Source organism: Caminicella sporogenes DSM 14501 (genome assembly GCF_900142285.1).
In the GTDB taxonomy this organism is placed as follows: Bacteria; Bacillota; Clostridia; order Peptostreptococcales; family Caminicellaceae; genus Caminicella; species Caminicella sporogenes.
This window is the reverse complement of sequence record NZ_FRAJ01000017.1, coordinates 1-55590: the sequence shown is the minus strand read 5'-3', so window position 1 is coordinate 55590 and position 55590 is coordinate 1. Positions and strand designations below refer to the sequence as shown.

37 protein-coding genes, 2 tRNA genes, 2 rRNA genes, 1 other RNA gene and 1 other annotated feature are annotated in these 55590 nt (G+C 28.0%); of the genes, 3 read left to right on the top strand and 39 right to left on the bottom strand.

The window, feature by feature from the left end; translation table 11 throughout:
- The 20 genes from BUA90_RS09880 to serS all read right to left on the bottom strand — a co-directional run.
- Positions 1–211, bottom strand: a 16S ribosomal RNA gene (locus tag BUA90_RS09880); the annotation flags it as partial.
- 224 nt (positions 212–435) lie between these two features.
- Positions 436–1038, bottom strand: coding sequence for a 50S ribosomal protein L25 (locus tag BUA90_RS09875; RefSeq protein WP_072968130.1), 603 nt, complete (start codon positions 1036–1038; stop codon positions 436–438).
- 124 nt (positions 1039–1162) lie between these two features.
- Positions 1163–1768, bottom strand: coding sequence for a 50S ribosomal protein L25 (locus tag BUA90_RS09870; RefSeq protein WP_072968128.1), 606 nt, complete (start codon positions 1766–1768; stop codon positions 1163–1165).
- Between the two features lie 162 nt (positions 1769–1930).
- Entirely contained in the window at positions 1931–2203 is a 273-nt protein-coding gene (locus BUA90_RS09865) for a pro-sigmaK processing inhibitor BofA family protein (protein WP_072968126.1), read from the bottom strand.
- A gap of 133 nt (positions 2204–2336) precedes the next feature.
- Positions 2337–2630 carry a YaaL family protein gene (locus BUA90_RS09860; RefSeq protein ID WP_072968124.1) on the bottom strand — a complete coding sequence of 98 codons (294 nt, stop codon included), beginning with the start codon at positions 2628–2630 and terminating at the stop codon, positions 2337–2339.
- Positions 2631–2765: 135 nt separating this feature from the next.
- Entirely contained in the window at positions 2766–12557 is a 9792-nt protein-coding gene (locus tag BUA90_RS09855; protein WP_072968122.1) for an S-layer homology domain-containing protein, read from the bottom strand.
- Between the two features lie 305 nt (positions 12558–12862).
- Complete coding sequence (locus BUA90_RS12190) at positions 12863–18214, bottom strand: S-layer homology domain-containing protein (protein WP_159430021.1); 5352 nt, start codon at positions 18212–18214, stop codon at positions 12863–12865.
- A gap of 248 nt (positions 18215–18462) precedes the next feature.
- Positions 18463–23730, bottom strand: coding sequence for an S-layer homology domain-containing protein (locus tag BUA90_RS09810; protein WP_072968120.1), 5268 nt, complete (start codon positions 23728–23730; stop codon positions 18463–18465).
- Positions 23731–23801: 71 nt separating this feature from the next.
- Positions 23802–25196: an outer membrane protein assembly factor BamB family protein gene (locus BUA90_RS09805; RefSeq protein ID WP_072968118.1), complete on the bottom strand. Its 1395-nt coding sequence runs from the start codon at positions 25194–25196 to the stop codon at positions 23802–23804.
- Positions 25197–25536: 340 nt separating this feature from the next.
- Positions 25537–25713: a hypothetical protein gene (locus BUA90_RS12420; RefSeq protein ID WP_159430020.1), complete on the bottom strand. Its 177-nt coding sequence runs from the start codon at positions 25711–25713 to the stop codon at positions 25537–25539.
- Positions 25714–25747: 34 nt separating this feature from the next.
- Entirely contained in the window at positions 25748–26347 is a 600-nt protein-coding gene (gene recR, locus BUA90_RS09800; RefSeq protein ID WP_094756844.1) for a recombination mediator RecR, read from the bottom strand.
- A gap of 51 nt (positions 26348–26398) precedes the next feature.
- The gene (locus tag BUA90_RS09795) at positions 26399–26737 is read right to left on the bottom strand and encodes a YbaB/EbfC family nucleoid-associated protein (protein WP_094756843.1); all 339 of its coding nucleotides are present in this window, start codon (positions 26735–26737) and stop codon (positions 26399–26401) included.
- Between the two features lie 101 nt (positions 26738–26838).
- On the bottom strand, positions 26839–28491 hold the full coding sequence (gene dnaX / locus BUA90_RS09790) for a DNA polymerase III subunit gamma/tau (RefSeq protein WP_072968114.1): 1653 nt from the start codon (positions 28489–28491) through the stop codon (positions 26839–26841).
- 106 nt (positions 28492–28597) lie between these two features.
- Entirely contained in the window at positions 28598–31228 is a 2631-nt protein-coding gene (locus BUA90_RS09785; protein ID WP_072968112.1) for an HD domain-containing phosphohydrolase, read from the bottom strand.
- Positions 31229–31394: 166 nt separating this feature from the next.
- Positions 31395–31660: signal recognition particle sRNA large type (gene ffs, locus BUA90_RS09780), an RNA gene on the bottom strand.
- Between the two features lie 23 nt (positions 31661–31683).
- Positions 31684–31772: transfer RNA gene (locus BUA90_RS09775), tRNA-Ser, on the bottom strand.
- A 68-nt stretch (positions 31773–31840) separates the two neighbouring features.
- On the bottom strand, positions 31841–32290 hold the full coding sequence (gene tadA / locus BUA90_RS09770; protein WP_072968110.1) for a tRNA adenosine(34) deaminase TadA: 450 nt from the start codon (positions 32288–32290) through the stop codon (positions 31841–31843).
- A gap of 20 nt (positions 32291–32310) precedes the next feature.
- Positions 32311–32387 (bottom strand) — tRNA-Arg (locus BUA90_RS09765).
- Between the two features lie 120 nt (positions 32388–32507).
- Positions 32508–34010, bottom strand: a complete 1503-nt coding sequence (locus tag BUA90_RS09760; protein WP_072968108.1) for a M1 family metallopeptidase — start codon at positions 34008–34010, stop codon at positions 32508–32510.
- 783 nt (positions 34011–34793) lie between these two features.
- A complete protein-coding gene (gene serS / locus BUA90_RS09755; RefSeq protein ID WP_072968106.1) occupies positions 34794–36071 on the bottom strand; it encodes a serine--tRNA ligase in 1278 nt (425 codons plus the stop codon).
- Between the two features lie 66 nt (positions 36072–36137).
- Positions 36138–36351: a binding site (T-box leader), on the bottom strand.
- Between the two features lie 195 nt (positions 36352–36546).
- Between serS and BUA90_RS09750 the strand changes: the two genes are divergently transcribed.
- The gene (locus BUA90_RS09750; protein ID WP_072968103.1) at positions 36547–36753 is read left to right on the top strand and encodes a hypothetical protein; all 207 of its coding nucleotides are present in this window, start codon (positions 36547–36549) and stop codon (positions 36751–36753) included.
- Between the two features lie 57 nt (positions 36754–36810).
- Here the strand turns inward: BUA90_RS09750 and BUA90_RS09745 are convergent, their stop codons facing one another.
- The 14 genes from BUA90_RS09745 to BUA90_RS09680 form a co-directional block, all read right to left on the bottom strand.
- On the bottom strand, positions 36811–37059 hold the full coding sequence (locus BUA90_RS09745; protein ID WP_072968102.1) for a sigma-70 family RNA polymerase sigma factor: 249 nt from the start codon (positions 37057–37059) through the stop codon (positions 36811–36813).
- A gap of 20 nt (positions 37060–37079) precedes the next feature.
- Positions 37080–37307, bottom strand: a complete 228-nt coding sequence (locus BUA90_RS09740; RefSeq protein WP_072968100.1) for a carboxymuconolactone decarboxylase family protein — start codon at positions 37305–37307, stop codon at positions 37080–37082.
- 60 nt (positions 37308–37367) lie between these two features.
- Positions 37368–37610, bottom strand: coding sequence for a carboxymuconolactone decarboxylase family protein (locus tag BUA90_RS09735; protein ID WP_072968097.1), 243 nt, complete (start codon positions 37608–37610; stop codon positions 37368–37370).
- A gap of 215 nt (positions 37611–37825) precedes the next feature.
- Positions 37826–38635: a glutamate racemase gene (gene murI / locus BUA90_RS09730; RefSeq protein WP_072968095.1), complete on the bottom strand. Its 810-nt coding sequence runs from the start codon at positions 38633–38635 to the stop codon at positions 37826–37828.
- 211 nt (positions 38636–38846) lie between these two features.
- Complete coding sequence (locus BUA90_RS09725) at positions 38847–41642, bottom strand: UPF0182 family membrane protein (protein WP_072968092.1); 2796 nt, start codon at positions 41640–41642, stop codon at positions 38847–38849.
- A 239-nt stretch (positions 41643–41881) separates the two neighbouring features.
- Entirely contained in the window at positions 41882–42457 is a 576-nt protein-coding gene (gene rbr / locus BUA90_RS09720) for a rubrerythrin (RefSeq protein WP_072968090.1), read from the bottom strand.
- Positions 42458–42510: 53 nt separating this feature from the next.
- The gene (locus BUA90_RS09715; protein ID WP_072968088.1) at positions 42511–42930 is read right to left on the bottom strand and encodes a Fur family transcriptional regulator; all 420 of its coding nucleotides are present in this window, start codon (positions 42928–42930) and stop codon (positions 42511–42513) included.
- A 36-nt stretch (positions 42931–42966) separates the two neighbouring features.
- Complete coding sequence (locus BUA90_RS09710; protein WP_072968087.1) at positions 42967–43146, bottom strand: MarR family transcriptional regulator; 180 nt, start codon at positions 43144–43146, stop codon at positions 42967–42969.
- A 201-nt stretch (positions 43147–43347) separates the two neighbouring features.
- On the bottom strand, positions 43348–44373 hold the full coding sequence (locus BUA90_RS09705; protein ID WP_072968085.1) for a PTS sugar transporter subunit IIC: 1026 nt from the start codon (positions 44371–44373) through the stop codon (positions 43348–43350).
- A gap of 70 nt (positions 44374–44443) precedes the next feature.
- Positions 44444–45277, bottom strand: coding sequence for a carboxylating nicotinate-nucleotide diphosphorylase (gene nadC / locus BUA90_RS09700; RefSeq protein WP_072968083.1), 834 nt, complete (start codon positions 45275–45277; stop codon positions 44444–44446).
- Positions 45270–46826 carry an L-aspartate oxidase gene (nadB, locus tag BUA90_RS09695; protein WP_072968081.1) on the bottom strand — a complete coding sequence of 519 codons (1557 nt, stop codon included), beginning with the start codon at positions 46824–46826 and terminating at the stop codon, positions 45270–45272. The genes nadC and nadB overlap by 8 nt, the downstream gene beginning before the upstream one ends.
- Positions 46827–46839: 13 nt before the next feature.
- Complete coding sequence (gene nadA, locus BUA90_RS09690) at positions 46840–47751, bottom strand: quinolinate synthase NadA (protein ID WP_072968079.1); 912 nt, start codon at positions 47749–47751, stop codon at positions 46840–46842.
- Positions 47752–47899: 148 nt separating this feature from the next.
- Complete coding sequence (locus tag BUA90_RS09685; RefSeq protein ID WP_242945078.1) at positions 47900–48421, bottom strand: transcription repressor NadR; 522 nt, start codon at positions 48419–48421, stop codon at positions 47900–47902.
- Positions 48422–48485: 64 nt separating this feature from the next.
- Complete coding sequence (locus BUA90_RS09680; RefSeq protein WP_072968075.1) at positions 48486–49142, bottom strand: GntR family transcriptional regulator; 657 nt, start codon at positions 49140–49142, stop codon at positions 48486–48488.
- 274 nt (positions 49143–49416) lie between these two features.
- On the opposite strand from BUA90_RS09680, the gene BUA90_RS09675 reads away from it, so the two are divergent.
- Complete coding sequence (locus tag BUA90_RS09675; protein WP_072968073.1) at positions 49417–50649, top strand: argininosuccinate synthase; 1233 nt, start codon at positions 49417–49419, stop codon at positions 50647–50649.
- Positions 50646–52028: an argininosuccinate lyase gene (argH, locus tag BUA90_RS09670; RefSeq protein ID WP_072968072.1), complete on the top strand. Its 1383-nt coding sequence runs from the start codon at positions 50646–50648 to the stop codon at positions 52026–52028. Before BUA90_RS09675 ends, argH begins: the two co-directional genes overlap by 4 nt.
- A 45-nt stretch (positions 52029–52073) precedes the next feature.
- Here the strand turns inward: argH and BUA90_RS09665 are convergent, their stop codons facing one another.
- From BUA90_RS09665 to rrf, 5 genes are all read right to left on the bottom strand, one after another.
- Complete coding sequence (locus BUA90_RS09665; RefSeq protein ID WP_072968071.1) at positions 52074–52709, bottom strand: SdpI family protein; 636 nt, start codon at positions 52707–52709, stop codon at positions 52074–52076.
- A 21-nt stretch (positions 52710–52730) separates the two neighbouring features.
- Positions 52731–53036: a DUF3784 domain-containing protein gene (locus tag BUA90_RS09660; protein WP_072968070.1), complete on the bottom strand. Its 306-nt coding sequence runs from the start codon at positions 53034–53036 to the stop codon at positions 52731–52733.
- A gap of 66 nt (positions 53037–53102) precedes the next feature.
- Complete coding sequence (locus tag BUA90_RS09655) at positions 53103–53363, bottom strand: autorepressor SdpR family transcription factor (RefSeq protein ID WP_072968069.1); 261 nt, start codon at positions 53361–53363, stop codon at positions 53103–53105.
- A 96-nt stretch (positions 53364–53459) separates the two neighbouring features.
- Positions 53460–54683 (bottom strand): MDR family MFS transporter, encoded by a 1224-nt coding sequence (locus BUA90_RS09650; RefSeq protein ID WP_072968068.1) that lies wholly within the window; start codon positions 54681–54683, stop codon positions 53460–53462.
- Positions 54684–55325: 642 nt separating this feature from the next.
- Positions 55326–55442 (bottom strand): 5S ribosomal RNA (gene rrf, locus BUA90_RS09645).
- Positions 55443–55590: the final 148 nt, after the last annotated feature.

Sequence of the window (55590 nt, the reverse complement as noted above, 5' to 3'; positions counted from 1 at the left end):
GCCATGCGACATCGTAGTCTTATGGGGTATTAGCACACCTTTCGTTGTGTTATCCCCCTGCACAGGGCAGGTTGCCCACGCGTTACTCACCCGTCCGCCGCTAAGCTTTAATCTTTTCAGCTAAGCTGTAAAGATTAAAGCTCCGCTCGACTTGCATGTGTTAGGCACGCCGCCAGCGTTCATCCTGAGCCAGGATCAAACTCTCAAAATAAAACTGACTCTTCGTTTTAGGCTTCAGTAAATCTTTTTAATCTTTTACTGTTACCTGCTTTTTTCCTTACACTGTTTAGTTTTCAATGTCCAACTTTTTCATTTCATCGACCTTTAATAATTTACCACATGTTTTTTATCTTGTCAAGAGCTTTTTATTTTGCTGCTCTTTCAAGCGACAATTGGTATTGTATCATATAAAATTCACTATGTCAAATAGAAATTTTATTCATATGTTATATCTTGTAGATTTTCTTCTCTTTCATCATCTATAACCCTTTCTCCATGAGTTAAAGAAGCTACTACTTGACTTGATTCATGTAAAACTGTTATTTCTTCAGAAAACTCTAAATCTCCAATAGTTATTGGATGACCAAGTACTAAATCTTTTACGCTTATTTCAATACTCTGTGGAATATTTTTTGGTAAACATTCTATATTTAATTCCCTTAATTGCTGCTGAATAGCTGTATGATTACTTCTAATAAACTCTTTATCTACTAGTTTAAGAGGCACTGTAACATGAATTGGCTTATCATTTGAAACTGCCTGAAAATCAACATGTAATATATTGTTATCAATTGAATCCTTTTGTATTTCCTTTATCATAGAAATTATAACTTCTCCATCTATTTTTAAATTTAATAATGTATTTGTTCCATAACTTCTTAAAATATTATTAAATTCTTTTTTATCTATTTTTATATTCCTAGACTCAACATTATATCCATATAAAACTGCTGGTATATATCCAGAATTTCTCATTCTATTGCTCTCATTTGAACCTACATTACTTCTAATATCCGCATTAACTACTGCTTTTAACACTTTAATTCCTCCTTCCTACTTGTCAAATTCATCATTAATCATTATTTCCAATATCTATATTTTTATACAAAAAAATAAAAACAGCATAGATTCTTATTACTATGCTGCTTTAATATATTATATTTTAATATAAATCACTCAAACTCTCTTCCTCTTTTTCTACTACCTCCTGTTTAGTAGTATTAGCAAGAACTGCTATTATTTGATTTGGCTCTGTCAGTACTTCTATATTTTCATTCTTATAAATATCTAAATCACTTACTTTTATTGCATCTGCTGTTTTCAAAATTTCTGCATCAACTTCAACTACTTGTGGCAAATATTTAGGTATAGTCTGAATTTCTATTTCATTTAACTGTTCTTGCACTACTGATGTACTACTTTCAACAGCTGTCTTATTTACTATATGTATTGGTATTTTTACTCTTACTTTTTCTCCTTTAACCAATTCTTGAAAATCTATATGTATTATATTCTGTTTAGTTATATGACGTTGTATATCTCTTATAATAACAGAAGTTTTTGTATCTCCGATATTTAATTCAACACTTGAACCTACTTCATAATGATTTAAAATTCTTTCTACATCATTTTTCTTTAATTTTATATTTTTATTTTCAATGTTATTACCATAAATTATCGCTGGCACATACCCCTCTTTTCTTAATTTTTTTGCTCCTTTCTTTTTAACATTTTCCCTTATCTCTGCCACAACTACTGCTTTTTGCATTATTAATCCCCCTTCCTTACTATTAAGTTTATCCTTATTTATATTAAATCAAAAAAATTAGAATTTTTCAAATAATTTCGATATTTTTGTTTGTATTAATTTCTTTATTAATTAATTTAGTCATTTTTTCTAATAAAAATTATTTTAAAAAATAATAAAATATCAAAGTATCCATTTTAAAATAAGCATCATAATAACACCCGGAACTCCTAAAAATCCCGCTATTAAAGCCGTAATCGGATTAATAATTATACTAAATCCCCAAAATTGCCCTATAAAATTCACAATCAAAAGAAGTATTCCTCCTATAATTCCGTTATATATTAATTTTATAATTAATCTTATTGGAAACAGTAAAACATATCCTATTATATATAAAAGTATAAGCCCTAGAGCATAAGCAAATATAACACTCAATTCTATCCCTATACTCATATACAACCCCCATTTGTATAAAAATAATAAACTATTATATTTATATAAAGTTTGTCTAATTCATATTCCTACTTTTCTATTCTTTTTTAATAAAGAATAGCTTATTGCACATTATCAGTACAATAAGCTATTTTTAATTTATATCTCGTTCTATTCCCATTTTCTTTGCAAGTTTTAAAAGATAAGTATAACGAATTCTTGCTGCTTCCATTCTATATATAGCATGGTCTATCAAATCTGGATCTGTTACATTTTCAAAATATTTTTCTGCATTTTTCCACTCTTCATGAGCTAATTTAATACTATCTAAAATTTCTTCATCTTCTGTCTTTACCTCTCCATATAATAGTTTTTCATATATATTATTTAAAACACTTATTAACCTGTTATTATCATTACCTTTTTCTTTTTTTAAATGTGGTATCATAAAAATTCCCCCTCAAACCTTTCTTATTATCTATATTAGCCAAATTTTGGATTATTATACCTTGTCTACTTAAATAAATTATCTTTTTTAATATTAAAAACTGCTAGCATAAATTTTGCTAGCAGTTTTTATTTTTTAATGGATTAAATTATAAAGTTTGTAGAGCATCACAGCTGCTTGTGCTCTATTTGCTCTCTCTTTTGGTGCAAATCTTCCATCTTCCATACCTCTTATGATTTTTTCTTTTACACACATGCTTACTGCTTCTCTTGCCCATACTGATATTTCTTCTTTGTCTGTAAAAATATTTAATTCTTCTAAGGTTGCTTCTTTATATCCTTTCTGCTTTAATACTTTTGCAATAATTACTGCCATTTCTTCTCTTGTGATTTTTTCATCTGGCCTACATGTTCCATCTTCATATCCTTCTATTATTCCATTTGATGCTGCTAACTTTATTTCTTCTTTTGCCCAATGTCCTTTTATATCTTTAAATTCTTTTTCTCTTCTTCTTTCTAGATTAAATGCTTTTACTAACATTGTTATAAACTCTGCCCTTGTTATTTCTTTTTCAGGCTTGAATGTCTTATCTGGATACCCACTTATTATTCCTATTTCTACTAATTCCTTTACATACTTCTCTGCCCAGTGTCCTTTTATATCTTTTATATTTTCTTCTGCCTTTATTTCTTTTGTATTTTTTATATTAATTTCTTCATCTTTATATACTTTAGTTTCTTTTGATGACCTTCTTTTTCTTCTCTTGCTGCTATTTTTATTTGTATTTACTTTCTCTGTATATGCTATAAATTTAGTAAAGTGTTTTGTCCAAATGACCAGGTCTTTCCCTACGTCTATTTTTCCTTCTTTTCCTTCTGCTATCTCTTTATCTGCTATTTCTTGATTATCTTCTCTAAGCATTTGTGTGATTTCTATTATTTTCCCATCTTTTATATATGCTGCTTTTTTACCTGCTTGTCCCGATATAACTAATCTTACTGCTTTATTAAATGTTAATCCTATATCTCCTCCTACTTCTACTACTGCTTCTGGTATACCATTTTCTATTTTTACACTCTCTTTTTCTACTTCTGTTGGCATCTTAATTGTTCCATCCCATTTTTTATCTTCTGCCGTTATTATTATTCCTGCTGGTATTTCTACTTTTGCTATATTTGATTTGATTTCTAGCTTTGGAAGTATTGCTTGTTTTTTACCCTTTTCTTCTTTCAATTGCACTTTTATTGTTGCATCTTTTATATTTTCTACATCTACTTTTATTTCTACATCTCTTATTTCTTCTTCTGTTATCTCTGGCAATTCTAAATGTTTTTCTTCTTGTTTTACTTTTATTTCCGTTGGCTTATCTTTTAATATTTTTATAATATTTTTCTTTATAAATCTTATAGTATAAATCTTTTCTGCTTTGTTACCTGCTTTATCTACTGCTTCTATTTTTATTTTATTTTCCCCTTCTTTTAACATTATTTTATAGCTTCCATCAATTTGAGGATTTATCTTTTCATCTTCTAATTTTACTATTGGTATCAATTCTTTATCTATATTATCTTTTACTTTTACTGCAAAACTTATTTCTGACTCATTTACTTTTTGTCCTTCCTCTATACCTTCTACAATTATCTCTGGCGGTTGTTTATCTATTACCTTTTCTTCGACAATAACTTTACAATATGGTCTTGTTAAATTTCTTTTTCCTGTTTTTCTATCAAACCTTTCAGCAGATATATAATAAATACCTGCTTTATCAAATTTTAAAGTTACCTTTCCAGTTTCATCAGTCAATACATTTTTTTCATTTAATTTATATTCTTCGTTATTTACTAATATCTTTGCTAAATTGACAGGTTCTATTCTCGTCTTATCAGTATACATATCGTAATAACTTCCTGTAAGAAGCAAATCAAATTTTTCACCTGTTTTTACAACAACCTCTTCTTTATCAAACCATGAATAAACATTTTTCGTATAATCCTCTTGGAAAAATACTACTATATATTGTTCATCTTTTATTTCCATCTCATTTACATATAACGGTACAAATTTATTATCTACATAATACATCCAACCATCTTTATCGCCTATACTTCCTTGTTCTAAACCATCTATCATCGTTATATAGCTTCCGCCATTATGATTTAATCCTTTTTTACTATCTTTACAGTCAATTCCCTGACGTTCTAATGCTTTTATTATAGCATGAATTGCTCTTGGTTTTTTGAATTTCCTATTAATTCCATAATCACTTAAATCTAATTTATCTACTTTTACTTCCGTTTTAGGAACAATAGTGCGATTATTTCCCTCTATTCTTACATATAATTTTACATCTACAACTGGCTGCTGAGTTTCTTCTGGTATGTCTTCTACTTCTTCATATTTTATAGCCAATTTTTCAAATATAGATTGATTACTATAAAGAGCAACTATTGCAACAAATGCTTGACTAGTAGCATCATTAACTACATAATTTTGTCCTTCTCCCTTTCCATAACCACTTTTTCTTGGATCTGATTTTACTACCTTACTCTTTAGTAAGGCATCTAATATTGTCTTATTATCTTTTTTCCATTCATCTGCATAAAGTGGATTAATACCATTTGCAATTAATGCTTGAATTACTCTTCCTATTGCAATAGGACTATTCTCACCTTTTAAATATCCTTTTTCAATATCAAATCCAGCATCACTATTTTGTTTTGACTTTAAGAAATCTATTAAAGTTTTTATTGTATCTTCTACACCATTTATATCTTTATGTTTCGCTAAAGCTGTAAGCACTAGAGCTTCAGTTAAAATTTCTTTATATGTTTTAGAGTCTTTATACTCAATCATTTGTATTAATCTTTTTACTGCAGCTTCTCTATCATATTTTCCATCTGCCATATCAAGAGCTATAATAGAGTAAGCTAAAGCTTCTATAGAATTTCTATCAACTTCTTTTAATATGAATTCTCCTTTATTTTCTCCATTTTTTACTTGAGATGATTGGAGTTCATCTACATAGTTCCTACATTCTCCTTTGCTCGTTTCATAATTTCTAGGATCCAGTCCTGCACCTATAACAGCTATTATCATCTTAGAAGCTTGCCAAGCACTATCTGTTTTATCATATTCAAAAAGTTTGTTTTGTATAAGCTCTTTATCCATTCCTGCTAAATTTGCAGCACAAACTCCTAAAAAATCAAATATAACATTGTCTTCATACGCTTTCTTTAAAAAATCTATTTCTTTTTTCAGTTTTTCTTTTAAATCATCTTTTATCTTAATTTCATGATACATAGATTTATGTCTATATAAATCTGCTAAAGCTGCAAAAGCTGTTTCTGTACTTTTTGGTGTATCTGTTACTCCTTCTCCATATTCAAAAGCACCATTTTCAAGTTGACGCTCAAGTAAAACTTCCACTATAGATTTGCCATTTTTAACCCATTTTACAGGGTCAATATCATTTGCAATGAGAGCTTGTATTACAGTAGCTATTGCAAATGTATTATTTTTATAACCGCTATGGTCAAAACCGCCTTCTTCATTTCTACTAGATTTAATATAGTCAATACAATGATTTATAGTTTCATTTACTCCTTTTATATCTTTATGTTTTGCTAGTGCTGTTATTACTAATGCTTTCGTCTCTATTTCACTATATAGACCTTCCTTTTTATGTTTTCCATCATTTATCATATCTACTAATCTATTTACAGCTTTTTCTACATCATAACTTCCATCAGCCATATCAAGTGCAATAATAGAAAGAGACATTCCATTTATACTATCTTCATCTACTTTTTCACTTACTATAAATTCTCCATTTTCTCTTTGTGAACTTACTAAATCCATTACATAATTTTTATATAATATGATATTGCCTTTTTCGTCCTTTATTGGATAATTTCTAGGATTTTTACCTGCTGCTATAATTTCCATAATGTTCTTAGCATAGTGAATAGCATAATCTCTTCTATAAAGTCTTAAATTCGATGCTATTTTTTCTTTATCTATTTTAAAATCATCTTCTATATGCTTAAGAGCCAAAGCTGCCATATAATCATACAAACCATAATTGTTATAATAATCTACTAACTTATTAATAGATGCTTTTATTCTTAAATCAATATCCTTACTTTCTCTTACTTTTACTGTAATCTCATCAAATATAGACTCATCTTCTTTAATTTTTGCTTTAACTTGAGATTCTCCTGCACTTAATGCTATTACTTTCCCATTTTCAACTTTTACAATATTTGGTTTTGAACTTTCCCAAATTAATTCTATATCTTTTATTAATACATTTTTTTCATCAAATACTTGTACTTCTAATTGCTTTTCTTCTCCTGCTAAAAGATTTAAGCTATCTAAATTTATTTTTAAACTCTGTGGTTTTCCTGCTTTTACATATTTCAATTCATGATACATGGACTTATTTTTAGCTAAATCTGCTAGAGCTGCTAAAGCATAAGATGTTGCTATTTCTGATGTATAGCTTACAGAAGGTCTTACTTTAAATTTTTCACCTTCTCTACATGATAAGATTGCATCTAGTAATGTTATTTTATTTCCATATTCATCATATTTTACCCATTCATCTGAAAGTGGATTTTCACCAATTGCCATTAACGCTTGAATTACAATTGCTGTATCTGAACAGCGTTCTATCAATGCATTTTCTTTTTGATGTTCTTTAAAAAATCTTTTTATACTATTAATCACATTTTGCACGTTTACTTTTTCTTTATGATTAGAAAGTGCAATAAGCACCCAAGCTGTATCTTCTACATCTGCTGAAGAATATTTTTCAACATACAACTTATCTCCATCTCTTTTAAGTTTGTTTATTAAAGCTGCTACCGCTTCTTTTTCCTCATATTTTTCTCCTGCCATATCTAAAGCTATAATAGCTTTTGCTATATAACCTGCATTAGAATTTTCATAAAACTTAGGCGTAGCTTTTAAAATAAAATCTATATAATTTTTATCTTTATAATCTTTAGGATTTTCTCCTGTCGCAATGATATTAATAATATTTTTTGCATCATTTCCTAAATTTCTATATGAATAGATATTCTTTTTTGAACTTATGTCATTTATATTTACACCAGCAAATCTAAGTCCCATAGATGTTATAAAATCATATTTATCTCGTTTTTTGAAATATTCCTTTACAGCATTGATAGCTTCATTAATTTTTTCTTCATCTGTTTTTCCTTTTATAACTTCTAATACTATCTCGTCTTTAATTTCTGCTTGTTCATCTCTTTTTACAATTCCAGTTATATATATTTTTCCTTCTTTTAAAGCTGTCAAAATATTATTTTCATCAATTGTTGCATAGTCCTTAGGTTTTATAGTCCATACAACTTTTACATTTTCAATAATTTCTCTATCTTTATCACAAACAACTGATTTAATCTTTATCTTTCTACCTACTTCTATTTTCTTAATATTTTTATCAACTGATACTTTTATTGTATCTGGTATAACTGGTAATATTTTTAACTTAAAAGTATCTTTAATATTTGGAAAATCCTTCAAAGTAGCTGTAATAACTACTGTTCCTTCTTTTACTGCTGTAATTTCTCCTGTATTTTTATCTACAACTGCTATAGATGGTTTATCTACAGACCATACAAATATTTGAGAAGGAACAAACTTATTATCCTTGTCATATGCTTTTGCGAATAGTTTTAATTTCCTACCTACTTTTAATTCTTTCTTTTCATTTTCAGCTACTATTTCTATCTTTTCTGGATTTCCTACTTTTATTTTTATTTCTTTATACATTGATTTTCCAGTACTTATATCTGTAAGAACTGCAAAAACTAGTGCTGTAGCCTTTTTATCTATATAGCTGGATTTTTCTCTTTCTTTAAAAGCATTACCATCTTTAAATTTTAATAACCTATCCAATAAAGTAACTTTATTTCCATATTCATCTTTTTTGATATAAGTTTCTGATAATGGATTTTCACCTACTGCTATTAATGCTTGAACTATACTTGCTATATCTATACTGCTTACATTTTTATCCCAATGTTCATATTCTTCTTTTATGTATTTTTTTATTTTGTTTATTAAATTACTTACACCATTTTTATCTACATGATTTGAAAGAGCTATAAGAGATATAGTGGTTTTTTCTAAACTAGGTTTATAAACTCCTTTTACATAAGCTTTATCTCCCAATACTTCAAATTTATCCATTAAAGCTTTTACAGCCTTATCTATGTCATACTCGGCACATGCCATATCTAATGCAATAATAGAATATGCTATATTATCTGCTTCATCATCATCTGAATAATAGTATCCTTTTGCATCAAAATATCCGCTTTCTACTTGTGAATCAGCTAAATATTTTACATAATCTTTATTTTTATAATTTCTAGGATCTAATCCTGCTGCAATTATAGAAATTATCGCTTTAGCATATTCTCCTGATTCATTATCACCCCAGCTACCTCTCTTAAAACTCAACTTTTCAATATCTAATTTTTCTTGTATTTTTTTCTTATCTATCCCTACTCTATTTAACGCTAAAGCTTCAATATAATCATATTTTGTATCTTCTTTATAAAATTGCTTCAGCTCACTGATTATACTTTCAGCTTTTTCTTTATCACTTTTAGCAGGAATTACTTTTATATTTAATACTTTTGATACATTAAAACCTTTTACCTTAGCTGTTATCCTAACATCTGCTTCTTTTTGAACTTGTTTTGCTGTAATAAGTCCACAACTGTCTATAACTGCTATATCCTCATTAGAACTTGTCCACTCTATTTCTGCTTTTTCTATAAAAGAACCATCTTTTTCATATGTTTTAGCTTCAACCTTCAATTTATATCCAGCTTCTATCGTCTTTTCATCTATTTCTTTATCATCACAAAAAATTACAACTTTTTCTGGAATTACCGCTATTATGTTTAAAACAATTTCTTTCTTTACATCTTTTTTACTCTTTGATGTTGCAGTAATAATTACTTTTGTATCCTTTTCTACTTCCTTTGCTGTAACAAGTCCTGTTTCATCTACAACAGCTACTGTTTCATCTGAACTGCTCCATATAACTTCTTCATCTAATTCTTCTCCATCTTCTTCTAAAACTTTTTTAAACAATATTAATTTTTGTCCTTCTTTTAAATTATTATCTTTTTTATTTGATGGTAGACTAATTTTTATCTCATATGGAACTCTATCTTTTATAATAATCTCTTTATCTACTTTTATATTTTTATCTCTAATTTTTGCAGTAATAATAACCTTTTTATCTCCATCTACTTGTTTGCCAACAAGTAATCCCATTTTATCTATTACTGCTATATTTTTAGTTTTATCTGAACAAATCCATTCTATTTTTTGCCCCGGTACTATTTTTCCATCTTTATCTGTAACCTTAGCTCTTAATTTTAACTTTTGTCCTTCTTTTACATAATCTCGCTGACTTAAAATTTCAATTTTAGTTGGAATAGTTCCCGTTTCAATTTTTACTTCATGATACATTGATTTATCTTTATATAAATCTACAAGAGCTGCAAAACTATAAGCTGTAGCTTCATCGTTTGTTATATAACTAGTAGAAGTAATTTTGAATTTTTTTCCTTCTTTAAATGATAACAATCCATCAAATATAGTTTTTTCACCTTTTTTCCACTCATCTGACAGTGGATTTTCTCCAATTGCCTTTAATGCTTGTATAACAGAAGCTGTAGCAATACTATTTGGTTTAAGATAGCTACTACTCATAGTTGTAGCACTAAATACAGCTTCATCATTTTGTTTATATTTAAAATAAGTTTTACACTTTTCTACTAATTCTTTTACATTATCCATATCCATATGTTTTGACATAGCAATAATCGCCATAGATGTCATTTGAACTCTACTGTAATTACTGCTCTTTTCAAAATATTTACTGTCTCTATAACTTTTTGCTTTCTCTTCTAAAAACTTTATTGCTTTTTGTACGTCATATGTTTCCCCTGCCATATCTAATGCTATAATTGGTAAAATTACATTTTCTGTTTTTGAACAAATAAAACTGCTGCCTACCTCAAAATAACCCTTATCATTTTGAGATTGTGCCAATTCTTCTACATAGTTATGCCCATTATAATTTCTTGGGTCTAATCCCGCTGCAATAAGCATAATAATGTTTTCTGCATAATCAATTGGCGTGTATAAATTTTCATTTATTTTAATTTTCTCTTTTATTATATTTTTATCTTCACCCATATAACTAAGTGCTAAAGCTTCTATATAATCATATTCAGATTTATCTTCATAAACAGTTTTTATTTCTCCTAATACATCTTTTACTACATCACGTATTGTTATAACTTCTACTTCAATCCTTGATTCTATAGATTTATATACAGCTTTTATTATTGCTCTTCCTTTTTCCAATCCTGTTACTTTTCCATTATCTATCGTTACATAATCATTACCTTTAGCTACATTCCAAGTAACAACTACATCTTTAATTTCTTCATTATCCTGATCGAGCACCTTTGCAATAAATCTCAGACTCTGACCTTTTTTAATAATAACCTGCTTATTTACTTCTTTATCTTTTAAATAAATTTTAATATCAGTAGGCTTTCTATCCACTACTGTTATATTAATACTGTTTTTGATTGCAAGATTTCCTTCGATTTCTGCTGTAATAGTTACTTTACCATTATTTTTTGCCGTAACTACTCCATTTTCAACTACTGCAATATTATTATCAGAGCTTGTCCATTTTATTTTTTGACCTATTACAAGTCTATCTTGAGCATCTAAAATCTTAGCTCTTATTTTTATAGTTTTTCCCTTTATAACTTCATTTTTATCTACTTTTAAAATGATTTTCGATGGTACATCTCCTAATTCTATTTTTAATGCATGATACATTGATTTATTTTTCTTCAAATCTGATAGTGCTGCAAATACTGCTTCTGTAGATATTTTATCATATCGATGATACCATGTTCCCTTTGCATAAGTGCCATCACTATTTTGATATTCCATTAATAAATCAAGTATCGTTTTACCATTTTTTACATAATCTCCCGCTAAGGGATTTTCCCCAACTGCAATTAGTGCTTGTATAATTTTTCCTAAAAGTTCAGGATTTGTTATATAACCAAATTCTCCATTGTCTTTTTGTTCTGATTTTATATAATTTACACATTTTCTTAATAAATCTTTTACTCCAGATATATTTTTATGATTTGATAGAGCTATCATTGCAATTGCAGTCTTTTTTAAATCCGGACTATAATTCCCTTTTATATATGCTTTATCTTCCTTTATTGTAAATTTACTTTTTAATGCCTTTATTGCTTTATCTTTGTCATAATCTGCACCAGCCATATCAAGTGCTAAAATACAATAAGCATGCTCCTGAGCATCATCATCAAATAATCCTGTTTCCTGCTGCATATCTACAAGTATATCTACATAATTAAATGTTTCTCCTTCATACTCAAAATTCCTAGGGTCTTGCCCTGAAGCAATAATACCCATTATTCCTTTATAACAATTATATTTGCTTTTTCTTTTTAATGAATATACTCTTAAATTATCTGATATAATTCTTAAATCACTGTCTAAGTTATCACTTGCATGATTATATGCCATTGCTGGTATATAATCTAAAGACTTATTGTTATAATAATCTTTCAGTTTTTCTAATGCATTATCAATAATTTCTTCATAATCTTTATTTTCTTCTACAATGGATTGAATTTTTAGTTCTGGAACTGTATTTGCCAATTTTTCATATACACTACCTGCTGTTGTTCTGCTTTTCTCATACACACTATCACTTACAGTTGTTTGCCCATAAATATAAAAATCTGTACTTAAAATAGGTATGTACGAAAAAAGCATAGCAAAAATTAATAGTATACTAATACTTTTTTTCATAACGCTCCCCCTTTTTAATTTTTAATTCTTATGTTTAATTTTTTTAAATACAAAACATTATAAAAGCACTACCTGTATAGGTAGTGCCTCTAGTTTTCTAGTCAGCCACAATTTCAATAATAAACACATATAAAATTTTTATTTTAATTCTTCAGTCCTCTTTTTACTACATATTATATATCATTTTAAATATATTTTCAATTTTTAGAATTTATAAAATAATCTTCTATTTTTTGCAATTTATATACGTTTTTAAAAAACTGCTAGCATAGATTAAAATAAATTTCGCTAGCAGTTTTTATTTTTTAATGAATTAGATTATAAAGCTTGTAGAGCATTACGGCTGCTTGTGCCCTATTTGCTCTCTCTTTTGGTGCAAATCTTCCATCTCCCATACCTCTTATGATTTTTTCTTTTACGCACATGCTTATTGCTTCTCTTGCCCATACTGATATTTCTTCTTTGTCTGTAAAAATATTTAATTCTTCTAAGATTGCTTCTTTATATCCTTTCTGCTTTAATACTTTTGCAACAATTACTGCCATTTCTTCTCTTGTGATTTTTTCATTTGGCCTACATGTTCCATCTTCATATCCTTCTATTATTCCATTTGATGCTGCTAACTTTATTTCTTCTTTTGCCCAATGTCCTTTTATATCTTTAAATTCTTTTCCTTTTCTTCCTTCTAGCTTAAATGCTTTTACTAGTATTGTTATAAACTCTGCCCTTGTTATGTCTTTTTCCGGCTTGAATGTCTTATCTGGATATCCACTTATTACTCCTATTTTTACTAATTCTTTTACATATTTTTCTGCCCAATGCCCTTTTATATCTTTTATATTTTCTTCTGTTTTTACTTTTTCTTCTTTTTTCTCTGTTTTCTTTATTGCTATTACTGCAAACTTAGTAAATTGTTTTATTTTTCCACTTATTTTACTGTTTTTAAAATCTACTTCTGTATCCTTTAATTTTATCCACTTATCATCTTTTTCATCGTAACAATATATTGCTATTGCATTTTCGTTTTCATTTACTTTTGTCTTTTCAAATGGTAATGTAATTATTACTTCTTTATTAAAATCTACTTCTCTGTCTTTTGTAATTTTAAATATTTTGCTTATTAGTTTTTCTTCTTCTTTTAATTTTATATTTGATGTACTATTCTCTTTTGATATTTTTACATATATATCTTTATTTATTGCATCTTTTGGTATATTAATAATTACACCGTATTTTTCTACCTTTGTTTCTACACCTGTATATACTTTTATTCCTTTCGATGATGCACTTCCGCCTCCCCCGCTACTACTATCTTTATTTGTATCATTATTTGTATTTGTTTCTGTATACACTATAAATTTTGTAAAATGTTTTGTCCAAATGATTAGGTCTTTTCCTACGTCTATTTTTCCTTCTTTTCCTTCTGCTATCTCTTTATCTGCTATTTCTTGATTATCTTCTCTAAGAACTTGCGTAATTTCTATTACTTTTCCATCTTTTATATATGCTGCTTTTTTACCCGCTTGTCCTGGTATCACTAATCTTACTGCTTTATTAAATGTTAATCCTATATCTCCTCCTACTTCTATTACTGCTTCTGGTATGCCATTTTCTATTTTTACACTCGTCTTTTCTACTTCTGTTGGCATCTTAATTGTTCCATCCCATTCTTTATCTTCTGCCGTTATTATTCCTGCTGGTATTTCTATTTTTGCTATGTTTGATTTAATTTCTAGTTTTGGAAGCAGTGCTTGCTTTTTACCCTTTTCTTCTCTCAACGGCACTTTTATTGTTGCATCTTTTATATCTTCTACATCTACTTTTATTTCCACATCTCTTATTTCTTCTTCTGTTATCTCTGGCAATTCTAAATGTTTTTCTCCTTCTTTCACTTTTACCTCTACTGGTTTATCCTTTGATATTTTTATCGCTTTTCTCTTTATAAATTGTATTGTATATACTTTTATTGTCTTTTTATCTGGCTCTGTTACTTTTACTACTGCTTTATCTTTTACATCTAAGGCTTGTTTTATTTCAACTTTTGCATTTGGGTCTGATGGTATTGCTGTCACTTTTGGTACTTTTGATATATTTGATGGTAAGAAAACTTCATACGCCAATTTATCTTTTTTAAATCCTTTTATTATCTTTCCATCTATTCTTAAATCTTTTAGTCCTTCAAGATTTTTATCATCTATAATAACTTTTTCATATATAATCGTATATACCTTCTCTTCTTTGTTCCCTACTTTATCTACTGCTTCTATTTTTATTTTATTTTCCCCTTCTTTAAGGACTACTTCGTATTTTCCATTCTCGCCTTCTACTATCTCATCGTTTACTTTTACTATTACTTCTACTTCTCCTTCTTTTTCATCTTCTGCTTTTGCTGTGAATGTTATCTTTGCTTCTTTTACTGTCTTATCTTCTAAATCTGTTATTATCTCTGGTGCTTTTTTATCTCTTTCTTTTACTATTATTATTTTTGGTTCTGGTCTTACTATGTCTATATATTCCCTCTTTCCTTCCTTTATCTTATATCTTGTTAAGTTTATTTCATATTTCCCTGCTTTTTTTAATGTTATACTTGCTTTTCCTTCTTTATCTGTCTTTACTAATTCTCCATTCTCTTTGTATTCTTTTCCATTTACTAATATTATTGCTCCTTCTAATGGTTTCTCTTTACTTGCAAATCCTCCATTATCCCCTACAATAGTTATGTTTATACTTTCTCCTTCTGTTACTTCTGTTTTGTCTACTTCCATCTTTGTAAATACATTGTTAAATCCATATGCTCCATAGTACCATACTATTTCGTCTCCATCTTCTAATTCTTTCCCATTACATCCTACTGGCGGCATCTTTCCGTTTACTCTATACATCCATCCTGATATGCCACCATGGTCAAATTCTCTGTAACCTCCTATCATTGCTATGTATAAGCCCCAGCCATAGTCTTGAAAATCGAATAGCTTCGTTTCATCTGTCCCTTTTTCTCTGTCTTCTTTCGTTTGTTGTCTAAATCCATTATCTTTTAGTATCTTTACTATTGCATGAGCATTAGTTGGATTGTTAAATCTTTCTACTCCCCATCCACTAGACTCTGTCGCACTTCCTCCACTTGCTTCTCCTAAATCTTTTGATATATCTACTAATGGTACTTGTATTGTTGTCTTTGGTATGATTGTCCTATCATATCCTTCTACTCTTATACTCACTGTCTTTATGTTTGGTACTATATTTATTGTTATTTCATCTTTTATACTTGGTTGCTTTTCTACTGCTGCTGTTATTGTTACTTTTCCTTCTTTTAAGCTTATTATCTTTCCATATTTTACTATTGATGTCTTTTCATCACTGCTTGTCCATTTTATTTTTTCATCTTTTACTTCTTTTCCTTCTTCATCGTATATCTTCGCTCTTATTTCTGGTTTATTCCCTACTTTTATATTTGTATTTATTTTTTCTATTTCTATTCTCTTTATTTTTACTACTTTGTATATTATTGTATATACCTTCTCTGCTTTATTCCCTACTTTATCTACTGCTTCTATTGTTATCTTATTTTCTCCTTCTTTAAGAACTGCTTCGTATTTTCCATTCTCGCCCTCTACTACTTCACCGTTTACTTTTACTATTATTCCTACTTCTCCATCTTTTTCATCTTCTGCCCTCGCTGTGAATGTTATCTTTGCTTCTTTTACTGTCTTATCTTCTAAGTCTGTTATTATCTCTGGTGCTTTTTGGTCTTCTTTATTTCCCCATCTATATATAGAACCTTTTCCTTCTAAATAATAAATATATTGATCTAGTGCATAAAGTGCTTGTTCTGTTGCCATACCATTTACATTTCTATCAATATGGCCAAAACCCCCACCCTCTGCCTCAAAACTCAATAATGCATCTAATACATTTTTTCCGTTCTTTGTAAATTTTTCTCCTGTAGGATCTATATTGATATTACATAATCCCATAATAACTTGCGCACAAGATTCAGAATTAAAAGAACCCCATGAATAAAAACCACCATTTTCCTTTTGAATTGCTGATAAATATTCTACAGCTCTATCTACTGCTGCCTTTACATCTTCTCTCTTATTATAATATGGTGCTAGGGCTGTCATAGCCATACCTGTCATATCAGGGTCTCCAGTTGTACCCCAAAATGCCCATCCACCTTTTTTACCATAGTCATTATCTTCATTACTACATTCGTTCTCAAGAATTGCTTTAATTAATTTATCTCTATTCCATTTTGCATTTTCTGGTACTTTATATTCTCCTGCATCTAAAGCTATCAAACCAAATACTAAAGCATTAATTCCTTGTTTATCTAAATCGGTATTATAAATTTTTTCAATCAAATCATATCCAGCTATATTTCTTGGATCTCCACCTGCTGCCAATATGCCAAGTGTCATTCGCTCATATTCTGTAGGTTTATTTGCAAATTCTCCATTATGACTTTTTAAATATCTTTCTACTCCCTGCAAATAATCACTTGGTACTTCCTTTCCAGCTCTTGCAAGACCTATAGCAACCCAATCCATACTATAATGATTTTTTAATGCTACTTGTGCAGCTTTATCAATTGCTTCTAATACTCTTTCCTTATAAGAACTATTTTTTATTTGAATAGTGCATTGACCTTCTTTATCCGGCTCTCCTTTTACTTGCGCATATATAATAACTTTTCCAACACTCTTTGCCGTAAGTAATCCATTTTCATCAATACTTGCTATATTTGAATTACTCGTTTTCCATATAGGTTGGTAGTTATCTATATTCTTTCCTTCTTTATCTAATGCTGTAACTGTTAGCTGTAAATTCTCTCCTACATGTATATCTTTATTTGGCTTATTAATTCGTATACTCTTAGGTACTACTGTATCGTATGTATAAACCCTTATTATATCTCCATCTTTTAATTCTACTTCGGGATTCATACATGTAGATTCGTCATCATTTATATCATAAAGCCAAGTATCTTCTATACCATTAATTTTATTAATATATCCTATTGTAAAATCTATATCATTATCTTTTATATTTTCTTTCTCCAAAGCTTCTTTTATAGCTGCACAAACAGATTTTCCTTTTAATACTGTAACCTCTTTATCATTTACAATAATTTCATTTCCTTTATATACTCTTACTTTAACTTTAATAAAATCACTTAAACTTGGAAGTAAATCACTAGGATTCTTTACATAGTAAAAGAAAATCTTATCTCCTTCTTTTACTTCCTTTTTCCCTGCTCCAACATTAGGCAATATACCATTTACCTTATACATCCATCCACTCATAGATGTATATGTTCCATCTTCTATACCATTTTTTTGATCATTTATACTTGTTATAAATCCAGAATCTTCATTTTGTTCTATTCTAAGGCCAGCAGCTTTAAGTACATCTGAAGCATATACTACATTACTTACAATATCTTTTCCGTATACTACACTCCTTACAGTAACCTCATGTGGTGAAAATAATATCTCATTATACTTTCCAACTACTGCTAGTTTTACTGTCGTATCTTTAGTCATATTTTGTTGTGCATTTACAGTTATTGGACTGATTATTCCCAATCCTAAACTAGTAAAAATCATAGTAAAAATAACTAGTAAAGATATGAAACTCCTAATATTTTTTTTCATAATCCCCATCCTTCTCATTTTTTATTTCGCTAAACAAAAAGAGGCTCTATCTCAAATAAGATAGGCCTCTAGTTTTCTAGTCAGCCACAATTTCAATAATAAACACATATAAAATTTTTATTTTAATTCTTTAGTCCTCTTTTTACTACGTCTCTGTCAAAATAATCTTCTATTTTTTGCAATTTATATACGTTTTTAAAAAACTGCTAGCATAGATTAAAATAAATTTTGCTAGCAGTTTTTATTTTTTAATGAATTAAATTATAAAGCTTGTAGAGCATTACGGCTGCTTGTGCCCTATTTGCTCTCTCTTTTGGTGCAAATCTTCCATCTTCCATACCTCTTATGATTTTTTCTCTTACACATATACTTACTGCTTCTCTTGCCCATACTGATATTTCTTCTTTGTCTGTAAAAATATTTAATTCTTCTAAGGTTGCTTCTTTATATCCTTTCTGCTTTAATACTTTTGCAACAATTACTGCCATTTCTTCTCTTGTGATTTTTCCATTTGGATCAAATATAGTGCTACTTCTACCTCTAATTAGACCATTTTTATATGCTGCTCCCACATAATCATAGTACCAAGTGTCTTTGTCTACATCTGTAAAAGGTATTTCTACATTTTCAGTATTATACCCCATCATCTTTGCCATAAGTGTTGCAAATTCTGCTCTTGTAATATTTGCCGATGGAGCAAATATACCTTCCTTACGACCATTTATTATACCTTTTTGTGCCATAGCTTCTATTGCTTCCTTTGCCCACTGATAACCCCCTAGGTCTTTAAATATCACTTTTACCTTATTTGCAAAATATTTACTAAAATGAGGAGTTGTAAAAGTTACCATTCTTGTATCAGAGTCATATTCTCCACCCATATTTTCTATAGTTCCATCTTTCTTTAGTAAAAATACTTGTACTACTTCTCCTTTATTCACTTTTCCCTTATAAGGTATACTTACTTCAATTGGTTCATTAAATTTATTTATTTTTTCATTTCCAACTTTTGCATCTAAATCTATTATAACGCAGTCCTTTGGTATTTTGTATCTTTCAAGCGGTGTTAAGATATTTCTATCAACTATCTTTGCAATCAAAGCAATTTCTTCTTTATTTTCTTTATCATTAAATGTATTTGGTGTTAGCTTAAATACTGCATTTTCTGTTCTTATTTCTACTTTTTCGATGCCATCTTGTTTTAAGTTATTTATAACATTTGATGCCAAGCTTATATATACTTCTTTTTTATCTTTACTTGGTATTTCTATTTTTAATATCTTTTCTAGGTCTATTTTCTGATTTATCTTGTTCTGCTTCAATTTTTCTTTCATTTCTCTTTCTATACTTTCTATTTCATCTGTCATTGCATTGATTTCATCCATATCTATCTTAACTAATACTGCATTTTTTCTCTCTTCTAATGCATCTTTTGAAATTTCTTGTTTGAATGATTTTTCTATTGCTTTTTTCGCTGCCTTTACTGCATTGTTAATAAATTCTTTTTTATTCTCTCCACCTAATTTTTCTATTAGATTTCCTGCAGCATCAATAATATCCGATGTTGCTTTGTTTATTTCTTTTTTATCCGTTATTTTATCCATAAGTTTTAGTATAATCTTCATATTTTCTACTGCAATTATACTAACATCCTTTTTGTTGTTCTTATCCATTATCTTATCTGATAATTTTACAAGTATATTAATTGTTTTTGTAGCTTTATTAAACACGTTGTGTGCTTCTTTTTCATTTTTTACTTTTTCTGCAGCTTTTTTTAATTTATTCTTTATTTCAGTTACTTTCTTTACTACTTCTTTTTCTTCTTCTGATGTGTTTATTTTATCCATATTTTTGTCTAATTCATCTAATGTTTTGTCTACATCTTTTATATCAAGGTTGATTCCTCCTGATGGTGTCTTACTTTCTCCTCTTACTTGAATCTTAATAGGTAATGGTCTTACTATATCCCTTAATCCTTCTCCATTTATTCTTTCTGCTGATATTTCATAAGTTCCCGGCTCATAAAATATCAATGTAGCCTTGCCTTCTTCATTTGTCTTAACTTCTTTACCATCCATTTCATATGGCTTACCATTTACATAAATAGTTGCATTCTTTATTAATTTTTCTCTATCTGAACCAAAGCTGTCACCTTCTTCATTATATGGTGTCACTACTCCTTTTAATTTTACTTCAACCTTCTCACCTGTACTTACACTTGTCTTATCTGATTCTATTTCAGTAACCCAAGTATCAAATCCATATGCACCAAAATACCAAAGTATATCTTCTCCACCTTTTAATCTATACGCTTGGCAACCATAATTAGGAAGCCAACCATTTACCCTGTACATCCATCCTGATGTATGTCTATGGTCAAATTCTCTGTCGCCACCTATCATTGCTATATAAAGTGACCAGCCATAATCCTGCAAATCACATCCACTATTATGATCTGTACAATCAAAACCTTGTTGTTCTAAGGCCTTTATTAGAGCATGAGCTACAGTTGGATTTTTAAGTCTATCAGGACCCCAACCTTTACTTTCTGTTGCTGATTCCCCAGTTGCTTTTCCTAAATAAGGTGTTAAATCAAAATTATCAACTACTATACTAGTTCTAGGTACAAAAGTTTTATCATATCCTTCTACTCTAATATAAACCTTTACACTATTTACATCCTGTTCATCATTATTATAATCGCTATCTTCTTTTATATCCAATCCTGTTCCTCTATACCATACTCTACCTCTATCACCAGCTAAAAATAATTTGTCACTACCAAAACCAATTATTGTATCTAATCCGCTATCAATTCCATCCGGTTTAATCAAATCATCATTATTGGTACCGGCAATCTCATTCCAATTTTGACCGTCATAGTAATATAGACTGTCTTTCATAAGATAGATATTATTTTCATCTAAAATACATAATCTTGTTCTTCTATGAATATTACTACTTAAGTTTATACGCCTTGTTAAAAAAGGAAATGATATGTTTTTCCAACTTTCTCCATTAAAACATGCTACTTCTAATTGTTCTATATCAGAATTTATTCCATTTATATTTTGTTTATACACTATACACAAATGATTATTAGCATCTAAATATATATCTTCAATTTCTCTATCTGACAGTCCCTTATAATTAACTTTATATTCAGACCATCTATCTCCATCATAGTGATAAATCTTTTGATCTATTGATAAAGCATAAATATTGTCATGTGATGCAATTAGTGGGTCTCTATACAGTTTAAATCCTAAATCATATGCTTTCCAACTAGACCCATCGTAATGATAAATCCCTTTTCCATTGTTTATATAAATGTCTTCTCTTGAACTTCCCCATACTTGTCTAATACCGCAACTATTATTAATAACATCAGGATGATCTATATTTATCCTTTTCCAATTTTCACCATTAAAATGCTCAACAAAGCACTCATTTTTATCATCACTTTTTTGTAAATATTCAGCTGTAAATATATTTTTTGGTGAATCCCCCCAAATACAATCTACTTCGTCCCTGTTTTTGATTAACTGCCAGCTAGTGCCTCCTTGCTTTTTCTCGTACTTATACAGTCCCCTTCTAGCTTTTACATATATTTCTCCATTTTCAAATGCTAAAATATCTCCAACTCCATTAGGAGCATTATAAGGCATACCAGTACCATAATCAACAGGATCCCATTCGGGTATATTTATTTTTATCCAATCCATATCTTTTATATTTGCTACAACCTTTAAATCAATACTTTTTTCATTGTTTTCTTCATCTGTTTCTGTTATGACATCATTTTCATCTATGACTGCTTTTAATTTAATAGTTCCACTCTTTGGCGTCCACTTATCCAATTCTACAGTTCCCTCATTTGACAGCTCTTTAAAAGGAAACTTATGTATTACCTGATTATTTTCATATACTAAAATATTTATATTTTTAATCTTGATATTTCCATTATTTGCGTATTTAATCCTAAAGCCTTTATTTTCTTTATTTGCTTTATAAATCGTTTCTCTATTTTCTAAAAACTTTATATCAACTATACTAAGATCTGTTTTTATTTCTTTTTCTAATATATTATTTTCTTCATCCTCTTCTTTTACTATATTTAAAGCATCTACAACTACTTTTATATTTTTATTATTTAATTTTTCTATTGGTATATCTTTAAACTTTATAGTATTAGTACAGTTAGGCTCAAAAGTAGTCGTTTCTTCTTTGATAAAATCATAATCATCTTCCCCATATACTACACCATATACAGCTATAGTTACATTTTCTGCATCTCTTTTTCCTATATAGCTCACTAATGCATCAATATCTAAAGTCTTTTTTGATACATCAATAGTTACATCTAGTTTAGATAGCTTTAAATCTTTTTTATCTGTAACTTTATACTCTAAAATTGTTCCATGATCCCCTACTACAAGTAAGTTTTCTTCATCCATTCCTACTATACAATTTAACTTTTCATCTAAAAGAACTTCCGGAACAGCCACTCTTCTCCATTTACTGCCATCGTAATGATAGATTAAACCCCTTTCATTTTCATCATATCCCACTGCATAAGTATTATTTGAATCCTTCGTCCAAAAATCATTTATTCTTTTAAACTCTGATAGCTCTGTTGCTTCTGTAAAATTTTTCCCATCAAATTTTACATTTATATCAGGATATATATCAGATTTCCTAGTATCCCATTCTCTACCTGCTAAATATATTTCATTAGGGGCTTTTACAAATATATCTGTAAATTTTCTTTTTTCATAGGATGAAATATATTCTTTCCATTTGTTTCCATCAAAATATCTAAACCCTGCTTTATTTTCTCTACCTTTTCTAATCACCCCTAATATATAAATATCATCTTCACTTTCTATATATATCCCCATAAATATAGACTCTTCTCTATCCTTTTCTTTCCATTCAGTCCCATCAAAATGAGTTATTCGATTTTCTCCTACTATATAAATATTATCTTTACTTGTACCATCAATATCAAAATAGCCTCGTAAAGTTCTGTTAGTAGTCTTTTTTTCCCATTTAATACCATCATAGTGTAGTCTTATAGATCCATACATAGGTCTTGCATCATTATAAGCCCTTATATTTGGATAAATACCGCCTACAACATATATATTTTCTGATGAAGTTCCCCATATACTATGCAAATATATATTCGATTCATCTATATGATATATCGGCTTACTAAGTCCTTTTCCACTTACATATTTATAAATATTTTTTTGCCCTAATACAAATACTTCTCCTTCAGGACTTTTCCATATATCTACTAAATTTTCATTTGTATTAGATGCTACAGCCTCCCATATTCCATTTTGTTCATTTTTATCACTATAAACTGCTTCTGTTACTGTTGTCTCTATTTTTGAATTTTCCGCCCATACTATTTTATTTCCCATGCCAGTTGGAGTTATTAATCCACTAAATACCATAATACATGTAAGGATTATAGCTATGAGATTGTTATTTTTAAATTTATACATTTTCTTCCTCCTTCATAGCAATAATAGCAATAATGGATACAAATGTACATTTGTATCCATTATTGCAGATATTATTTTTTCTCATATACATCCACTGCTACACTTTCTTCTTGTAATTTATCTATATCCGTAACCAAAGGTTCTATTTTAAAAGCCCTTTTTAATGTTTCTTCTTTTATTCCAAATACATATCCAGAATCATTACCATAAACTACATATTCTCCAGCAGGTGCCATTCCTTGTAATGTATAATTCTGCATTTCATCTCTTGGAGGAGTATATACCCACACTAAAGATGCACTATATCCTTCATCCATTATGCAATAACCTCTACCTTTTGCACTATTTTCTGTAAAGTATATATAATTATATACACCATCACTATAAACAATAGGTGAAGACTGTACACCACCAATTCCTGTATACTCCCATATAAGATTTAAGTTTGTATCATAGCACACTAATTTTCCTCCAGAGAATTGACCTTGTCCAACATATATTCTATCTTCGGACATATCTTTATGATATGCTACAACTGGTGTAGATGTTGTATATCCTATTTTTCTTGACCCTTCGTATTTAAGAGTACCATCACTATTAATATTTAACTTCCACAAATACCCACCTTTATCTGTAAAGTATGCTGAATTATCATATACACAAATTGAAGAGCGAACTTCTCTTGAATCAGTATGAACTTTTCTCAAATCAAATTTATCCTTTTCTGTTCCATTATTTTTATCAAGAACATGAATATAGGAAGCATCATTTCCAAATATTATATAATTCCCAACGATTGCTGCTCCTGCCCAATAAAATCCATCTTCTCTGTTGTCATTTTTTACTCCAGTATATTTCCAAAGTATATTTCCATTATTTGCATCTACACAATAGTAAACTCCACCAGTTGTAGTATCCACAGTTCCTTTCCAAGTTCCAAAATATAACTTTCCATTGTCATAAGTAATTGGAGTATTTAGTTGTCCACCTTCTGATAAAACTGCCAGTTCTGTAACATTAGGTGTACCATTCAAGTTGCTCACTTTTTTAACTTTTAGTTTTATTTTATTATCTGTTTTATCCTTTTCCTGCACTCCTAAATATATATTAGAACCGTCTGTTGCTGGAGTAGATAATTGAAATCCTCCATCACTATCAACCTTTATCTCCCAAACTTTTCTACCATTACTTATATTTATTTTATAAAGATTACTACTTGCAAAAACATAGGCATTATCCCCTATTACAAGTGGAACTGTATCTATACCAAACCACCCAGCTGATTCTGTTTTTGTTATCCAATCTGCAGTTATAGAAGATGATGTAGGTAGCTTATCAGTTGTTACACCACTATTTACAATATCGCCTTGGAACTGTGTCCAATCTGCAAATACATTCATTGGCATTAAAGTAAATAGCATTACAACTACTAAACTTATAACAAATGACTTATTTCTTTTTAACATTTCAATCCCCCCATTTGTGTTTTAAATGTAATTTTCTTACAATTAAGCTTTTGATACTATCCTCCTTTCAATAGTTAGAATTTTTATAAAACAAAAAAGAGGCTCTATCTCAAATAAGATAGGCCTCTGGTTTTCCAGTCAGCTCTTAAATATACAATTTTATTCACATTTCAATTACTATTATATATAATTTTGCATATAATTTCAATTTCTAACATATAATATAATTTTAAGTTTTTTTTACATTATATTATACAAAATGAAAATATTTATCTTCTCATCCTTCTATTTTTTACTTATTAGTCTAACTTACATTAATTATTTAAAACAGCCTTAATAATTATTTATCTCTTTGATTATCTTCTTCTAACAATTTTTCTATTCTTTCAATTCTATCTTCATTCCTTTTAATACACCTAGGCAACTTAATAAGTATATAAAAAATGAAATAAATAATTCCAATCAACAATACAGTATTTAAAAATTGAACAAATATAGTACAATCAAATTTTATCACACTATCATTCTCCTTTGTGTAAATAAACTTTTTATTATAATTCTCTTCTTCCTTCAAGAGCTTTTGAAAGAGTTACTTCATCTGCATATTCTAAATCTCCACCTACAGGTATTCCATGAGCTATTCTCGTTACTTTTATACCCATAGGTTTTACTAATTTTGATATATACATAGAAGTAGCTTCACCTTCTATAGTGGGATTTGTAGCTAATATTACTTCTTTTATATCATCATTTTGTAATCTTAATAATAATTCTTTTATTTTTATATCTTCAGGTCCTATACCTTCCATAGGAGAAATTGCACCATGAAGCACATGATATAATCCATTATATTCTCTTGTTCTCTCCATAGCAGCAACATCTCTTGGGTCTTCAACAACACATATCATGCTTTTATCCCTTTTGTGACTTGTACAAATACGGCAAGGGTCTATATCTGTAATATTCAAGCATATACTGCAGTATTTTGTTTTCCTTTTAGCATTTATTATAGCTTCTGCTAAACTTACAGCTTCTTCTTCTTTTGAATTTAATATATAAAAAGCTAATCTTTGTGCAGTTTTTCTTCCTATACCAGGCAATTTTGAAAATTCTTCTATTAATTTTGCCACAGGAGCAACATAATTAATCACAATAACACCTCCTATTATTTAAGGCGAGTCTTTAGACTCGCCCATAATAACTTAGAATAATCCCGGTATATTTATGCCACCAGTTACTTTGTTCATCTCCTTAGCTGCCATTTCTTCAACCTTTCTCATAGCTTCATTAACAGCAGCTACTATCAAGTCCTGTAGCATTTCTACATCATCAGGATCTACTACATCTGGATCTATTTTTATATCTAACAACTCTTTTTTTCCATTAATTTTTACAGTAATAGCTCCTCCGCCGGCTGTTACTTCTAACTCTCTTTCTTCTATTTCAGATTGAATTTTTTCTATTTGTTTTTGCATTTTTTGGACTTGTTTTAACATATTATTCATATTCCCCGGCATAGCCATTCTTCTTCCTTTAGCCATAATTATCCCTCCATTACTTCTTTTGAACATTCTTTTTTATTATACCATATTAATTTTTATAAAATATAAACTATTCATTTAAAAGTACTTTTAAAAGCTATCTATTCTTCTATTTTTAATTTATCTTTAAATTCTTCAAAAAATTCTTCTACCATTTTTACTTCTTCTTCAATTTGAGTAAATGCCATCTCATCTTGAGTTTTGTTTATTTCTTCTAATTCATTTTCCATTACACATTTTATTTTAACACTTTGTCCAGTCATATCTAATATAGTTTTCTCTATTATTTCACTATTATTCGCCTTATTTGTAGCATCTTTATGAAACCAAAATCCTTCTTTAAAAGATATTATAAGCTTATTTCCATCTAAAGCAACTAATTTACCTTCCATCACAAGAGCATAAGTCGAAATTTTTCTCCTCTTTATTTCTTTTAAAATTTCATTCCATTTACTACTTATCTTTTTAAAATCTAATTTTTGCAAAACTGCAGTTTCTTTTCTTTCTACTTTTTTTTCTTTCTTTTCTTTGCTTACATCAGTTTTATCTTCTCTAATATTCTTGGACTGTGATTTTATTGGCTTTATACCTTCAATCTTTAAATTTTCAATTTTTTTTTCAAGTTTTTTTATTCTATCTATCAATCCTTCATAAGAATCATCAATTCTAGGTTGTATAAGTTTTATAACAGCTAATTCTAATAAAATTCTTGGCTGACTAGACCATTTTACCTGTTGTTGAGTTTCAGATAAAACATTTATAGTTCTTATTATAGTATTTATATCTAATCTTTCTCCTTGTTTTTTCAATATTTCTATATTTTCTCTAGACATATCTATTACTTCTTCAATATTCTCTGCTGATATTTTAATCATCATCAAATTCCTATAATGATTTATTAAATCTTTAATAAATTGATTTATATCCTTGCCACTGCTAACTAATTCATCAATTAACTTCATCGAAGTCTTTGAATCTTCATCACATATAGCTTCTGTAAGTTTAAATAAAAATTCATCGGTAACTAATCCCAATATTTGTACTACTTTATTATAAGTTAATTTTCCTTCAGCAAAAGATATACATTGATCTAATATACTAAGAGCATCTCTTACTGCACCATCAGAATTTTTTATTATCAATTTTAATGCTTTATCTTCTATCTCTATTTCGCTGTTATTACAAATGTACTTTAATCTATCAAATATCTTTTCATAAGTTACTCTCTTAAAATCAAATCTTTGACATCTAGATAATATTGTTGCAGGTATTTTTTGTGGCTCTGTAGTAGCAAGAATAAATATAACATACTCAGGTGGCTCTTCTAATGTCTTTAATAATGCATTAAAAGCTCCCTGTGATAACATATGAACTTCATCTACGATATATACCTTGTACTTTGTCTTTGAAGGTGGATATTTAATATTTTCTCTCAATTCTCTAATATTATCTACTCCATTATTTGAAGCTGCATCTATTTCTATAACATCCATTATTTTTTCATCTAATATACCTCTACATAATTCACATTCATTACATGGATTATTATTTTGAGGATTTAAACAATTTATCGCTCTTGCAAATATTTTTGCAGTAGATGTTTTACCTGTTCCTCTTGTTCCACAAAAAAGATATGCATGAGCTATATTTTTATTTTTAATTTGATTTTTTAATGTCATAGTTATATGCTCTTGTCCTACTACTTCTTCAAAAATCTTTGGTCTCCATTTTCTATACAATGCAGTATAAGCCATTTATTTCATCACCTTTAATTTCTATCATTTAATCTGTATTATAAAATTATAACACAAAAAAAGAAGCAGTTTAAGATAACTGCTTTTTCTTTTTACAACCTTTATATCAAATTGAGTTAATTATTTCCTCAAGTTTTTCCTTATGAGTATTATATATATATTCCATTACTTCAACTACTTTTGGACAAAATTGACTTCCTTTAAATAAAATCAATTCTCTCATAGCTTCTTCCATCGTTTTAGCATTACTATAAGACCTATTCGTAGTCATCGCATCAAACGCATCAGCTACTCCTATTATACAAGCTGTTAAAGGCAAACTATCAATTTTTATATCTTTAGGATAGCCTTTCAAATCGTATCTTTTATGATGCAATAATACTCCATCTAATATATTTTGAGATAAACCAATATGTTGTAAAATTTTCTTTCCTATAGAAGGATGTTTAATAATTTCCTGAAATTCTTCTTCTGTAAGTTTTCCTGGCTTTGTAAGTATTGCATCATTTATACCTATTTTACCTATATCATGCAGTATACCAGCAATTTTTATTTCTTCAATCATTTTTTCATCAAGTCCCATAAATTTTGCTATAAGAGTTGAATATCTAGAAACTCTCACAGAATGTCCTTCTGTATATGCATCTTTTGCTTCTACTGCCGTTGCTAAAGCTTTTATTGTTTTAAAATAAGATTCTTTTAAATCTTCACACAATCTAGTTTTTTCTATAACTACGGTTGCATAATTTGAAAAAGCTTTTAACATATCAATATCTTCATGATTTAACTTTTTTATAGAACCAACTGTCAAAATACCAATAACTTTACTTTCTAATATAAGCGGAATAAATATTAAACATTTCAATGCTTTTATGTATTTATAAGAATTTTTATCCTCTTTATATATATTTGATTCTATTACATTACTGAGTACAATTATTTTCTTTTCTATAACAGCTTTTCCTATTATATCTTCATGTATATTTATTGACTTTTTATAAGCTAGTTCCTTTAAACCTCCTGCAAAAGCCATAATTTCCAATTCTTCACCTTTTAAAAGTCTTATACTGCAAATTTCAATTTTAAATAATTCACATATTCTATTTACTATCGCATTTAATAAATCATCCATTTTATTTTGAGATACGAGATAATAACTTATTTCATTAAGTGTTCTAAGCTTTTCATTTTGTTCTACTATTCTCTTTTCTAACTTTCTCTTTTCTGTAACATCCCTTCCTATACCTTCTATTCCTATTAGTTTTCCACTACTATCAAGTATTCTATTGATATTAGAAGCAATAATTACCCTTTCTTTCCCATCTGATTTTATAAAACATAAATCGTAATCTTTAAAATCTTTTTTACAAAACTTATTTAATATATCTGTAATATCTTCATTATTATCTAAAGTACATATTATTGTAGAAATATTTTTACCTATAATATCCTGCGGTTTATAACCTAATATATTTTGAATTGAATTATTTACATACGTTATTGTTCCATCCACATCTATAACCCATATAAAATCAGAAATATTTTCTATTAAAGTTCTATACTTATTTTCAGAAAAATTCAATTGTTCTGTTGTAGCCCTCAATTGATTAAAAGATGCCTCTAATTCTAAATTCATTTCCTGCAATAACTGATTTTTCATAAATAAATCTTTAGATTGCTTTTTTAAATCATCATAGTTTTTCTTCAATGCTTTTGCCATCAAATTAAAAGATTCCATCAGCTCATTAAAATCATCATCAGCAGCTGTTGAAATCTGTACATCTAAATTTCCTTCTAATAATCGTCTAACTCCTCTTTTTAACTCTACTACAGGTATAGAAATCTTCTTTGAAATATATAAAACTGAAAAAATAGCTACTATTACAGTAAATATAAATATCCCTATAAATTGTTCTATAAACTTATTTATCTGCAAATAATATCTATTTACATCTTCAAAAGTTATAATACCTACATTAATACTGTTTAGTCTAGTATATATCCCTATTAGCTTTTTACCATTATAATCTATTTTTACAAATTCTCCTTGTTTTTTTATAATAGGTAAATAATTTATTCCATCTACAAAATCATTTTTATATAATAAACTATTATCATCTGCTATAACTACATGAAACGAATTTTTTCCAATATTTATCTTTTTTATTTGTTCTATAACCTTGTCAAACATAAAATCCATACCCAATACACCAATAAAATTTCCATTTTCATCTTTAATCGGAATAGATACTGTTATTACATTATATCCTGTTACTATATCTTCATATGGTTTACTTATAAAAAGTCTATCATTCTCTTTAGCTTCTAAATACCACTTTCTCTTTCTAAAATCAACTTTTTTTAAGTCATAGTCTAAGCTATTTGAATCATAATTTATACCATCTTTAGTAGTTATATAAATATTTAAAAAATCTTTTCCGCTATTTTCTTTCTGTCTTTTCAAATATTCATTTATACGTTTTGTATTTTTATTATTTTTCAATTCTAATCCTAAAGATAAAGACATAGATTTTAGAATTTTTATTTTGCCTTCAAACCAAGAATCTACTAATTTAGTATCATTTATTACATTTTTTAATGTTGTTTGATTTTGCTGTTTTATTAAATATTCATATATATTTAGATACGTATTCATACCTAAAAAAAATATAGGAATAAACATAACTATTATTAATAAAATAAAAATCCTGCTTCTAAAACTATTTTTAAAAAACATCTAATATCCCCCATACGATAATGTTTGCTTCCCATTTATAGAATATTCGACAAAATTCAAAAACTTCCTTTGTTTGTACAGTTTTTTAATCTAATTGTAACTTTTTATATATAAAAAAAGCATATGGCTTTCCCATATGCTCCTTTTCATTTATTTAAAATTAACGTCGTGCACCCATTCTCGACATGATACCACAGACGTAACCTGAACAGTTAACTCAAATCAGGCTACCCTACGGCACACGGGAGTACTTACTTACCGTTGCTTCCTTCCGGACCTGGCGGGGTTCATAAGTTCCCGTTGCGCAGGACCCAATTATCCTCGCCACTTATTCAGGGCAGACTCCACAAGTATCATGCCTCAAATGGGACTTCGACCCTGCTATAGCGGATTGCAGGTTACAGGGCACCGCTACCTCCCCATCTAGCACGACAAACTTTATAAACTTTTTTCACTGGCGGAGAGAGCGGGACTCGAACCCGCGGGGCCTTACGGCCTTACACGCTTTCCAGGCGTGCCCCTTAGCCAGCTCGGACACCTCTCCAAACTGTTCTTTTTCAAAATTAATAAATTTATAATCTATATTATTAGCCATAAAATCAACTACTAATTTTATTTGCCTCTTAATCGCCTAAAAAATTTTTTCATTATTTCACTACATTCACTTTCTAAAATACCATAAATAACTTCAGCCCTGTGATTTAATCGCTCATCATTCACTATGTTATATAAAGAACCAGCAGCTCCACCCTTTGGGTCCATAGCTCCTATGACAAGCTTATTGAGTCTAGATAAAACTATTGCACCTGCACACATTGCACAGGGTTCTATTGTAACATAAAGTTCACAATCTGTCAATCTCCAACTACTTAAAACCTGTGCAGCTTTTTTTATAGCAATTATTTCTGCATGAGCTGTTGGGTCTTTTAAAGTTTCACGCAGATTATAACCTCTAGCTATAATCTCATTCTTTCTTACTATTACTGCTCCTATAGGAACTTCTCCTATTTCGAAGGCCTTTTTAGCTTCTATTAAGGCTTCTTTCATAAAATATTCTTTCATTTTTTCACCTTTAAATAAAGTGGTGCACCTGAGAGGATTCGAACCTCCGACACGCGGTTTAGGAAACCGCTGCTCTATCCTGCTGAGCTACAGGTGCACAACATTAAATTAATTTTATAATCTTTGGCAAATTATATGATAACACAAAATCCTTCTTATTTCAAATACATATTTTGTAATATGTTGTAAATATTACGAAATATAAAATGTGTTTTTTCTATTTTAACCATTTATTAAAATAATTGTCTAAATCATCTCCCGTTACTTCTTCACAGACTTTTAAAAAATCTTCGGTTGTAGCTATTTTATACTTATACATATTATAATATGTTTTTAAAATTTTATAAAAAGTTTTTTCTCCATACTTGTTTTTAAGATTATCTAAAAAAACTGTCCCCTTAGTATAAACCAAAAAACTATAATCATTCCAATCTTTAAACTCACTTAAAGTCTTAAGCACAGCTTCATCTTTTAATGAATCTACAGCTTCATTATATCTATCTAAATTCTCATATCTATAATATTGATTTCCTCTAATATCTCCATAATTTTCACTATAATATATTACTTCTGAATAAGAAGCAAAGCTTTCATCTAACCAAGGTTCATCTATTTGGTCATTTCCAACTACACTATACCACCATTGATGAGCAGTTTCATGTACAATAACTTCTTCTAAAAAATCTATACTATTCCAATTATAATACTGTTTGCCTATAAATACTATTTGAGGATATTCCATTCCACTTGGAAAGTTTGTTTGAACTACTGAATACTGTTTATATGGATATTTTCCAAAAACATCATTAAAAATCTTGATAGATTTTTCTGCAAATTTTACTGATAAATCTTTTATTTTTTTCTCTATTTTTCTTGTCTTTATAAAATAAACTTTTAATAATATACCATCAACTTTCCTTTTAACAATTTCAAAATTTTTACTTGCTACCCACGCAAAATCCCTTGTTTTTCTAGCCTCTATGTGCCATTCTCTTACATTTCCAACAAGTTTATCAGATAAAATTGTTCCCGTTGCAGCTACTATTATATCTTTTGGCGTTTTTATAACTACATTATAATTGCTAACATCACTATAAAACGGATCACCTATAGAATAATATGGGTCTAAATTCCAACCCGTTTTATCATATACTGCTACTATTGGATACCAATTTCCCAAATTAAAAATCTCATCTTTATAACCAAATCTTTCTATTGACGGAGGAATTTTTATTTCATATTCCATTTTTATTGAAATTTTTTCTCCTGGTTTTAAAACTTGTGGTAAATTAACTTCCATTATTGTATCCCCAACTCCACCTATACTGAAATTTCCCCTTTCTTTATTAACCCACAAATTTTTTATGTTTATACATCCTTCTTCAAATCCATTTGGAAATGCTATCTTTAAATCATCAAACAAAAAAGGAAGAGTTTCTTTCTTTTTAAATGCATTGGGATACAGGTGAAAATATATTTTATCAAGAGATACTTTTTCATTATTTGTATATATAACTTCTTGCTTTCCCACTATCATCTTTTTATCTGGATAAAACTGTATTTCTATATTATAATTAGTCAGACTTTCTTTAAGCTTACCTTTCTGAGTTTGCAAATCTTCTAATGCTTTCATTTTTATTTCCTTCTGTACACTACAAGATGAAAAAAATATAGCAAAAATTAAAACTAAAGATAATATTTTTATCTCTTTTTTAAACATACTCGTTCATTCCTTTTTACAATATATATTTATAAAATTATATTTCATGTAAATAATAACATAAATGGAATATATAATAAAGACTAGGCTTTTTTTATCTCTTTATTATATACAAAATTATATACAGATGCTAAAAAAACAATCGATGTAGTATGCGTCAACTTTATGGTTTCCTCAGCTAGTAATTGTCACGGTCAAACCCCACATTATATGGTTTACCTGAAGTAACTAAAATCCATTCTACTAGCGGTGGATTGATAACTTTTTAATAATCCTAAAAAATAAATCCCAAACTTTGAAAATCAAGGAATTTATAGTAAAATATTAGTATGTAAAAACAAAATATTTTCAATGATAATATAAAGTTTTAACAAATATATGAGTTAACAAAATCATAAAAGCTTATTGAATAAACACTTAGACAGAATATTGAAAATTTTAAACGAAATAAGGATGTGATTTAGTGCATAAATTCAAAAAATACCTAAAAGAAAATCATATAGTTCTAAAATTAATAATAATAATAACACTCTTAGCATTATTTATAACTGAAGATATTCCTCTCTATGGTTTAGGGTTTATATTAGTAATTATAAACTTGTTATTCTACTATAATAGAAAAAAATAAAAAAAGAGCTGTCACATTAAAAATTGCTAATGTACAGCTCTTTTTTTATATCGTTTTATATCGATTTTTAATATATTTACTAATAAAATAAAATTAATATCTAAAAAAATATACTTAAATAAGACTTTTTTTAACCTAGTCCTTTTAATAAATTTTTATTTAGTAATTTTCTCTAATCCTCCCATATAAGGTCTAAGAACTTCTGGTATTACTACTGAACCATCTTCTTGCTGATAATTTTCAAGAATTGCAGCTAAAGTTCTTCCAACAGCAAGTCCTGAACCATTTAATGTATGAACATATTCGACTTTACCTTTTGGCTCTGGTCTAAATCTTATATTTGCTCTTCTTGCTTGATAATCTTCAAAATTACTACAAGAAGAAATTTCTAAATACCTACCGTAACTTGGCATCCATACTTCTATATCGTATGTCATAGCTGAGCTAAATCCTAAATCTCCTCCACACAATCTCACTACTCTATAAGGTAATTTCAATCTTTTTAAAACTTCTTCAGCTGCAGCAAGAAGACTCTCCAATTCTTTATAAGAATCTTCTGGTCTTGTAAACTTTACAAGTTCAACCTTATTAAATTGATGCTGGCGTATAAGCCCTCTTGTATCTCTTCCTGCTGAACCTGCCTCTTTTCTAAAACATGGAGTGTAAGCTGTATGATAAATTGGAAGCTTTTCTCCATCTAAAATTTCATTCATATAAAGATTTGTTACAGGAACTTCTGCTGTAGGTATCAAATAATAATCTTTACTTGGCAAATAAAACATATCTTCTTCAAATTTTGGAAGCTGACCTGTTCCAATCATACTGTCTCTATTTACCATAAATGGCGGTATAATTTCTTCATAACCATGTTCAGTTGTATGAATCTCTAACATAAAGTTTATAAGTGCTCTTTCAAGCTTAGCTCCTAATCCCCTATATACTGTAAATCTTGAACCAGTTATTTTTGATGCTCTTTCAAAATCTAAAATTCCAAGGTGTGTTCCTATATCCCAATGTGCTTTACTTTCAAAATCAAATTTTCTTGGCTCTCCTACTCTTTTAACTTCAACATTATTTTCATCACTATCTCCTTCTGGAGTATCATATCTTGGAGTATTCGGTATAGTTAAAAGTTTTTCTCTTATTTGTTCATCTATCTTCTTTAATTCATTATCCATATCTTTTATTTTATTTGAAAGCTCTTTCATTTCAGCTAGAACTTCTGATACATCTTTACCTTCTCTTTTTAGTTTTGGTATTTCTTTAGATACGGTATTTTGTCTATTTTTCATTTGTTCAACTTCGCCTATTATCTGTCTTCTTTTTTCATCTAACTTTAATACTTCTTCTAATCCAAAATCTCCCTTTCCTCTCATTTCGATAAGTCTTTTCACTTCATCAAACTCATTTCGAATTCTTTTAATATCTAACATTTAATACCCTCCTCCTAATTTTTTAATAACATCTACATCAAATAAAAAACTCTCATCCCTAATAAAATTAGGGACGAGAGATTGTTCCCGCGTTGCCACCCTTATTGGCTTTAAAAGCCCTCTCTTAAGCATATTAACGGTTGCCAACCGATTAAGCTTACTAATTTTTTTCAGCTTAATAACTCTGGGACGGATTCAATAGACAGTTATATCGACTTCCACCAACCGCCGACTCTCTTAAATAACTGTTCTATTTACTATTTCCCTTCATAGTCTTTTAATTATTTTTTCCGTATTTTAACATAATTTTTCGAATATTTCAAGCCCTTTAACTAAAAATAAATTCTAATTATTTTAAACTGAATTTGAAACTACAATTAATCTAAAAACAAACACATGTTATATTTCTTTTACATTTTGGTTATATTCTAAATAAACATTATATTTATTAATATTATTAGGAGGTAAAAATACTATGAAAGATTTTAATCTTTTAGACGTTTATTCAAAATTAGGTGATTTAAAAGAAATAAACTATAGAAATATATTAGCTATAGCAACTATAATAGAACTTTTAATAGAAAAAGGAATTATATCAAGACAAGAATTTACACATAAAGCTTATATAATTGATAATATGTCTACTGAAGAACTTAAAATATTAAGAACCATGAATAGATAACACTATCTCTTAAAGCCCAGTAAATATTCTGGGCTTTAAAATAATAATTATTCCAATTTATATATATCTTTTTAATATATTAAATATCTTTTTTTCTAGTAAATCAACTTCTTCCTTCATTTTTTTAGGAGAAGTATTAAAGATTTTAGCTAATTCTCTTATTTGTACTGGTCTATTATCTTTTAATCCGTATCTATATTTTATTATTTCTCTCTCTCTATTATTTATACCCGAACTTTTATTAATTATCTCTTCTAATTTATCTTTTATAATTTCTATTATTTCTAAATCAATATTATTATCCATAATACTCTCCCTTTTAAAAACTACTTTGTAATATCTGTTTTAAGTGCATTATTAAATTTATTAAAATAATTAAAAATTCCTACTACACATGCTATCTCTATAATTTCTCCATCATCAAAATATTTTTTCATATCGTTATAAAGTTCATCAGAAACTTTGTTAGAATCTACAGTCATTACTTCTGCAAATTCTAATGCAACAAGCTCTTTTTCAGTAAACATTTCAGGATTTTTTAACTTTTTTTCCATTTCTCTTATAGTATCTTCCGATACTCCTGCTCCTTTAGCTATAGCAGTATGAGATGAAAGTCAGTAAGCACATTCATTCATTTGAGATACTCTAACAGCTATCATTTCTTTTAATTTAAAATCTACTGTTCCAGTTTTTAAAACTGCTCTAAAATGATCAAATGCAGTCTTTAAAAGCTGTGGCCTATATGCTAATGTCCTAAACATATTTGGTATATTTCCACGTTCTCTTAAAAAATCTTCAAATATTTCTCTTGCCTCACCATCAACTTCGCTTGGCTTTAAAGGTCTTATCCTTGCCATTTTATCACCTCTCTTTATTTATATTTTCTAGATGTAGTTTTCATTATATGTGTATGTATCAAATAAGAAGAAAGATTTTTTTCCTCTTCCTTTTTTGCAAAAAATAGGGATTTTAAAAACTCTATAAGTCTTTTCATATCCGTCACCTTTCTAATAAAAGTCTAATAATGAATATTATTTTATTATATTTACCCTATCTTTACAAGAAAAAGCCTTTAGTTTTGAATATTTAAACAATTTAGTTTTTCTAAACTAAATTTTAATAGTTTTTTTGAAAGTTCTATAATTGACCTATCATTTTTTGAATTGTATATATCAAAATAAACTTCTCTTTTTTCTTCATCATTTAACAAATCTTTACTGTTAAGTATATTTTTTAAATGTCTTGCAGTTCCTTCATTTCCATCAATAATGTAAACTCTATCTCCAACGACATTTCTTATTGATTCCCTTAAATATATATAATGAGTACAGCCTAAAACTATTGAAGATATTTCATTTATATCTATTCCAGTAAAACACTCTTTTACTGCTTTTTCAACTTCAACCCCATCTACTATCCCACTTTCAACTAGCTCTACAAGTTTAGGACATGGAAGTTTAATTATATCAGATTTTTGACCATATTTTTTCATCAATTCATTAAATTTCTTTTCCTTTAATGTCATTTCTGTTGCCATTACTACTATTTTTCCATCAAGATTCATTTCTACCGCAGGTTTTAATGCCGGTTCCATTCCTATTATAGGTATATCATATATTTCCCTAAGCTGTTTAACAGCAGCACTTGTAGCTGTATTACATGCAATAACTATAGCCTTTACTCCTTTATCTATGAAAAATTCACAAATATTTTTTGAAAGTTCAATTACCTGACTTGGAGTTTTAACTCCATATGGAGCATTTTTAGAATCACCGTAATATATATATTTTTCATTAGGCATTATCTTAATTAATTCAGCTAAAACACTTATACCTCCCATACCTGAATCAAAAACTCCTATAGCCAATTTTTTATTATCCATATTAAATACCACCACCAATATTTACTATAAGTATATATTTACTTTTCTGTTGAATATCATATAGTCTTAATTAAATTTGCTTAAAAAACTAATTTTGCAATCACACATCTATTATCTATTAATAATAATTTTAATTCAATTTTACCATATATTTATTATATCCAGAAAATACTCCAATAAAATAACCTCCTTCAAAATGGAGGTCATTTTATTATTCTACTGTAGCCTTTTCTGATAATTTACTATTTATTTCCGATAATCTCTTCAATACACGCTCTAGCTCTTTGAGAAGTCTTCCATATTCAGCCCAATTACCTTGTCTTTGAGCTTCTTGAGCACTACTAAATACATTATTTGCTCTAATTATAAGTTCGTTTATATTTTCTCTTTCGATAAGTTTATTAGGAACTGATATATCAACTTTTGGCATATCTGATTCTTTACCGAATATCTTTTCTAATGATTCTCTTAAAGTAGGCTCCATAACTATTTTATCTCCATAAGCTACTATTACTCTTTTTACTTCAGGCAAACTATTTTCATTAGCTGATTTTATATATATTGGTTCTACGTATAATAAAGAATTTTCAATAGGTATTATGAGTAGATTACCTCTTATAACTCTTGATCCCTGCTGATTCCAATAAGTCATATCCCTTGAAATTATTGGATCAGAATCTATTCTATTTTCTATCTGCATAGGCCCATATATATTTTTACTCTTAGGAAGTTTATAAATTACTAACTTACCATAATTTTCTCCATCACTTCTCCCTATAAAAATAGCCGTCATATTATCCTTACCTTTAGGCGTATAAGGAACAGATAAAATAAATTCTTCCCTTTCTTCACCAGGTAATTTCATAAGTAGATAATTTGATTCTATTTGCTGTTCTTGAACATCATACTGTTCTTTTGCTATATCCCATTTATCTTCCTCATTATAAAAAACTCTAGGGTCTTTCATATGATACATTCTATATACTTCTGACTGTATATCAAATAAAGTTTGTGGATACCTTATATGATTTCTTAAACCTTCAGGCATTTTATCCATAGTTGTAAATAATTGAGGAAATATTTTAGCATAAGTCATTACTAACGGGTCATTTTCATCAGCTAAATAATAAGTTGTTGTTCCATTATATGCATCTATTACTACTTTAACAGAATTTCTAATATAATTTATATCTATATCTTCAAGAGGTTCTGAATACGGATAATTACTACTAATTGTATATCCATCCATAATCCAGTAAAGTTTTCCATCATTAAGTACTATATATGGGTCAGAATCATATTCTATAAAAGGCATGATTTTTCTAACTCTTTCATGTATGTTTCTATTTAAAATTATCTTACTTTCAGATGTTATATTTCCCGATAAAAGCATTTTAAGACTTTTTTGTTTATAAGCAAAAAGAAGCTTATTTAATCCATTTAATTTTATACCTGCTTTTCCTTCATATACACTTTCAGCATTTGTTTCCCCTTTTGGATAATCAAATTCTTTTTCTTTAGTATCAACTATAATATAATTATCTGTTAATTCTCCAAAATATATTTCTGGCCTCTTTACTTCAAGCTTAGCTACATTTGTAATTGGAGGAATATTTTTTATAAGCATTTCTGGAAGCCCTACTGCATTTACCTTGTTTACAGGCGATAAAACTATTCCATATCCATGAGTATAAATTAAATGCTTATTTATAAAAGTTAATACATCTTGATTTATACTTGTTTGATCAAGTTCTCTTGCCGATAAAAACACTTGCGTATATTTTCCATCTATATAATATCTATCTATATCAACATCTTTAAATCTATAATAATGTCTTATTCCTTGTTTTGCATTATAAACTAACTTAGTAGGTCTATAATCATTTATTCTTATATTGCTTATAGTTTCATCATTTTTCTTTATATCCTCTAATGTCAAACTTTCATTAGCAGAAAATTCTCTTTCCTCTACATTTTTTAGATTATAAGCATTTTGAGTATATTCAATATTATATTCTATATACTTTCTTTCTTTTGATATCTCATCTGGCGAAACTATATAATTTTGAACAATGATAGCTCCTATATTTCCAATTATACTTACAATTATCATTAAAACTGGTCCAGATAATGCTAATCTTATTTTTCTTTTCCTTATTCCAACAACTAATAACACTGCTGATACAAAAGAAAGCATCATAAACACTTTATATTTTAAAAGAACAACTTTTATATCCGTATATCCTGCACCATAAACTACTCCTCTTTGAGAATATAAAAGTTCATAAGTTTTAAAAAAATATCCCACTCCTATTATTATAAAAAATATTACTCCAATAATTGTTAACTGTTTTATTACTATTTCAAATAACCTTTTTCCATTACCCAAATTTATATGTCTTCTTCTTATTTTTATTTCTATTTCATCATTTACATGAGTCTCTACTAATGTAGGACGTCTTAAAGTTATCATTATAAAACAAAATATTATTGTAATTATTGCAAGTAAAAATATAAAACTTATTATCATATAGTATGCTTTGTGAAATAAAGGATACTTAAAAATATAAAAAGATATATCTTTCCCAAATATAGGATCAGATATATTAAAATCTGTTGAATTGATAAATTTCAATATATCAAACCATAAATTACCTGATAAACTAATACTTGATATAAATCCTGTAAATACTGATACCAAAAGTATTATCTGATTTATTATTTTTTCTGGTACAGCTCTATACACAACACTTACTTTTTTGTAATATTCTTTTTTTACTGAATATAAATATAAATATACAAATACTGTAATTAATATAAAAGCAGGAATCCCTATTTTTAATTCAGTTATCAATTTTGTTAAAAATACTTTTTCAAAACCAACTTCTTCAAACCATTTATAATCAGTAATAAAATTTATTATTGTATTAAAAGAAGTCGAAATCATTATTATTACCAAAACTACTAATCCTAATATAATCTTTTTAGCTTGAGTCAAAATTCTCACCTCTCTATTACTTTTATTATTTATTTCTATTTATACCAAAAAATCAAAAATTATTCTCTAATATTTTTCATAAAATTCAACAAAATTGATTACTAATAACACTGTTTTTTCAAAAAATCAGAAAACTTATACATTTACTTTATTTCTACATCTTTTGCTTCTTTTCCTCTATTTTTTTTAATAATCTCTTCTAAAATAAAAAATAGCGAAGAACTATATATTCTTCGCTATAACCAAACCTAATAGTTAGTTTCTTTTAACTCAAAATAAGCCTTTTTATATCCACATAAAGGACATTTTTCAGGAGCTGAATTTGCTTCATGAACATATCCACAATATCTACATTTCCATCTAACAACTTCATCTTTTTTGAAAACTTTATCTTCTTCTAAGTTTTTAAGAAGTTTTAAATATCTTTGTTCATGCTCTATTTCTGCTTTTGCAACTAAATCAAATACAGCAGCTATTTGAGGAAAACCTTCTTCTCTTGCTATTTTTGCAAACTCTGGATAAATCTCTGTATGCTCTTCATTTTCACCCATAGCTGCAGCTTTTAAATTTTCTAAAGTAGTTCCTACTTTGCCTGCTGGATATGTAGCAGTTATTTCTAAAGGTCTTCCTTCTAAAAAACTAAAAAACTTTTCAGCATGAGCCTTTTCATTAAGTGCTGTTTCTAAGAAAAGTTCAGCTATTTGTTCATAACCTTCTTCCTTAGCCTTTTCAGCAAAAAATGTATATCTATTTCTCGCTTGAGATTCACCAGCAAAAGCCTTTAACAAATTTTGTTCTGTTTTAGTACCTGCTAAATTTTTCATAAATCACATCTCTCCTTTATCAATTTTATTGTTAAATAATAAATTAGATAATATTAATCTATTTGTAAGTTTAAACAATATTTACATACTCCCTTATAATAAATATGCTTTTCTTTAATTTGAAAATCTTTTAGCATATCATCTTTCATATTAGAAATATCTATATTAAAATCATATACTTTCCCACATCTTTCACATTTAAAATGTCCATGAAATGATACATCTGCATCGTATCTAGTTTCGTTTTCTTCGATTGTAATAACTGCAACAATATTTTTTTCTATAAATAAATTCAAAGTATTATAAACAGTAGTTTTTGAAAGAGTAGGTATTTCTTTTAACAATTCTTTATATATTGTATCTACTGTTGGATGATTTCTATTGTTTATTAAATATTCAAAAATTTTTATTCTCTGTAAAGAAGGTTTTATTCCATGTTTTTTTAAATAATCACTAACATTTGTAATAATCATTTTTTACGGATAATATCCTCCTCATCTCCTTTTCATTTATCTCTTTATCTCATAATAACAACGCTTTGGAGAATAGATTTTTTCTTCACTTTTTAATTCTTTAATAATTTTACTGACTTCATTTTTATCTAGTCCTGACATTTCAGCTACTTCACCTGTTTTAAGTGGCTTTCCAGCTTCCTTAAATGTTTTTAATACCAATTCCTTTTTTTCCATTTTTTGTCCCCCTCTTTTATTATTATTTAAATTTATAAATATTATGTAATTATATTAATTTTAAATTTGTAATGATTACAATTTAAGTTTATACATATTTTTATGTTTTGTCAATACATATTAAAAATATTTTTACAAAAACTAAGATACCCCATAAAAACTCTTTAAAACAAAAGAATTTTTATGGGGAGGTTGCAAATTTTATTGATTTAATTTCATATCTCCATATTTAATATATCCTTTTTTTCTCATATATTCAGAAATGGCAAAAGTAAGTATTGCCGGAAGTATAAAATGAAGTAGTCCTATATTTAACAAAATCTTATCCATAGACATTTTTTCTGACATTGAAGCTATAGTTCCAAATTGTCCTACTAAACCACTTGTTCCCATTCCTGCTCCTATACTGTTATTTTCCATTTTAAAAACGTATGTTGCTAATGGTCCAAGTATAGCACTTGAAAGAGTTGGTGGAACCCATACCAGTGGATTTCTTACTATATTTGGAACTTGAAGCATTGATGTACCAAATCCTTGAGCCAAAAAACCACCTATTCCATTTTCTCTATAACTTGCTATAGCAAATCCTATCATTTGAGTTGCACAACCTACAGTAGAAGCCCCCGCTGCAAGTCCACTTAACCCTAATGAAATCGCCAATGCTGCACTACTTATTGGAAGAGTTAATATCATTCCCATTAAAACAGATATTATTATTCCCATAGGTATTGGCTGAAGTTCCGTAGCTCTATTTATTATAGCTCCTAATCCTTTCATAATCTCAGCCATAACAGGACTTACAAATATTCCTATAAATCCACCTAATATAATAGTTATAGCTGGAACAAGTACTATATCAACCTTAGTCTTTCCAGAAATCAATTTAGAAAATTCTGATGCAAGTAAAGCTGCTACAAAAGAACCAACAGGCTCTCCTATTTTAATAGTAGCTTTTACTCCATCAACAGCTATAGTACCTGCTCCAATAGCTCCTACTACTATTGATGCAAATATCCCAAGCGGTGGTGCTCCAATACTATATGCAACAGCTCCTCCTATTGCCGGTCCCATCATAAATTGAGCAAATTTACCGAAAACAACTAATTGACTTATTCCTAAATAATCACCTATTTGTTTAAGTATAAGTCCTATTATAAGCGAGCTAAATAACCCTAAAGCCATTCCATTAAGAGCTTTAATTATATATTCTCTAAAATTACCTCTCACTTTTTCACCTCTTTTTAATAAATTTCAAATTTTCTTCTATAAACTAAAAAATACTTGAAAACCTTTTATTTTAAATAATATTCAAACTTATATCCATAGCTTTAACAGAATGAGTCAAAGCTCCTACAGATATAACATCTACTCCAACTTCAGCAATTTGAACTAACTTATCTAAAGTAATTCCTCCTGAAGCTTCAATTATAACCTTTCCCTTTCCAATTTCAACTGCTTTTTTCATATCTTCAAGCTCCATATTATCCAGCATAACTATATCTGCTCCAGCATCAATAGCTTCTTTCAATTCTGTTATGCTTTCAACTTCAACTTCAACTTTAATTGTATGAGGTATTTTATCTTTAACTTTAAGTATCGCTTCTCTTATTCCACCGGCTGCTTTAATATGATTATCTTTAATCATAACTGCTTCTGATAGATTATACCTATGATTATAACAGCCACCTATTCTTACTGCATATTTTTCAAGTATTCTAAGACCGGGAGTAGTCTTTCTAGTATCAACTATTCTTACTGGAAAATCTTTAACAACATCTCTATATTTTCTCGATATAGTAGCTATACCAGACATTCTCTGTATGAGATTAAGAGCAAGTCTTTCACCTTTAAGTATGGCTTTAGTATTGCCTTTAATTTCAGCTATTATAGTACCTTTTTCTACTTTATCCCCATCTTTAACATTAAATTTAAAGTTAACTTCTTTATCTAAAATTTTAAATACTCTTTCAGCTACATATAACCCAGCTATAACGCCTTCTTCTTTAGCTAACATATATGCCATTGATTTACTTTCATCATCAATTAAATTATCTGTAGTTATATCAATATTATTAATATCTTCCTTTAATCCATTTTTTATTATTTCATCAACTAATACCCAGTTAAGCATCTTTAAATTCCTCCAAACTATCAACTATAATATGACTTCCTAAACTCTTTTCTCTGTTTAAAGCAGCTTTAACTATTAAATAAGCAACAGTTGCAATATTAAAACATTCATAAAACTCTTTACTATCTTCTTTACAACCATCTAATTTATTTAATATTTCTTCTATCATATTTAAGGCTTTGTTTAACCCTTCCTTGCTTCTCAATATAAAAGCATATCTGCCCATTATTTTTTTTACTTTAACTTTAATTTCTTGAATTTGCTTTTTATCTATTCTTTTATAATTTTCTTCATTCTCTATTAAATAGTTTTCTATTTCTATACGCTCTATAATTTTATTTATATCATTAGCTATTCTATTTCCAAATACTAATCCTTCTAAAAGAGAATTACTAGCTAATCTGTTTGCACCATGTACTCTTACACAAGATGTCTCTCCACAAGCATATAATCTCTGAATATTTGTCCTGCCAAAATAATCTATCTTTACTCCTCCCATAATATAGTGCTGAACTGGACATACTGGAATATAATCTTTAGTCATATCTATATTCCTAGATAAACACATTTTGTATATATTTGGAAATCTACTTTTTATAAAATCTTCATTTTTATGAGTTATATCTAAATAAACACAAGGCTTATCTTCTTTTAACATTTCATTAAAAATACTTTTGGCAACAATATCTCTAGGTGCTAAATCTTTAAGTTCATGATACTTTTCCATAAATGCTTCTCTTTTACTATTTCTAAGTACTGCACCCTCTCCCCTTACGGCCTCTGAAATCAAAAATCTTTTACTATCACTTTCATTATATAAAGCCGTTGGATGAAACTGTACAAATTCCATATCGACTATTTCTACTCCTGCTCTATAGGCCATAGCTATACCGTCACCTGTAGCTATAATTGAATTAGTAGTATTATCATAAACTTGTCCAATCCCCCCAGTAGCTAAAACAGTAGCTTTAGATAATATTGCATATATTTCTTCTTCATTTTTTACTAAAACTCCTAAACATTTATCATCTACAGTTAATAAGTCTATTGCAAATATGTTTTCTATAATATTTATATTTTCCCTTTTCAATGCTTCTTCAGATAAAGCTCTTATTATTTCTTTCCCAGTTTCATCTTTTGAATGTAAAATCCTTCTCTTTGAATGTCCACCTTCTTTAGTTACTCTTATATTCCCATCTTTATCTTTATCAAAATTAGTTCCTATTTTAATAAGTTTTTTTATATTTTCTGATGCCTCTTGTACTAATATCTTTACAGCTTTTTTATCATTATAATAATTTCCTGCTTTAATAGTATCTTCAAAGTGAAGATTTATATCATCATCTTCACTAAAACAAGCAGCTATTCCACCTTGAGCTAAATTACTATTATTTTCACTTATTTTATCTTTAGATAAAACTACTACTTTGTAATTTGAATCTATATTTAAAGACGTATAGAGACCGGCAATTCCAGTCCCTATAATTAATACATCACAATACTCTTTTCTTATGCTATTTAATCTAAAATTTGTAATATACCTTCTCATTTTTTTAACTCCTTTATGATATTTTTAACATCCTTTCAAGAGATTTTCTAGCTGCTTTTATAACACTTTCCTCTATATTTATTTCATTAATTTCATCTCTTAAAGCTCTATATACATCTTCAAGACTTGTTTTTTTCATATTAAAACATACAAGCGATGGAGAAAGTAAATGAAATTTCTTTTCAGGGTTTTGTTTTCTTAATGAATGAAGTATTCCCATTTCAGTCCCTATTACAAATTTCTTATCATCCGATTTATTTACATATTCAATTATTTGAGATGTACTTCCTACAAAATCTGCTTTCTTAACTACTTCTGAATTGCATTCAGGATGAACTAAAATTTTTATATTACCTCTATGTTCTCTAACTATATCCACTTCTTGAGAACTTACTCTATGATGAGTTATACAAAAACCTTCCCAAAGTATAATCTCCTTTTCAGGTACTTGTTTTGCAATATAGCTTCCCAAATTTTGGTCCGGAATAAACAAAATTTTATTACTATCAAGGGATTTAACTACTTTTACTGCATTTGATGAAGTACAGCATATATCACTCTCTGCCTTAACTTCTGCTGATGTATTAACATAACATACTATTGGAATATTAGGATATTCTTCCTTAAATAATTTAAGCTGCTTTGCATCTATCATATCAGCCATAGGACATCCAGCATCAAGAACCGGTAAGAGAACTTTTTTATCTGGTGAAAGTATCTTTGCACTTTCTGCCATAAAATGAACGCCACAAAAAACTATAATATCTGCATCAGTTTCAGCAGCTTTCCTGCTAAGAGCTAAAGAATCTCCAACAAAATCAGCTATATCTTGAACTTCAGGTATTTGATAATTATGAGCAAGTATTACAGCATTTTTTTCCTTTCTCAGTCTATTTATTTCATTTACCATTTCTACCGTATTCATTTATTTATCTCCTCTCCCGATTTATATTTACAGACATATAATTTTTATATTATTTTTTACATAATGCTTAATTAAAATTTATAATACAAAAAAATCATTGACTGTATTTACATCTGTCTTGTCACTATTATATATAAAAAAGAAACCTCTAGCAATCCTTTATTAAAAACCCTTTTTCATCTAATTTCTTAAGTATAATATCATATACTTTTTCATTAGGTATTTCTATTGTATGAATATGTTCTCCACCCGTAAGTGAAGACAATGGTTCTGCCTTAGCATCCTTTACCTTTTCTATAAATTTACCTAAGTCATACCTGCTTTTTATCATCAAAGGACATCTTATTTCTCCATATACAGGATGCATTACTATTACATCGAGAACTTTTGCACCCATATCTATTAAAATCTTTAATTCTTCTTCAATAGATTTATATCCGCTATGACTACATACTATTGTCCTTATATTGTCATTATTTTGAATAGGTTTAGGTATATAATATCCATTTGATGTAGCTAAAATATTAATGCCTTTTGCTCTCAAAACAGCTATATCCTGCACAATAACTTGTCTACTCACATTAAATATTTTAGCAAGTTCCGAGCCAGTTATAGGTTCATTAATACTATTCAATACATCTAAAATTTTATCTCTTCTTTCATCAGTCAATCTTTCACCTTCTTTCATTCCTTTTTATAATCTATTTTAAAAGACTACCTAAACAGGTAGCCTTTTAAAAATTTTCAGCATTTTTTTTAGAATTATTTACATGTTTTAATATTGCTTTTACAGCTTGACCAACATCCCTATTAATGAAAGCATTTAAAATTTCTCTATGTTCTTCAAGAGCACTTTCCATTCTACCTTCAGTTCTCAATGATTTATATCTAGTTGTTTTCATAAAAAACTGAAAATCTTTAAGTATTTGCTCTAAATATCTACTTTTAGTTGCTTTATAAATGGTTTCATGAAATCTAGTATTTAATTCTGCAATCTTATCTAAATCCTTTTTAAATGTATAAAATTCCATAAGTTCAAATATATCTTTAAGTTTTTCTAAATCACTATCATCCATTCTTTCTATTGCCCATTTTACAGCTATACCTTCTATAGCAATTCTAAGAGTATATATATCCTGTATATCTTGTTTAGTTATACCTTTAACTATTACTCCTCTATTAGGTATATTTTCAACAAGACCATCTAATTCTAACTGCTTTAAAGCTTCTCTTACAGGAGTACGACTAACACCTAATTCTTCTGCAAGTTTAGCTTCTACAATCTTCTCACCACGAGAATACTTTCCAATTAAAATATCTTCTCTTATTTTATCAAAAATTATTGAAGTTAAAGACCTATTTTCCTTTTTATCATTAAATATACTGTCCATTTTTTCCTCCAAAATTTGAAACCATTAATCTACACTAAAAGTTACATTTTTTGTATCCGTGTATATTTTATATTATAAAAATTGTTTTGTCAATGTTGGAATCTTCTGATTTCTCAGCCGTCATTCTGATATTTTTTTAACATAAAATCTATATAAAAATGAATAATCAGCATATATTTTTTATGTATATTTATTAATTTTTTTGTATATTTATATTGAATTAAATTTCTTTTCTGTTATAATATTTTATAAAAATACATCAGGAGGTATTTTTATGAAAAATGAAAAAGTCATTTTAGCCTATTCCGGCGGCTTAGACACATCTGTCATTTTAAAATGGTTAAAAAATGAATACAACTTTGATGTTATTGCTGTATGCGTAGATGTTGGTCAAGAAGAAGATTTAACTTTAGTTAAAAACAAGGCATTATCAACTGGAGCACATAAAGCATATATCGTAGATGTTAAAGAAGAATTTGTTACTGATTATATTTTCCCAACTTTAAAAGCTGGTGCTATATACGAAGATGATTATTTACTTGGAACATCATTTGCTCGACCTTTAATTGCAAAAAAATTGGTAGAAATAGCTGAAAAAGAAGAAGCTATTGCCATAGCACATGGAGCAACAGGTAAAGGGAATGACCAAGTACGTTTTGAAGCTACCATTAAAGCTTTAAATCCTCATCTAAAAATAATAGCTCCTTGGCGTGAATGGAATTTAAAATCAAGAGAAGATTGTATAGACTACGCACTAAAACATAATATACCTGTGCCTGTTACTAAAAAAGATATTTACAGTCGTGACAGAAATATATGGCACTTAAGCCATGAAGGTGGAAATTTAGAAAATCCTTGGAATGAACACGATGAAAATATTTATCAAATATGCGTAAAACCTCAAGATGCACCCGATAAACCTACTTATATAGAAATTGAATTTGAAAAAGGTGTTCCTATTTCCATAGATGGAAAAAAATATTCACCTGTAGATTTAATTTATAAACTCAATGACATAGGCGGTGTAAATGGAATAGGAATTATTGATATTATAGAAAATAGACTTGTAGGTATGAAATCACGAGGAGTATATGAAACCCCCGGTGGAACAATACTATATGAAGCTCATAAAGCATTAGAAAAACTTGTATTAGATAGACCTACTCTTAGCTTTAAAAAAATAGTAGCAGAAAAATACGCTCAATTAGTTTACGATGGTTTATGGTTTACCCCTCTTAAAGAAGCTTTAGATAAATTTATTGACAGTACACAACAAGTAGTTACTGGTACAGTAAAATTAAAACTTTATAAAGGCACATGTAAAGCCATGGGAACAAAATCTCCTTATTCACTGTATAATGAAGATTTCGTAACATTTGGTGAAGATAACGTATATAATCAAAAAGATGCTGAAGGATTTATTAATTTATTTACATTATCTATAAAAATACGTTCACTTATGAATTATAAAAAAGAAAATTTTAAAAAGGAGAAACAAATAATATGAAACTTTGGAGTGGAAGATTTTCAAAATCTACTGCAAAATTAGTCGATGAATTTAATGCTTCCATATATTTCGATAAAAAACTTTATAAACAAGATATAACTGGAAGTATAGCCCATGCTAAAATGCTTGAAAAATCTAATATCATCACAAAAGAAGAAAATTTAAAAATAATAAATGCTCTTAAAGAAATATTAAAAGAAATAGAACAAGGTAAAGTAAAATTTAAAATAGAATATGAAGATATTCATATGAATATCGAAAAACTACTTATAGATAAAATAGGTGAAATTGGTAAAAAAATACATACAGCTAGAAGTAGAAATGACCAAGTTGCTGTAGATATTCGTCTATATCTTAAAGAAGAAATAAACAACATATGTAATTTACTAAAAAAACTATTAAAAACTTTAATTGATATTAGTGAAAAAAATATAGATACAATTATGCCCGGTTACACTCACCTGCAAAGAGCACAACCAATAACTTTAGCTTATCACATTATGGCATATTTTCAAATGTTTAAAAGAGATTACCTAAGATTAATAGATTGTCTCGATAGAATGGATTATCTACCTCTTGGAGCAGGTGCTTTAGCTGGTACATCTTATAATACAGATAGAAAATTTATAGCTAATGAATTGAATTTTAAAGGAATTTGTGAAAATTCTCTCGATGCAGTTAGTGACAGAGATTTTATAATTGAATTTTTAAGTGCATCTTCTATTATCATGATGCACCTAAGTAGATTTTGTGAAGAATTAATAATATGGAATTCTAGTGAGTTTAATTTTATTGAAATGGATGACAGTTATAGTACTGGAAGCTCTATAATGCCTCAAAAGAAAAATCCAGATGTAGCTGAACTTATAAGAGGTAAAACAGGAAGAATATATGGCAATTTATTTAATATATTAACTATAATGAAATCTTTGCCACTTGCATATAATAAAGATATGCAAGAAGATAAGCCACTCCTATTTGATACAGTAGAAAATTTAAAACCTTGTTTGAAAATTTTTAATGAAATGATAAGTACTATGAAAATAAAAAAGAATAATATGAAAAATGCTACTAAATCAGGTTTTATGAATGCAACTGATGTTGCCGATTATTTAGTTAAAAAAGGTATTCCTTTTAGAAATGCTCATGAAATAGTTGGTAAAATGGTTTTATACTGTATACAAAATAATAAAAATATTGATAATCTAAGTTTATATGAATTTAAAAATTTTTCTTCTCATTTTGAAAATGATATTTTAGAAAAAGTTAAAATTGAAAATTGTATTGAATCTAAAATTTCTCTAGGCTCAACATCTTCTAAAAATGTAATAAATATGATTAAAAATGCTAAAAATTTCTTAAAAACAATAAAACCATAGACAAGCAAATAAATGTCTATGGTTTTACTTTTTACTTTATAAAATTTATTCTTTAGATATTTTTTTAAATTCTATATATGAATACAACATTGGATAAAAAATTACTATTATCATAGCTAATATAAAAGTAATTAATCCCAATATTCCTTTAGTTAATGAAGTAACTATAATCAATAATCCTCCTATTATAAAAGAAAATGCTCCTACTCTATGCGTTTTTTTCCACACAAATTCACTAGCAAGTGTCCAAGGCGTTTTTATTCCAAAGAAATAATTATGTCTTATTTGACTCATAAAATTTCCTATTACTATAAATAGTATCCCTATAAGTATCCTTACAATTACACTTAGATTAATATTAAATCCTAATGCAATCATTATTATACTCCAATTCAAAACTATCATAAATAAGACAATTGATATTTTTGTTACTTCATATGCTTTTTTATGCTTTAAATAAGAATTTTTTTTAGGGTCTATGCTAGGTAAAAAAGTCATAAATAAATATATTGCTAAAGGTAATAATGAAGTAAAAATTACATAAGATTTACTGCTATATTTATCCGGCTGTCCTCTAAAATCAAAATGAGTAGCTACTTTATCAGGTAAACTATTATAAATAAATACGGTCCCCAATATTGACAAAAATATTAATATAATTATAAATTTATTGATTTTCATCTTCTTCTCTCCATTCCCATTTTAATTTCTAGTTTTTTCATATTTTTTATTTCCAATAATCATCCTAACACATAAGCCCACTACTGTTATAATGAAAAAAAGAATTGTATTAAAATTTAATATTAATCCTATAACAGAAATAACTATTATCGCTAAACCCATTAAAATAAAATTTACACCTGTCCACTTTGCTAAACCTTCTTTATCAATAATTTTATTCTTATCGTATCCTGCTAGCATTTCAACCATATTGTATTTATACAATAATATACCAATTAATAAATTAAAAATACCTACAATTGCAAATATAATATTTGCAACTTTCATAATATTCTCCTCCTTACTTAACAATCAAATTATAAACTACAAATACTTTTACATGACTTTTTATATTTAATCAATTTCTAAAAAATCAAAAAACCATTTAATTATTTCTTGAATTGCTGTCGTATTTAAAGAATATAATATTTTTTGTCCTTGTTTTTCAGCAAATACTAAATCAGCATTTTTTAATATATTTAAATGATGACTTATAGATGGTTTACTTATATTAAAATATTCGGCTATTTCTCCTGCTGTTAAATCTTCTTCTCTAAGTAATTTTAAAATCCTTCTTCTTGTAGGGTCTGATAATGCTTTAAATACTCTATTCAATTTGCCACATCCTTTAGTAAAAAAAAATATAATTAGATATTTATCTAAATATCTAATTATATTTTAACTTCATACTTTATTTTTTTCAATCAAATTTTAATTATTTTTTTCAAATAGATATAAATTATACATTAAAAATATTGCAAATAAAGATAAAATAAATATTACTGGCCAAATCATTCTTATACCATATATTTCTATAAATAATCCCATTACAACTGGACTTAAAGCACGACCTGAACCTATAATTAGAGGTAATATAGAATTAAATCTTCCTCTATGAGACATAGGAGTATGATTTGCTATATAAACTCCTGAATTTGTAGCTGCAATTATTTCACCTATACTCCATATTACTGTTGAAAAAATAAACATATAAAAATCATGTATAAAATATATCATTCCAAAACCAATTGCATATAAAATTAAAGCAATCATAATATTAACAACCGGTCTAATTTTCTTTGTAATATTAATAACTATTGTAGTAAATCCAACAACTACTAATGCATTAGTTGTCATTATAACTCCATAATATTTTGGCCCCTTATATCCAAATATTTCTTTTATTTGCAATGGTATTCCAAAATCTGATTGAGCATAAACAAAAGATATTATTATTGATATAGCTGAAAATGCCAAAAGTGATGGTCTTTTTAAAAAAACAACTAATACATTTCCTTTTTCAGATTTTTCTTCATTATTTAAATTATAACTTTCTTCAATTTCATTCTTTGTTGGTTTAGTATCTTTAACAAAAATTGCTACTAATATTAAAGAAATAAAAGTAGTAATTGCATCTCCTAAAAAAAGCAATTTTAAATAATTATTATACAAAAATCCTGCTATTAAAGGTCCAATTGCAAAACCAATATTAATACCTAAGTATAAAAGAGCATATGCTTGTTTCCTATTTTTTTGATTTGTCAAATCTGTAATCATTGCACTATTAGCTGGAGGTGCAGCTCCACCAAAAAAAGTAGCTATTATTAATAAATAAGCAACAAAAATCGAATCACCTAAAAAAGCACAAGGTATTATAAATATCGCAGCAAGAGCTTGTGATACAATAAATATTTTTTTTCTTTCAACATAATCAGATAAAAATCCTCCTAATATTGTACCTGGAACTGAAACCATTGCTGCTATCATCCTATAAAAGCCTACTCTACTCTCACTTAATCCAATTTTTTCAGTCAAGAAAAAAACTAAAAACGGAAAAACAAAATTTCCCATGCTATTAATAACTCTTGCAAAAAACAATATATATATTTCCTTTGGCAGTCCAGAATAAGGCCAAACTTTTTTTAATATATTCATTAATTATTCCCCCATTTTTACTCTTTTCTCAACTCCCAAACATGTTTTTTAAATAAAAAAACCTAGAAGACGAATTAATGTATGAGACTCGTCTTCCAGGCTTTTATCCTAGAAGTGTAGCTTTACTTTTGCCTGCAGTACTTGGACTAGACTCATTTAGCCAGAACCATAGGCACACTCTCATAATCTCATTTTATATATTATTTTTTATATGTTATATTTTTTACATATTTTTTTTATATTATATGGATATTTTATGTACATGTCAATAAAATTATTATATTTTGAATATAAAAATAATTAAAATTTCTATTTGACAGTTTAACAGCTAATAGATGTTTTCACGTGAAACAATATTTCATGACAATGTTGTCAGCTCTTAGCTCTCAGTGTTTTTAAAGTTAGTCTTTTAAAACACTTTAAAACTTCTTAGGAATAATAATTAATAGTAAGTGGCAAGTAGTTAGTAGTAAAAAAATCTTTTGCTACTAACCACTAACAACTAACTTAATTCTCAACTCAAATTCATTACTCTAAAATCTTTTAATTCTCAATTTTTAATTTTTAATTCCCCTGTTTGAATTTTTTAGCAAAAAAACAAAATCCTCTGAAGAATCTTTAAATTCCTCAGAGGATTTTTATAACCGGCAACGACCTACTCTCCCAGGCGGTCTCCCACCAAGTACCATCGGCGCTGAAGGGCTTAACTTCTGTGTTCGGTATGGGAACAGGTGTATCCCCTTCGCTATAGTCACCGGACTTATAAAACAATTAATAATTAATAGTGAATAATTAATAAGTAAAAAACCAACAAATACTAAATTATCAAATGATTTTAAGTTCTTTTAACACCTATTCATTATTCATTATTAACTATTAATTGCTTTTTTGTTTGTTCTCTCAAAAC

What these genes read in the sequence shown, in the direction of transcription:
- BUA90_RS09745 (WP_072968102.1), bottom strand. Translation starts at nt 37,059, where the DNA reads ATGGATAATAATATTGATTTAGAAATAATAGAAATTATAAAAGATAAA.
- BUA90_RS09785 (WP_072968112.1), bottom strand. Translation starts at nt 31,228, where the DNA reads ATGTTTTTTAAAAATAGTTTTAGAAGCAGGATTTTTATTTTATTAATA.
- serS (WP_072968106.1), bottom strand. Translation starts at nt 36,071, where the DNA reads ATGTTAGATATTAAAAGAATTCGAAATGAGTTTGATGAAGTGAAAAGA.
- nadC (WP_072968083.1), bottom strand. Translation starts at nt 45,277, where the DNA reads ATGCTTAACTGGGTATTAGTTGATGAAATAATAAAAAATGGATTAAAG.
- BUA90_RS09665 (WP_072968071.1), bottom strand. Translation starts at nt 52,709, where the DNA reads ATGAAAATCAATAAATTTATAATTATATTAATATTTTTGTCAATATTG.
- BUA90_RS09735 (WP_072968097.1), bottom strand. Translation starts at nt 37,610, where the DNA reads ATGGCAAGGATAAGACCTTTAAAGCCAAGCGAAGTTGATGGTGAGGCA.
- BUA90_RS09805 (WP_072968118.1), bottom strand. Translation starts at nt 25,196, where the DNA reads ATGTTAAAAAGAAATAAGTCATTTGTTATAAGTTTAGTAGTTGTAATG.
- BUA90_RS09810 (WP_072968120.1), bottom strand. Translation starts at nt 23,730, where the DNA reads ATGTATAAATTTAAAAATAACAATCTCATAGCTATAATCCTTACATGT.
- dnaX (WP_072968114.1), bottom strand. Translation starts at nt 28,491, where the DNA reads ATGGCTTATACTGCATTGTATAGAAAATGGAGACCAAAGATTTTTGAA.
- argH (WP_072968072.1), top strand. Translation starts at nt 50,646, where the DNA reads ATGAAACTTTGGAGTGGAAGATTTTCAAAATCTACTGCAAAATTAGTC.
- BUA90_RS09710 (WP_072968087.1), bottom strand. Translation starts at nt 43,146, where the DNA reads ATGGAAAAAAAGGAATTGGTATTAAAAACATTTAAGGAAGCTGGAAAG.
- BUA90_RS09740 (WP_072968100.1), bottom strand. Translation starts at nt 37,307, where the DNA reads ATGGAAAAAAAGTTAAAAAATCCTGAAATGTTTACTGAAAAAGAGCTT.
- BUA90_RS09750 (WP_072968103.1), top strand. Translation starts at nt 36,547, where the DNA reads ATGAAAGATTTTAATCTTTTAGACGTTTATTCAAAATTAGGTGATTTA.
- BUA90_RS09865 (WP_072968126.1), bottom strand. Translation starts at nt 2,203, where the DNA reads ATGAGTATAGGGATAGAATTGAGTGTTATATTTGCTTATGCTCTAGGG.
- tadA (WP_072968110.1), bottom strand. Translation starts at nt 32,290, where the DNA reads ATGAAAGAATATTTTATGAAAGAAGCCTTAATAGAAGCTAAAAAGGCC.
- BUA90_RS09795 (WP_094756843.1), bottom strand. Translation starts at nt 26,737, where the DNA reads ATGGCTAAAGGAAGAAGAATGGCTATGCCGGGGAATATGAATAATATG.
- nadA (WP_072968079.1), bottom strand. Translation starts at nt 47,751, where the DNA reads ATGAATACGGTAGAAATGGTAAATGAAATAAATAGACTGAGAAAGGAA.
- BUA90_RS09675 (WP_072968073.1), top strand. Translation starts at nt 49,417, where the DNA reads ATGAAAAATGAAAAAGTCATTTTAGCCTATTCCGGCGGCTTAGACACA.
- BUA90_RS09680 (WP_072968075.1), bottom strand. Translation starts at nt 49,142, where the DNA reads ATGGACAGTATATTTAATGATAAAAAGGAAAATAGGTCTTTAACTTCA.
- BUA90_RS09860 (WP_072968124.1), bottom strand. Translation starts at nt 2,630, where the DNA reads ATGATACCACATTTAAAAAAAGAAAAAGGTAATGATAATAACAGGTTA.
- BUA90_RS09715 (WP_072968088.1), bottom strand. Translation starts at nt 42,930, where the DNA reads ATGATTATTACAAATGTTAGTGATTATTTAAAAAAACATGGAATAAAA.
- rbr (WP_072968090.1), bottom strand. Translation starts at nt 42,457, where the DNA reads ATGAAAAATTTAGCAGGTACTAAAACAGAACAAAATTTGTTAAAGGCT.
- BUA90_RS09660 (WP_072968070.1), bottom strand. Translation starts at nt 53,036, where the DNA reads ATGAAAGTTGCAAATATTATATTTGCAATTGTAGGTATTTTTAATTTA.
- BUA90_RS09855 (WP_072968122.1), bottom strand. Translation starts at nt 12,557, where the DNA reads ATGAAAAAAAGTATTAGTATACTATTAATTTTTGCTATGCTTTTTTCG.
- BUA90_RS09650 (WP_072968068.1), bottom strand. Translation starts at nt 54,683, where the DNA reads ATGAATATATTAAAAAAAGTTTGGCCTTATTCTGGACTGCCAAAGGAA.
- nadB (WP_072968081.1), bottom strand. Translation starts at nt 46,826, where the DNA reads ATGAGAAGGTATATTACAAATTTTAGATTAAATAGCATAAGAAAAGAG.
- BUA90_RS09760 (WP_072968108.1), bottom strand. Translation starts at nt 34,010, where the DNA reads ATGTTTAAAAAAGAGATAAAAATATTATCTTTAGTTTTAATTTTTGCT.
- BUA90_RS09870 (WP_072968128.1), bottom strand. Translation starts at nt 1,768, where the DNA reads ATGCAAAAAGCAGTAGTTGTGGCAGAGATAAGGGAAAATGTTAAAAAG.
- murI (WP_072968095.1), bottom strand. Translation starts at nt 38,635, where the DNA reads ATGGATAATAAAAAATTGGCTATAGGAGTTTTTGATTCAGGTATGGGA.
- BUA90_RS12190 (WP_159430021.1), bottom strand. Translation starts at nt 18,214, where the DNA reads ATGAAAAAAAATATTAGGAGTTTCATATCTTTACTAGTTATTTTTACT.